We start from the raw sequence: 57,226 nt of genomic DNA, 5'->3' as shown, positions 1-57,226 counted from the left end.
CACGGGCGGCCCGATGAACGCGATACCCGCGGTCTTCAGGGCCGCGGCGAATTCGGCGTTCTCCGAGAGGAATCCGTAGCCGGGGTGCACGGCCTGCGCGCCGGTTCGACGTGCGGCGTCCACCACCAGGGCGATGTCGAGGTAGCTCTGCCGTGCCGGTGCCGGTCCGAGGCGCACGGCCACATCGGCCTCCGCGACGTGGCGGGCCCCGGCGTCGGCGTCACTGTAAACCGCCACCGAGCGGATTCCCATGGCGCGCAGGGTGCGAATGACCCGGACCGCGATCTCGCCGCGGTTGGCAACCAGGACGGTGTCAAAGGTGGTCTGCGAAGTTGATGTCATCACTGTCACATCCTGAACACGCCGTAGGACACCGGCTCCAAGGGAGCCTGTGCCACCACCGACAGGGCTAGCCCGACAACGGTTCTCGTGTCGGCCGGATCGATCACACCGTCATCCCACAGCCGGGCCGTGGAGTAGTACGGATTTCCCTGCGCCTCGTACTCGTCGCGGATCGGCGCCTTGAACGCCTCTTCCTGCTCGGGCGTCATGTCACCGCGCACCGTCGCGAGCACTGACGCGGCCTGTTCACCGCCCATCACCGAGATGCGCGCGTTGGGCCACATCCACAGGAACCGCGGCGAGTAGGCGCGCCCGCACATCGAGTAGTTACCAGCCCCGTAGGAGCCGCCGATCACCACGGTCATCTTCGGCACCCGGGCGCAGGCGACGGCGGTGACCATCTTGGCGCCGTGCTTGGCGATACCGCCCGCCTCATAGTCGCGGCCGACCATGAAGCCGGCGATGTTCTGCAGGAACAGCAGTGGCACAGAGCGCTTATCGCACAACTCGATGAAGTGCGCGCCCTTGACCGCCGACTCGCCGAACAGCACGCCGTTGTTGGCCACGATGCCCACCGGATGGCCGTGAATGCGCGCGAATCCGGTGACCAGCGTGGTGCCGTACTCGGCCTTGAACTCCTGGAACTCGCCGCCATCGACGATGCGCGTGATCACCTCGTGCACGTCGTAGGGCACGCGCGAGTCGATGGGCACGACGTCGTAGAGCTCGGTCTGATCGGCGATCGGATCCACCGTCTCCGCGACATCCCACGGTGTCGCGGTGCGCGGTCCGAGTGTGCCGACGATGCGGCGGACGATCCGCAGCGCGTCGCGATCGTCATGCGCCAGATGGTCGGTGACACCCGAGACCTTGGAGTGCAGGTCGCCGCCGCCCAGGTCCTCGGCCGACACCACCTCGCCGGTGGCGGCCTTCACCAGTGGCGGCCCACCCAGGAAGATGGTGCCCTGGTTCCGCACGATGACGGCCTCGTCGCTCATGGCGGGCACGTACGCGCCACCGGCGGTGCAGGATCCGAGCACCGCCGCGATCTGCGGTATGCCCCGGGCACTGAGATTGGCCTGGTTGAAGAAGATGCGGCCGAAGTGGTCGCGGTCGGGGAAGACCTCGTCCTGACGCGGCAGGAACGCCCCGCCGGAGTCGACGAGGTAGACGCAGGGCAACCGGTTCTGGCCGGCGATCTCCTGTGCGCGCAGATGCTTCTTGACCGTGAGCGGGTAATAGGTACCGCCCTTGACGGTCGCGTCGTTGGCGACAACCATGCACTCGCGCCCGGCCACCCGGCCGATGCCGGCAATGATGCCGGCCCCCGGGCACTCGTCGTCGTACATGCCGTTGGCGGCCAGCGGCGCGAGTTCCAGAAATGGCGAGCCGGGATCGAGCAGTCCGTCGACGCGGTCGCGCGGCAAGAGCTTGCCCCTGCTGACGTGACGCTCCCGGGCGCGCTCGGACCCGCCGAGTGCGGCGGCCGAGAGCTTGGTGCGCAACTGCGCCACCAGCTCCAGGTGTTGCTCGCGATGAGATGCCCGCGTTGCCATCGTGGACCCATTCAGTTGAGTTAATGAAGACTAACTCGTAGGATGTTAGTAACGATTAACTGAAATGTCCACCATGGGGTCAGGAGATTCGCGTGTCGAACACGCCCAACGGGTCAGCCGACCACGGCACGGTCGAGACACCCCGCAGCAGAGCTAAATCCGACCGTCGCAGCCAGCTGATCGCGGCCGCCGAACACCTCGTCGCCGAGCGCGGGTTCACCTCGGTGCGGCTCGAGGACATCGGCGCCGCGGCAGGTGTCAGCGGACCGGCGATCTACCGCCACTTCCCCAACAAGGAGGCGCTGCTCGTCGAGATCCTGGTCGGCATCAGCACCCGGCTGCTCGCAGGGGCCACCGAGGTTGTGGCGCGCGGCGAGGACGCGGAGACCACGCTGCACGGCCTCATCGACTTCCACCTCGACTTCGCGCTCGGCGAATCCGATCTGATCAGGATCCAGGACCGCGACCTCGGGCAGCTGCCCGCTCCGGCCGAGCGTCAGGTTCGCCGCGCACAGCGTCAGTACGTCGAGATCTGGGTGGACGTGCTGCGCCGATTCGATGACGCGCTCGGCGAGGATGACGCACGGCTCATGGCGCACGCCAGCTTCGGGTTGATCAACTCCGTGTCGCACAGCGTCAAACAGACGCCGCCACCGTCATCCCGCACAGTGCTGCGCGCAATGACGGTGGCGGCAATGATGTCCGCTCCGCGCGGCTAATACCAGACCTTGCGGCCACCCACCGCGTGCCCGGCAGCGCCGAGCATCCAGAACACCGCCCCGATAACCAGGGCGACGACGCCGATGTAGGTCAGGATCGGTACCGAGAAGATCAGGCCGAGAATGAGCAGAATCACGCCAATGGCAATCATGGTTAAATCCCCTTCGTAATCAATCGGTAAGGCTCAGGACCGGTCGGTCACTGGCTGGGCTCTGGGATGTTGCAATCCGTCACCTTGGGGTTGACACCCGCATAATTGAGCGGGCCTGCGACCACGGTCAGCGCGATGGTCCCCGCTGTGCCGCAACTGTTTTCCGCCGTCTTGAAGTAATCGCGTTGATAGGCGGCGACCACACCGATCAGCAACCAGACGAGCACAATTACGCCGAGAAGTCCTCGCATGACTGGCCTCCATTTCTCTGCGCCCCAACGGCGCGTGATCTTGTTTTACCCACGCGAAAATTCGGCTAAACCCAAACCGACGGGCGGTTGACCCCCGATCGGCGTCTCTGCACGCCCGTTCGACACGCGGGTACCCTTGCGCCCATGAGGTGGTCATGACGGATTCACGACGCGACGAGTCGGATCCGACGCAGCAACTGCCCTACGAGTACCCGGGCTACGCCGATCCCGCTTACGCGAACCAGGCGTCGTACGGCCCGTCCTATCAGGGTCCGCCGACGCCCGACCAGACTCAGCAACTGCCTCCGTACTCGCCCCACACCTATCAACCGCCGCCGACCGAGCAGTTCGGTGCGCAGTACCCCCCGGCCGGACAACCGCCCGAGCCCCCCGACCCAGAGGGGCCCCCCACGCGGCTGTGGTTGTGGGCGCTGGCGGCGCTGTCAGTGGTCATAGTCATCGGTCTCGTCATCGCGCTGGTGGTCGTCAACACATCGCAGCAGCAGACGGTCGTCGCACCCCCCACCTCGCCTCCCAAGCCGAGTTTCACGACGGCTCCCCCGACGACCACGCTCACACCGAGCGCACCCCGCCTGCCACTGCCGTTCCCGATTCCGGGCCCAACCCCGCCAGGAGGGTCCGCCACACCGGGTGAGACCGAGACCGTCGTTTACGACGTCACCGGCACCGGCCGCGCCATCAACATCACCTACATCGACAGCGGCGGCATGTTCCAGACGGAGTTCAACGTCATGCTGCCCTGGAGCAAGCAGGTGGAACTCTCGGCGCCCGCCGAGCAGTCGGCGAGTGTCAGCATCATCAACGTGGGTCGCGAGATCGGTTGCTCCATCTCGATCAACGGCGTGCCGCTTCAGGAGCGGTCGGGCTCAGGCCTGACTATCTGCAGTCCGGTCAGCTGATTTGGGCGTTCGCACCAGCAGCATCGCGAACAACCCGAGCACCAGGACCGCGACCAGCCCGCCCATGCCGGCGCGGTCCGTCCCGAATATCGCGATGGCCATCGCGAAGAACCAGGGCGCCAGCGGCGACGCCGCCCGACCCGTCGTCGTGTAGAGGCCGAACGACACGCCCTCCTTGCCCTCGGTCGTCAGGCGCAGCATCTGTGTGCGCGCCGATGACTGGGTGGGCCCGATGAACAGGCACAGGAGCAGCCCGCAGATCCAGAACGCGACGGGCCCGTCGAGGCTAATCAGGGCGGATGCCACCACGATCATCGCGGACAGCGACGTGACAATGACCGGTTTGGATCCGACACGATCGTCGATCAGTCCGCCCAGTACCGCCCCCAGCGCGGCGACAATGCAAGCGCAGATGCCGAACAACAGCACGTCGGCCTGCGATATCCCGTACACGGTGACGCCTAGTACCGCCCCGAAGGTGAAGACGCCGGTCAACCCGTCGCGGAAGATCGCACTGGCGATCAGGTAGTAGACGATGTTGTGATCGCGCTTCCACTGGTCGGTCAACTCCGCCCAGAGTTTGCGGTACGCACCGAGCAGGCCCACGCGAGGCGCCTCGTCGACAACCGCCTCGGTGCGACTGGACAGCAGCAGCGGGAGCGCGAACAGCGTGAACCAGGCCGCCGTCAGCAGCATCGCCGACCGCACCGGCCAGCCGTCGTCAGCGGGGATTCCCAGCAGCCCGCGGGTGTCACCGTCACCGGCGACCAAGCCCAGATAGACCACCAACAACAGCAGGACCGTGCCGAAATAGCCCGCTGCGGAACCGAATCCGGAGATTCGACCCGAGGTCTGCGGCGTGGACAGATCGCGGAGCATCGCGTTGTAGGGCACCGTGGCCAGATCACTGCAGGCCGCGGTACACGCTAGTAGCGCCAGTCCCGGCCACAGGTAGGCGGGATCGTCGCGGATGAGGCTCATCGATGCCGTCAGAAGAACGGCGGCGCCCGTCAGCACCGTGAGCACCGTCCGCCTGCGGTGCGGGGCGTCGACCCAGATCCCCGTCGCGGGGGCCAATACGGCGACCACGAGCCCGGACGCCGTCAGCGCGCGGCCAAGCCACTCCGCCGGCGTGACGGGCCCGTCCAGGCCGGCGCCCACCTGTCCGGTGAGATACACCGAGAAGACGAAGGTCACCACGATGGCGTTCATCCCGGTGGCGCCGGTGTCCCACAGCGCCCACGCCGCGACTCGCGACCTCCCGGCGATCAGCGACACCGTGCCGGGGCTGGTCATGGCCTCAACTCTATTGGTCGCACGACGGGTCCCTACGATTGGCGCCATGCCAGTACCCGCTCCCCATCCCGACGCCCGCGCGGTCGTCACCGGCGCTTCGCAGAACATCGGCGAGGCGCTGGCCACCGAACTCGCCGCTCGGGGGCATCACCTGATCATCACGGCGCGCCGCGAGGAGGTTCTGACGGCCCTGGCCGCACGGCTCACCGAGCGCTACGGGGTGACGGTCGAGGTTCGCGCAGTCGACCTCACCGATCCGGCCGCGCGCGACGTCTTCTGCGAGGAGCTGGCGCAGCGCGATATCTCCATCCTGTGCGCGAATGCGGGCACCGCGACGTTCGGCCCGGTCGCCGACCTCGACGTCGACGGGGAGAAGGCGCAGGTGCAGCTCAACGTGCTTGGCGTGCACGACCTCGCCCTGGCGGTGCTGCCGGGCATGGCGCGACGGCGCGCCGGCGGCATCCTGATCTCGGGTTCGGCGGCGGGCAACTCCCCCATCCCCAACAACGCCACCTACGCGGCGTCCAAGGCGTTCGCGAACACGTTCAGCGAGTCGCTGCGCGGTGAGGTCAAGCGTCTGGGCATCCACGTGACGCTGCTGGCGCCCGGCCCGGTCCGCGAGACGCTGCCCGATGAGACCGAGCAGTCGCTGGTCGAGAAGCTGATCCCCGACTTCCTGTGGATCTCGACCGAGTACACCGCGATGATCTCGCTGGATGCCCTGGAGCGCAACAAGATGCGCGTCGTGCCCGGCGTGACGTCCAAGGCGATGTCGGTGGCCAGCGGGTACGCGCCGCGCTCGATCGTCACACCGATCGTCGGCGCGGTCTACAAACGTCTCGGCGGCGGCTAGGCCCAGCGCTGCCGTCGTTGAGATAGCACTGACGGACGCGGCTACTCGCACTTCGTCACCGTGAGCGCTATCTCGACGGCACCGGCGAGCGGTCAGCGCTTGCGCCGTCCGGTGCCGAAGATGCTGCGGGTGATCTCGCGGCCGATGACGGTGCCCGCCGAACGCATAGCGCTCTTGAACGCCGGACTGCTCATCATCTTGTCCAGCATGCCGGGCTCGGTGACCTGTCTGACCTTGACCTGTCCCGAGGCGCTCGCGCCGCCAGCAGCGGCTGTCGGCACAGGCGGCGGAAGCTCGGTGGTCTCCGGTTCGGCGACGCGCGCGTTGAGTCGCTCGTAGGCGGACTCGCGGTCGATGGTCTGGCCGTACTCGGCCTGCAGCGGGGACGCCTTGGCGGCCGCGGCGATGGCGTCGTTGCCGATGGTGTCCATCAGCGAGCGCGGCGCGCGCATCCGGGTCCACGCGACCGGGGTCGGCGCACCCTTCTCCGACAGCACGGTGACGATCGCCTCGCCGATTCCCAGTGAGGTCAACGCCTCCTCCAGGTCGTAGACGGACGTCTTCGGGTAGGTCCGCACGGTCTTGGTGAGCGCCTTCTGGTCGTCCGGTGTGAACGCCCGCAGGGCGTGCTGGATTCGGGCGCCGAGCTGGCTGAGCACGTTGTTGGGGATATCGGTCGGCAGCTGGGTGCAGAAGAACACGCCGACGCCCTTGGAGCGGATCAGCTTGACGGTCTGCTCGACCTGTTCGAGGAAGGCCTTGGACGCGTCGTTGAACAGCAGGTGCGCCTCGTCGAAGAAGAACACCAGGTTCGGCTTCTCGACATCGCCGACCTCGGGCAGGGTGGTGAACAGGTCGGCCAGCACCCACATCAGGAACGTGGAGAACATCACCGGCCGCGCCGCCTGCGTGCCCAGTTCCAGCAGCGTGATGACACCGCGGCCCTGGGCGTCGAAGCGGATCAGGTCCTTGGGTTCGAGTTCGGGTTCGCCGAAGAACGTGTCCGCGCCCTCGGCCTCGAGGTTGACCAGCGCGCGCAGGATGACCCCGGCGGTCGCGGGTGACACCGCGCCAAGCGCCTTGAGCTCGGGCTTGCCCTCGTCACTGGTCAGGTACTGGATCACCGCGCGCAGATCCTTCAGGTCCAGCAGCGACAGGCCCTTCTGGTCGGCCCAGTGAAAGATGAGCCCCAGCGTGGATTCCTGGGTGGCGTTGAGGTCCAACACCTTCGACAGCAGGATCGGGCCGAAGCTGGTGATCGTGGCGCGCACCGGCACGCCGATGCCGCTGGTCCCCAGTGACAGGAACTCGACCGGATAGGCCGTGGGCGTCCAGCTGTCCCCGGTGTCGGCGGCCCGCTGGGTGGTCTTCTCTCCTGGCTCGCCCGGGCGGGACAGCCCGGACAGGTCGCCCTTCACATCGGCCATCAGGACCGGCACACCCGCCGCCGACAGCTGCTCGGCGATCACCTGAAGCGACTTGGTCTTGCCGGTACCGGTGGCACCGGCCACCAAGCCGTGCCGGTTCACCGTCGCCAGCGGAATCCGCACCTGCGCGGCCGGGTCGACCACGCCGTCGACGACGACTGTGCCGAGTTCCAGAGCGGGTCCCTCGCCGACGTAACCAGCGGCTATCTGCTGCGCGGGGGTGGCGGTCGATTCCGTCGTCATGCGCCGACCCTAACGTGTCAACCCCGGCGTTCGGTGGGTGTTGTCGGGCGCACGTCGGCCGTGGGAATACTGTGGACCGCTGTGCGTGACGAACTGGTCTGGATCGACTGTGAGATGACTGGCCTCGATCTGGGGTCGGACCGACTCATAGAGATCGCGGCGTTGGTGACCGATGCCGAGTTGAACGTCCTCGGAGACGGGGTGGACGTGGTGATCCACGCCGACGATGCCGCATTGGACGGCATGGTCGAGGTGGTCGCCACGATGCACCGCAAGTCCGGCCTCACCGAGGAGGTGCGCAGGTCCACAACGGATCTGGCCACCGCCGAGGCGATGGTCCTGGACTACATCCGAAGTCACGTCAAACAGCCGAACACCGCACCGCTGTGCGGTAATTCGATCTCCACCGACCGCGGATTCATCGCCAGGGACATGCCCGTCCTCGACGGGTTCCTGCACTACCGGATGATCGACGTCAGCTCGATCAAGGAGCTGTGCCGCCGCTGGTACCCGAGGATCTACTTCGGTCAGCCCGAGAAGGGGCTGTCGCACCGCGCGCTGGCCGACATCCATGAGTCGATCCGGGAACTGAAGTACTACCGCCGCACTGCGTTCGTCACAGAGCCAGGCCCCTCCACCAGCGACATCGCCGCGGTGGCCGCCGAATTGGGTCCGCCGGGCAACGGGCAGGCGATATCTGATTCGGCGACTGAGCCTCCGAGAGGCTAGTATCGACGTCGCTGCAGTGCCGGAGACGACACAGCAGCAATGGTGGCTGTAGTTCAGTTGGTAGAGCACCAGGTTGTGATCCTGGCTGTCGCGGGTTCGAGTCCCGTCAGCCACCCAAACAGGTGGGAGGGCGTTTTCGCCCTCCCACCTTTTGCATTCCCCGGGACGGCATGTCGCACGTCCGGGCACCCCTTGATCCCCCAGCGCGTCGGATAGTTTGCTAACTATTGACGTGCGCGTGGAATCGGCGTGGGATGGACAGAGCTTCAACAGAACGGCCTGCCGTTTTGGCTGGTCGGGGGGTTCTACCGGGGGGTAATACCGTGAAGGAGCACGTCTCCAGCACCACAAAGAAGTTGTTTGCCGCAAGTAGTTTGGCGATCGGCCTGGCTGGTTTCGCCGTGTTTGGCGGTCTCGGCCAAGCCGTGGCAACACCATCACCCGATACGGGGACCTACGACGAACTCGTCGAAGTTCACGAAGGAGGTGGCGTGACCGCTATCGCCGACGACGACGGCATCCAAGCCGACCAGGTGCACAACTCACCAGCGTGGGAACCCGGCCAGGTCTCTGGGCATTGACGGTGAGATAGGCGTCGCGCCACGGCAGTTCGTGGTCACCTACCGCCACAGCAGTGACGCTGGCGGGCGGTCACCGCTTGCGGGTGCGTCTGAGTCCGCCAAGGCAAGGTCCACCTTGGGCTTGGCCCACTTGCCGGTGACCACGTACTCAACCAATCGCGGTCCAGTCGCAGGGTGATGGCTGAGTGACCGCAGCAGCTCGTTGTCGATGCTCATGCTCAACATGATTCCGCGAGCCACTGACATGTCGCGGAAGTGCGACCGTCGTGACGCTCGAGGGTCAGAGGTTGGCGTTGCCGGCCTTCCACTGCGACCAGGGGATGTTCCAGTCACCGAGTCCTTCGGTTCCCGACAGCCGTGAACCGACCGTGTTGGACACCTCGACGATGTCGCCACGCTTGGTGTTCTCGTAGAACCACTTCGCATTGCTCGTGCTGACGTTGAGGCAGCCGTGGCTCACATTGCTGTAGCCCTGGCTGCCCACCGACCACGGCGCACCGTGCACGTAGATACCGCTGTAGGACATCTGGGTGGCCCAGTCGACCTCGGTGCGGTATCCGTTGGGCGAGTTCGTCGGCACGCCATACGTCGAGGAGTCCATCACCATGTGCGAGAGCCGGTCGCCGATGATGTAGGTGCCGTTGTCGGTGGGCGTGCTGTTCTTGCCCATCGAGATCGGCATCGTCTTGACCACCTCACCGTTGCGCCGGATGGTCAGGATCTTGGTGCTGTCGTCTGCCGTCGCGATCACCTCGTCACCGATGGTGAAGTGCGTGGTGACGTTCTCCTGACCGAACAGTCCGTCCCCGAGGTCCACGCCGTAGGTGTTGACGGCCACATCGACCGTGGTGCCCGGCTTCCAGTAGGCCGCGGGGCGCCAGCGCACCTCGCGGTTGTTCAGCCAGTAGAAGGCACCCTCGACGGCCGGCTTGGTCGTGACCTTGATGGCCGCCTCGGCGGCGCGACGGTTCGGGACGTTCTCGTCGAAGCGGACCGCGACCGGCTGCCCGACACCGACGACCTCGCCGTCGGCCGGTGACACGTACGGCATGGTGAGGTTGTCGGGCGAGTGTGTCTGGAACGTCATCGAGCGCGTGGTGACGCCGCCAAGCCCCAGAGACTGCGCGCTCAGCGTGTACCGCGCGTTGTAGTCCAGCGGATCGGTGGTGGTCCACGTCAGCTCGTCACGACTGAGCCGACCGGCGACCGGGGCGCCGTCCTCGTCGGTCATGCTGACCGCGCCCAGGACGCCGTCCTCAGCGCTCACCGTCACCGGAGCGTCGACCGTGACACCGACGGCACCGTCGGTCACCGACGCGGTGAGCTTGGGCACCAGAAGATCCCCGAAGGGCGTTCCCTTGTCGGTGATGGTCTGCTGCTGCGACGGGGCGGCGGGCGAACCGCTGCACGCGCTCAGGCCAAATACAGCGGCCGGTATGACCAGGAGTGCTGCCACCCTCGTCAACCTCCGACGCGGACGGGCCACCGAATGGACTCGCCACATGACTACTGCACCTCACAACGGGGTTTGGACGGGACCAGGGGGTTGCACTACTTGGCAGTAGTCTAAGGGAAACCGCCGACAGGGGCGCGATCGTTACACGCGTCCTGGTTTGTCTGACATGCGGATTTCATCTGCGCCGCAGTCGCCTGTTATCGTCTTCCACGCGCGCCGTTAGCTCAGTTGGTAGAGCAGCTGACTCTTAATCAGCGGGTCCGGGGTTCGAAACCCTGACGGCGCACCACCGAAAGCCGCAGAGACCCTGCGGCTTTTGTGGTTTCAGGGCAGTTTCGGCTCCCACGGTCGCCGGGTTCCACGCCGATCCGCAACCGGGCTGAACGCTGATGAGGTAGCTCACACGTGTCGGCGCTCAAGATCAGCACCCGAGCAACTCCTCGCCCCGTTGCGACGGCAGCGAAGTTCAACGTCTCGGACAGGCGAGGAATCGATCGGCCACCCCGCTACCAGCCAACTCGGCGTCGGCTGACGCGATCGCGACGGCGCAAACCGTCGCGACGATGCAGTTCTGGCTATCCCCCACGCATTGCGACTGACGTCATGGTAAATTGCTGTCGACGCTAGCCAGCAAGCATTCTGGTGGTGTGCTGGAATCGCCAAATGTGTCACTTTTCAAGGGTCGCAGGAAACGCGTCACAGACTGACAAACTTCGCGAACAGGTGTTTCTGGAAGTTTTGAATACCACCGCGGTGGGTACGGACTGCTAAGCTGAAGTTAGCTGAAGAGTCCGCGAGCTAGACATCGAGTAACGATCGAGAGGGAAGCGAGGAATTAGCTAGATGACAACATCTGTTGCCACGACCTCGACTCTCCCACCCGTCGTCGAGGCACAGCACGAAGCCGCAGCGCAAAGCGTTGTGGTGGTCTACAACTGCAGTCGGCTTGGACGCACGGCGAATCCGCCGCGATTCTCATTCACCGATCTGTTCCGGCTCCGCCGCCGCTGACGCAGCGACCCGCGGACGTCAGCGGTTCTTGATCCGCCGGATGAACACAACGAGGACGATCGTGCCCAGCCCGGCGATGGACACTGCCACCGCGGGCTTCTTCACGAATTCGAGAACACCGGCCTTGACATCGTCGGCGATGCGGCTGGGATTGGCCCGCTCGGCGAGTGCGTCCACAGTCAAGGCCAACTGATCGCGGGCCTTGTCGATCTCCTGCTTGATGTCGTCGGGATCCCTGTCCGCCACGTCAGCCCCTTCACCTTGCCTACGCCTTGTCGATCTACCCTAGTTGAGCCGATCCGCGACGCCGCGCACGGCCAACCAGAAGGGATCCCGAATGTCACCGACGCCCCGCCTGGAGGTAGGCGCCAAAGCGCCCGCGTTCAGCCTGTCCGATGCCGACGGCAACACGGTCAAACTGAGCGACTTCAAGGGCCGCAAGGTGATCGTCTACTTCTACCCGGCAGCCTCCACGCCAGGGTGCACCAAGCAGGCGTGCGACTTCCGGGACAGCCTGTCCGAACTGAACGAGGCCGGCCTTGATGTCGTCGGCATCTCCCCCGACAAGCCCGAGAAGCTCGCCAAGTTCCGTGACAACGAGGAGCTGACGTTCCCCCTGCTGTCCGACCCAAGCCGTGAGGTGCTGACGGCATGGGGCGCGTTCGGCGAGAAGTCGATGTACGGCAAGACCGTTCAGGGCGTCATCCGGTCGACGTTCGTCGTCGACGAGAAGGGCAACATCGAGGTCGCACAGTACAACGTGAAGGCCACCGGGCACGTCGCCAAGCTTCGACGCGACATCTCGGTCTAGCGCCCGGCCTCGCCACCCAGCGCCTCCAGTCGAGTGTGCCGCCAGTTATCTTGGCGGCCCGCTCGATGGCGGCGCTGCGGCCGGCCCCGGATCAGGCGGTAGGAACTCGTCACCAAGCTTGGCAGCAACGTCCTGCATCTGCTCTAGCCCGAATTGGTTACCGGGGACCCCTAGATCGGTGCGCATCCGCTGAAGGAGGTCCATTGTGAACGGAGCAGAGTCAGCACTGTACTTGCCAATTTTGTAGACTAGAACGTCCGAGTTGTGACGCAACGAATCAGCCGGCATTTTTGATTGATTCCAGCGGAATTTTCCTATTTCTGGAGCCAAGACAAAGAGCTGAGACGCCACTACAGACGCGGCACGTTGCGTTTCAGTGGACCCAAGAATATGGAGTGGTACCACCGCGGTTTGGTACGCGTCCGATGACACCACGAACGCGTCGAAGAGGCTGTTGGGCACGGGTTTCCCCTCGGCGCTTGCCAATTGGGCCGACCTGCCGATCGCGGCGAGTGCGTCGGCCAGGTCAACCGTAGCTCTCAAGACATCGGTATAGACTTTTTGCCTGGCGTCCCGGAGGTAGGCTTTCGTCGCCGACTCCTCCTCAGCGGCCTGGGCCGAACTTTGCCATGCAAGACTGTTGTTGCTTGTCTGCCAGGAAACGAATGCAGACACCGCACCGGAAACTAGAACTGCGAGCGCAGCAATTAGCGCGATACTGAGTTCTTTATGCCACGAAGGCCGTGAATGTTCCGGCTTCGACTCTGTTTCCTCTTTCGCGCGCTCGAAAACGTCTTTCTGCGATCCACGCCGACTTCCCCGACCCATCGACGCACACTAGCAATATTTGCTGCCCCAGACGGGCCATCATCGCCTCGCGATGACGTACTCGAAGCGTTTCAGCCGCGGAGGCCCTCCGTAGGGGATCGCAGGGCCTGCGAGTGACCAACGCTCTCTGCGCCATTCGATCTGCGACTGGCCCGAGTTCGTCGGGATACCCGACCAACCGGAGTCGGCACCTACTGCTTGAGTTGAACCCGCTGTCTTTGATCCGCAGTGGTTGTCCTAGCGGCTTAACCGTGGCACGGCACCAGCGCCTCCAGCAGCAGCGCCTCGGCGATGGCCGCGCGCTCCAGCACCCCGAGGTGCAGGCTCTCGTTGATGCTGTGCGCCTGGGTCCCTGGATCCTCGACGCCGGTGACCAGAATTCTGGCGTCGGGGTAGGCGTTGGCGAACTCGGCGATGAACGGAATCGATCCGCCCATCCCCATATCGATCGGATCGCGTCCCCACGCCTCCCGGAACGACGCCCGCGCCGCGTCATAGACCGGCCCCGCGGCGTCGATGGCGTAGGGCTGACCCACGTCACCCGGCGTCACGGTGACGTGCGCACCCCACGGTGCGTGCGCCTCCAGGTGCCGGGTCAGGGCCGCGAGGTGCGCACGCGCGTCACCGCCGGGGGCCACCCGCATGCTGACCTTCGCCCGTGCACGCGGGATCAGGGTGTTCGACGAGGACGCTATCGGCGTGGTGTCGATGCCGATGACGGTGATGGCCGGCTTGGCCCAGAGCCGTTGAACGACTGAGCCGGAACCGATCTCGCAGACCCCGTCGAGCAGACCCGATTCGGCGCGGACCCGGCCGGCCGGGTAGTCGACGTCGGCGGCCACCCCCTCGTGCAGACCGTCCACCACCACGTTGCCGTCATCGTCATGCAGGCTGGCCAGCAGCCGCACCAGCGCGGTGAGCGCGTCGGGCACCACCCCGCCCCACAGCCCGGAGTGCAGACCGTGGTCGAGCGTCGCGACCTCCACAACACAGTCGGCCAGTCCCCGCAGCGACACCGTCAGGGACGGGATGTCGATGCTCCAGTTCTCGGAGTCGGCGATCACGATCACGTCGGCGGCCAGCGCCTCCCGATGGGCGGCCAGCAGCGCGCCAAGCGACGGCGAGCCGGACTCCTCCTCCCCCTCCACGAACACCGTGACGCCCACCGGCGGATTCCCGCCGTGCGCCCGGAACGCCGCCAGATGCGTTGCGATCCCGGCCTTGTCGTCTGCGGTACCACGCCCGTAGAGGCGTCCGTCACGCTCAGTTGGCTCAAACGGCGGTGAGTTCCACTGCGCACGATCGCCTTCGGGTTGCACGTCGTGATGGGCGTACAGCAGAACCGTCGGCGCACCCGGCGGCGCGGGGTGGTGCGCGATCACGGCGGGCGCTCCGCCCTCGCTGACGATCCGCACATCGCCGAAGCCCGCATCCGACAACAACTTCGACACGGCCTCCGCGCTGCGCTGGACCTCGTCACGACGCGCCGGATCGGCCCACACGGACTCGATCCGCACCAGATCCTCGAGGTCGGCTCGCACCGATGGCAGAAGTTCACGGACCCGATCGACCAGATCACTCATGAGAACGACGTTAGTCGCTTCCACCATTCGGCGAGCGTGCGCAATCTCCGGTTCGAACGCGGCGTGTCGCCCGCAGACACGCGCGGTCGCGGGAAGGCAGGCAGTGGGCTGGCTAGGACTCCAGGACGGCGACCGCGGCTGCGGTATCCGCCTCGTGTGTCAGCGACAGATGGATCGTCACATCCTTGAGGTGTTCAGCGATTGCGCCCGACAGCCGCACCTTGGGCCGCCCCCACATGTCGGTGACGATCTCGATGTCGCGGTGGATGCCCTCTGGCAGCACGGGCCGCTTGCTGAACCGCGAACCCGACCACGCCTTGATCACGGCCTCCTTGGCCGCCCAACGCGCCGCGAGGTGCCGCGCCGCCGACGAACTCTTGTCCGCGGCGTCGCGGCGCTCCCCCGGCGTGAACGTCTCAGCGAACACAGTGCCCGGCTGATCGACCTGCTCAGCGAAATCCGGAATGTTGACCAGGTCGATGCCGACCCCAACGATGCTCACGCGCAGAAGCTACCGCACCGCGTGCGGCTGCCCGCGCACGCACTCACCGTCACCGCGTTCCAGGCACGTGCCCTCATCGCTGCGTGTACCAACCGTCCTCGCCGAGGCGCGACGTCGGGTCGAGCAACATGTCGGCCTCCTGCCGCTTCTCCGGCGAGTCGTGGTTGAAGCGCCTGTCAGCGGGCTTCTCGTACAGCGCGGGCCCGCCGGCAATCGCCGACGCCAGCCTGCGCTGACCGTTCAGCACGCGCTCACCCGCGCGACGACGGTAGTCCTCGCGCTGCTCAGCGGTCAGCGACCTCAGGAAGGCCTCCGGGTGCACCAGCGCGACGAGGCCCGACACGTGACCGAACCCGAGGCTCGTCACCAGACCGGCCTTGAGCGGGAACTTCTCGCCCAGATGCAGGGTCTCGCGCACCCACACGAAGTGCGAGGCGTGGGCCAGCTCGTCATCGACACAGTCCAGGCTGCGGTTCGGCGGAATCACGCCGTCGCGCAGCATCTGGCACATGCCCATCATCTGGAACGCCGCCGCACCACCCTTGCTGTGACCGGTGAGGCTCTTCTGGCTGACGATGAACAGCGGCGCACCCGCCGAACGTCCCATCGCCGCCGCGAGCCGCTCGTGCAGCTCCGTCTCGTTGGGGTCGTTGGCCAACGTCGACGTGTCGTGCTTGGACACCACGGCGATATCGTCCGCGCCGACGCCGAGCTTCGCCAACGAGCGAGCCAGCTCCGACTCCCGGCCGCCACGGCCTGCGGCCAGCGCGCCCAGACCCGGTGCGGGGATCGACGTGTGGACGCCATCACCGAACGATGACGCGTAGCCCACGACCGCGAGCACCGGCAGACCCATGGCCAGCGCGAGGTCACCACGGGCCAGCAGAATCGTGCCGCCGCCCTGAGACTCCACGAAGCCCAACCGGCGCCGGTCGTTGGCGCGGGAGAACTTGGAGTCGCTGATGCCCTTGGCCCGCATCGTGTCGGTCTCGGCGGTGGCCGACATGTCACCGAACCCGATGACCGCCTCCAGCGTCAGATCGTCGTAACCACCGGCGACCACGAACTGAGCCTTGCCCAGCTTGATCTTGTCGACGCCCTCCTCGACCGACACCGCCGCCGTCGCGCATGCCGCGACGGGGTGGATCATCGCGCCGTAGCTGCCCACATACGACTGCACGACGTGGCCTGCGAAGACGTTCGGCAGAACCTCCTGCAGGATGTCGTTCGGCTTGTTCACGCCCAGCAGGTTGCCGTGGTACATCCGCTGCATCGACGTCATGCCGCCCATGCCCGTGCCCTGCGTGCTGGCCACCAGGCTGGGGTGCACCCAGCGCATCAGCTCGGCCGGGGTGAACCCGGACGACAGGAACGCGTCCACCGTCGTGACGAGGTTCCACAGCGCCACGCGGTCGATCGATCCGGCCATTTCCTGGCCGATGCCGTAGACGGTCGGATCGAACCCGGAGGGGATCTGCGCACCGACGCTGCGGGACAGCTTCACCGTGCGAGGCACCCGGATCTCGGTGCCCGCCTTGCGGGTGACCTTCCAGTCGGAGCCCTCGGGTGCGGGTGCGATGACCGTGTGCTCGGGATCGAACTGCGCGAATGCCCGCGCCTCCTCCTCCGAGGACACCACGAAGGTGAAGTCCTTGTCGAGGAACACCGAGACCAGCAGCGGTGCACCGTGATCGGCAGGCATCGCACCGTCATCGACGAACTCGCGGATGCCGACCCGCTCGATGACGGCGTCGTGGTAGCGCTCCACCAGTTCGCCCTCGTCGACCATGTCGCCGGTCTGCGTGTCGTACCAACCCGGCTTCGGGTCGTCCTCCCACTTGACCAGGCCCGTGGTCCAGGCCAGTTCCAGCACGCCTGCGGCCGACAGCTCACCGGAGGTCTCGACCTCGAAGCGGGTCCGCGACGAGCCGTAGGGCCCGAGCTCGGCACCACCGACGATAACCACCAGATCGGCGGGATCGACGTCCAGGTCAGCCCACGCGGGCGGCGGAGCCGAGGTGTAGCCGCGCGGCGGCGACGGCAGTGCCGAGATGGTGCCGGTCGGGACGTCATCGTCGTCCTGCGGCGCCTCGGCCGAGGCCTCCTCGCGCGCCTTGGCCGCGAGTTCGGCCATGTCGATCTCGATCTCACCGAGCCCGCCGGTCAGATCGGCCGTCAGCGGCTCACGCGCCGCGGCGACCTTGGACTCGATATCGCACAGGTCGAGCAGCATCGACGCCATCTGCTCGGTCGAGTAGGTGGTCAGACCCGCCTCTTCGACCGCGCCGACGATGGCGTCGTTGTGACCCATCAGGCCGGTGCCCTTAGTCCAGCCGATCAGCGCGTGTGCCAGCGAAACCCGCTGCGCCCACGACGTCTCGGCCTTCCACCGGGACACCACCGCGTCCAGCGCGGCCTTCGCCTCGCCGTAGGCACCGTCACCGCCGAACATGCCGCGGTTGGGCGATCCCGGCAGCACAACGTGCAGGCGTGCGGCGATATCGCGCTCGGCACCGATGTGCGACAGCCCGCCGATGAGACGCTGAACGGCCCACAGCAGGACCTTCATCTCCATCTCGGAGCGCGAACCGGCCTCCGACAGGTCACCGGCCACGCGCGGCGCCGCGAACGGGAACAGCAGTGTGGGGGTGAGTGCGTCCTTGAGGTGGATCGCCTGCGGCCCAACGCTTTCGATCTGCTCGTTGCCCACCCACTCGACGAGTGCGTCGATATCGGAGTAGGACGCCATGTTGGCCGGCACCACCCACAGTTGAGCACCGAAGCGAGCGTTGTCCCGGTAGAGCGTGCGGTAGAACGCCAGCCGGTCGTCGTTCAGCTTGGAGGTGGTGGCGATGACCGTGGCGCCACCGTTGAGCAGCTGCCCGATGACGGACGCAGCGATTGACCCCTTCGATGCACCGGTGACAACGGCGATCTCCTGGGTGTAGCGGCCGTTGTCGGGGTTCTCCGCTCCCGCAGCGGCACGGCCGTAGAGCGCCGCGTGGACGTTGCGTCCCGCGGCGAGCGCCCTGCCCTGCCACCAGTTGGCCTGGGTGGCCACGACGTGTCCGGCACCCTCGAAGCGCTCGGACAGCCGCTCCCAGTCGGTGTCGATATCACCCTCGTCGGTCAGCCACAGCCGCGCGAGATCCTCACGCGCACTGGCCCACCGGTCGTCGAACAGCACAGCCTTGCGGCCATCGAACGCCGGGGCGACCAGACGCGGCCAGTCCGAACCGAGTTCGGCGGTGACCAGATCGATCAGTTCAGTGTCGGTGGCGTCGGGGGCACTGACCGGGTTGTCCAGGCCGAGCTGTCCGAGGATCATTCGGGCAGTCGACGCGAGCACGCCGTCGCGCCCGGTGACCTTCTCGGCGAACTCATTCAGTGCTGCCGAGTCAACAACGCCACCGGCCCCACCGCCCGCCGACGGCAGGGACACCGCGATGCCCTTGCGCGCGGCGACAGCCGAGACTGCGGCGTCGACGACCTTGTCCACCGCTGCGGCATCGGCCAGGGCACCGTCGTGCAGTCCGCCCAGGGAGCCGCTGCGGACGCTGGATCCCTCGCGGGTGCCCAGTGCCACCTCGACGGTGACGTGCTTGGCCCAGCCCGGTCCGAGTTCCCAGGTCTTGGTGACCCGCTCGGTCAGATATGCCGGGCGCTTGCCGGACGGCCCGAGGATCGTGCGCAGCTGGTCGTTGATCGCGTCGCTGAGGACGGGACCGAACGGCTTGTAGGTACGCGCGAGCTTGGAGACCTGCCCCTTGAGCGCGGCAAGATCGGCCTCAGCGGCACCGTCGATGGCGCCGAGATTCAGCTCGGAGCCGAGGTCGACGAGCAGCTGGTTGCGGCGGGACGACGCCCCGTCGGTGATGGACTCGATGGAGTCCAGCGCCTCAATCTGATCGATACGCATCTTGGCCGACAGCGCGATGAGCGCCACGGTGGCGTCGGCGGCGTCGAACACGATGTCGTCGGGGCGCGGGCCGCCGCTGGGGGCGGCGGGTGCGACCGGCGCCGCGGGTGCGGCCTCGGTCGGGGCCGCCTCGGTGACCGGGGCCGCCGCGGCGGCGGGCTCGTCGTCGTCGGGCTCCGGATCGGTGTCGGTCGCGAACAGCACGGCGGCGTCACGCTCGGCGTTGAGCACCTCAGTGGTGTTGTGCGAGTACTCCGGCAGCTTGAGGGTGTTGGTCGCCAGACCCGCGACGGTCGGCGCCGACTTCACACCGATCTCGACGAAGCGCTCCATACCGAGACCGCCTGCGGCCTCCTCGATGAAGAGCAGGTCCTGGGTCTCGATCCACCGCACCGGGCTGGCGAACTGCCAGGCCAACAGCTCGATGACGAGCAGGCGGCACAGCTCCCACGGCTTCTCGTTGATCCAGGTGTCGTAGTCGGCGAGCACCTCGTCGAGCGGCTCGGCGGGCACCAGATCGCGGATCTCCTGGATGAAGTCGCGGTCCAGGGTGAACGGCCGCGGCACCAGGTTGGGGATGTAGCGCCCGACCACCAGCGCCGGATCGGTGTCTTCGGGCAGCACGCGCTGCAGCGCACGCCGGAAGTCGTCGACGCCAACGCGCAGCACCAGCGAGTGGAACGGCACGTCGATACCGGGGATCAGGATGAATGACCGCTTGCCACCGCTGATCTCCCGACGGCGCTCGACCTCTTCCTCCAGCGCCTCCAAACCGCGGACGGTGCCGGCGATCGCGTACTGCGAGCCACGCAGGTTGTAGTTCACGATCTGCAGGAATTCGCCCGTGCGCTCGGCGATCTGCTCGACGAAGTCGTTCACGTCGTCATCGGGCAGGTCGATCTGTGACGGCCGGATCGCCGCCAGGCGGTAGTTGGACCGTCCCTGTGCGTCGCGCGGCACGATGTCGTGCATCTTGCTACCGCGGTGGAACACAGCCTCCAGCAGGCCCTCCAGCGAGTACACGCCGGACACACACGCCAGCGCGGTGTACTCACCGACGGAGTGACCGCAGGCGATGGCACCCTCGACGAACGCACCCTGCTCGCGCATCTCGGCGACCTGGGCCGCCGCGACCGTGGCCATCGCCACCTGGGTGAACTGCGTCAGGAACAGCACGCCCTCGGGATGCTGGTAGTGCACACCGCTGGCGATGAGGCTCGTCGGGTTGTCGCGCACCACGTGCAGCACCGAGAAGCCCAGCGTGTCGCGGGTGAACTTGTCGGCGTCGTCCCACACCTTGCGGGCAGCCTTGGACCGGGCGCGGACCTCCATGCCCATGCCCTTGTGCTGAATGCCCTGGCCGGGGAAGGCGTACACGGTCTTGGGCGCCGCGAGCTGCGCGCTCGCCGCCATGACCAGCTCGTTGTCGACCTTCGCGGTGACCTCGATGATCTCGGCGCCCCGGTCGATACCGACCCGGTCGACGCGGAACTCGATCTCGTCACCCGGAAGCACCATGCCCAGGAAGCGCGACGTCCAACCGACGAGGCGGGCAGGCGGGGTGGCCTGGCCGTCCGTGGCGGTGACGACGTGCTGCGCGGCCGCGGACAGCCACATGCCATGCACGATGGGCGATTTCAGACCGGCCAGCAGTGCGGCGGCCCGGTCGGTGTGAATCGGGTTGTGGTCCCCGGACACCACCGCGAACGCCCTCATATCGGTGGGGGCGGTGACGGACACGTCGCGGCGGCGACGCCGTGGTGTGTCGGTGGCGTTATCGGTGATCGCACCACCTGCGCGCGGCGGGTCGGCCAGCTCGGCCGGGCCACTGCGGCCCAGGATCGAGAACCGCTCCTGCAGCTTGGCGAGTTCGGTGCCCTCGGCGTCGGTGATGACGACGTCGACCGGCACCACGCGTCCGACCTCGGTGTCGATCGCCGCGGAAGCCGTTGCGGTGACGGTGAGTTCGGCCTTCGTCTTCGGCATGGGTGCCAGCAGGTGTGCGGCATGGTCGAGGTGGACCAGGCTCAACAGGCCCTCGACGACCGGGAAGCCGGCCTCGGTGAGAGCGGACCCGATGACGGAGAACACCGCGGGCCAGCAGCGACCGACCAATGCGTCGGGCACCAGGGTCAGGCCGGGGGCCAACGGTGCGCCGAAGGTGGCGGTGACGCCGGTGTGGTCGGCGACCTCCTCCGGATCCCAGCTGACCGTGACGGTGGTGCTGTCGTTGACGACCGGCGGAAGCGCCTCGGGGCCATCTACATTGGCCGCGATGGCCAGCACGGCGCGCATCGCTGCGGATGCGTCCTCGGTGGTGACCACAGGCATGCCACCGTCGACGGTGACCTCACCGAGGGTGAACCGGATGGTGATCCAGATGTCGGACAGCGGCACGCTCAGCGTGACCTGGCCGTCGGCCAGTTCCAGGCGCGCACCCGTCGATGGGTGTGTGGCGGAACGGTTCTCGTTGACCTGCCACTCGCTGGGCTCCCCGATGCGGTGCACCGGGTTGATCGCGGTGCGACCCGCCCACAGGACGTCGGGTGAGTCGAGGACGACGGCCAGCGGGCCGACGACGTCGGCACGGGCCTGACGGCGCGACACCACGGCAACCGGCGTCTCACCCTTTTGCGCCAGCAGTGCGACTGCCTCATCGATCGACGCCTGCTCGAAGCGGTCGAGCAGTTCGCCGATCGGCTCGTCGACGCGCGTGATGCCCTCGACAGCCTGGGTGCCGGGGATGATGCAGACCTGGTCGGCGGTGTACCGGGCGTCGTGCGCCTGCCACAGCGAGTCGCTGCGCCACCAGCGCCGCACGTCCTTGTCGATGACGGGCACGAAGTTGACCGGCTTGCCGAGCGTCTTGCACAGCGTGATGAAGAACGGCACGTCGGCGGGGTGCAGCTTGACGGTCTCTGCGTCGGGGTACTGCGCCAGCAGTGCGGCGATGGCGGCCTGCGGATCCTCCAGCAGCGCTTCGCCTTCGGCATCAGCGCCAAAGAGCGTCGGGATGGGACCCGAGTCGGCCGGGTGCAGACGCGCCTCGGCCCGCTTGAGCATCTCCTCGAAGCGGTCGCGCCAGCTGATGTCCAGCCAGGGCGAGTCACCGTTGCGGGTGTCGGCGGTGCTGTCGCCGTCGCCGATCGCCAACTCGACGTAGCGCTGCAGCCACTGCAGGAACGTCATGTCGTCGACGTCACCGAAGTACGGCTTGGCCGTGACGCCCATCGCGGCGATGATCTCGTCGCGGCGCTCGGCGACGGCGTCGGCGTCACCGGCGACGTCATCGAGCAGGCGACCGCAGCGTGATGCGGCGTTGTCGATCTCGTGGATGTCGGCACCGAGCTGGCTGCGCCCGGAAGCCATGCCGCCCTGGGCCTTTCCGGCGGACACCCAGTGGTCGGTGCCACAGGTCTCGACGAGCATCTGCTTGACCGCAGGCGAGGTGGTGGCCTCGAGCGCTGCCATTGCCGCGGTGCCGACGAGGATGCCGTCGACCGGCATCAGGGGGAAGCCGTACTGCGTGGCCCAGCGGCCGGACAGGTAGTCGGCGGCCCGCTCCGGGGTACCGATGCCGCCACCGACGCAGATCGTGATGTTGGAGCCCTTGCGGAGGTCACCGTAGGTCGAGACCAGGAGGTCGTCGAGGTCCTCCCAGGAGTGGTGGCCTCCGGCGCGGCCGCCCTCGATGTGCACGATGACCTCGCGGTCGGGCACCTCGGCGGCGATCTTGATGACCGACTTGATCTGCTCGACGGTGCCCGGCTTGAACACGACGTTACTGATACCGATGCCGTTGAGTTCCTCGATGAGGTCCACGGCCTCTTCGAGTTCGGGGATGCCCGCGGTGACCACGACGCCGTCGATCGGCGCGCCCGACTGACGGGCCTTCTGCACCAGGCGCTTTCCACCCAGCTGCAGCTTCCACAGGTACGGGTCGAGGAACAGCGAGTTGAACTGCACGGCCCGGCCGGGCTCGAGCAGCTGAGTGAGTTCCTCGATGCGGGCATCGAAGATGGGCTCGGTGACCTGACCGCCACCGGCGAGCTCGGCCCAGTGGCCGGCGTTGGCGGCGGCCGCGACGATCTTGGCGTCGACCGTTGTCGGCGTCATACCCGCCAGAAGGATCGGCGAGCGGCCGGTGAGGCGAGTGAACTTGGTCGAGAGCTTGACCGAGCCATCGGGCAACGTCACGGCGGACGGTGCGTAGCTCGACCACGCGGGTGCCACCTCGGGGGCGGCCCCGACGGTGAACAGGCTGCGCTGACCGGCGCGGGTCGCGGCAGGGACGATGCCGACACCGAGTCCGCGGATCACAGGTGCGGTCAACCGGGTCAGGGTGTCGCTCGGGCCGAGGTCGATGATCCACTTGGCGCCGGCCTCGTGCAGACGCTCGACCTCGCCGACCCAGTTGATCGGCTTGACGAAGATCGACTCCGTCAGGAAGCGCGCGAGCTCCGGGTCGATACCCGTGCGGGCCGCCCAGTTGGTGACAACCTCCACGCCGTCCGCCAGCCGAGGCGTGTGGAAGCCCACCTCGACCTGAATGCCGTGGAACACCGGGCTGAAGACTGCGCCGCCGCGCGTCTTGTTCTTGCGCTCGGCCTCCTCGCGCTCGGTGATCTTGCTGCAGTACAGCTCGAATCGAGCCAGCTGTTCGGGCGTCCCGGTGATGACCACCGAGCGCCGGCCGTTCCGGATCGACAAGACGGGCGGCAGAACCGTGCGAACGTCGGTGGAGAAATCCTCCAACAGCTCGACGATGCGCTCGGGGTCGGCGTTGGTCACCGACACCATCGGCGACTTGTCACCGCGGCCCACCATTCCCCGGCGTCGGGACACCAGCGAGCCGGCCGCGCCGATGAGCTGAAGGAGCGCCAGCAGTTCGGCATCGCGGCTGCCACCGGCCTTGAGCGCCTCCGCAGCGACGACGCCCTGCGAGTGACCTGCCATGGCGACCGGCGGGGTGCCCGCCAGATCGAGCCCCTGGCGCGTCACAGCGCGTATTGCGGCCATCTGGCTGAGAAGGATGCCCGGACCCGAGATCGCGGCGGTGATGAGCTGCTTGGGGGTCGGCAACGGCTCATCGGCGGCCAGTGCGCGAACCCACTGCATCGGCTCGAAGCCGATCGGCCGCACGACGACCAGCTCACGCGCGACGGGCTCGAGCAGCAGTGCGGCCTCGCCGACGACCTCGCTCAGTTCGGACTCGATGCCCGCCGAGCTGATCAGTTCCTCGAGGTTCTCCAGCCAGTTGCCGCCCTGACCACCGAAGGCGACGGCATAGGGTTCACCGGCGTTCAGGAGATCGACCAGGGCGTGCGCACTGTGGGCCGAGGACGACCTGTCACTCACCTCGCCATTGCGGCTGGTGGACACTCGGTCGTGTTCGTTGATCGTCACGTCTTCTCCTCGTGCGCTGTCTCGCGCGTATCACTTCGTCTGCGGCGGGTCGTCTCGTGGACCTCGCTACCCTGCGAGGTCGGGGTGATTCGGCGTCGAATCTCGGCTGGCACCGTCTTCGGCCGTCCAGCGTCACCCAGATCTTGGGCGCTCGGCCAGACATCTTCCGGTAGCCCCGCAACGGGCCAGCCGTACTAAGAGTGTCATAAGGCCTAGGACCAGTTTCGGGCCCCAAATGGTTACTGGCGAGTTCTACGCTCAAGTAACCCAGGATTGGATAACGCGGTCTTCCGAGCGCCCGTGAGCCTTCCGTGACAAATGTCCTGCATGCGAGTGGTTACGGTCGAGTAGCTATAACTCCGCAGATCACAGCAGTATTGTTATCGAATCGTTATGTTCATTTCGCGGCGGTGAAAGCGTCTCGCGGCGGCCAGCCGAACGGCGGCAGATCGGGTCGACGTGTCGACCCGTCGGCTCTCGCGGCGAGGATTAGTTTGCTGTAGTTACCTACTCATCAGTAAGTGCCGTTACTCACTCATCGGCGAGTGTCAGTCCCACTGACCGAAGGCCGGCTTGAGGATGTGGTTGATGTCCACACCGATACCGCCCACCTTGCGAGTGTCGATCTCCACTTGGTGCAGATGCGCCGCCGGATGGACCAGCCCCTTTGGCGATCCCCGGTTGTGCTGCCAGAAGTACGCCTCGAGGCCGTCCTGCACCGCCCACTCGATGGTCTTCGAGTTGGCGTACACGCCGGTGCGCTGATGCCCGATCACCGATTCCCAGCCGCGCAGACAAGGGGCAACCTGCGCCTTGTACTGCTCATAGGTGGGGTCATCGTCGATCGAGGTGTAAATCGGCGCACCGAATGACCCGCCCGCCGCGACGTGCAGCTCCCAACCCCGTTTGGCGTGCAGCACGCAGGATCCCCAGCGGCGCGGCCGTGGCAGTTGGCGAGGCGAGGGCCGACGACAACGCCGTCAGCGCACCACCGATTCCCAGAACTGCCGGCGCTGCGGCGACGCACTTCAGTACGTCAGCCCGAGACACTGACATGAGTCCCAGAGTGGGACAGATGCACCATGCTTCTCATTAACGCCACCGGTCACATCTGTATCAAGAATCCCAGATCTCCCACGCGCGTTCGGGCGCTCGCGGCATGCGGCGAGCATCCGCGCGGCGGCCCGGCGCCCCGGCCCGCCGTCGGCGTCAGGCTTGCTGATCCCGGAAGAATCTCGCCGCCGCCGCAATGGACTCCTCGACCGGCCGCGGCACCCAACCAAGCTCTTGCTCGGCTTTGCGGTGATCCAGCGGTGACATCAGGTCGGCCATCTTCACTCCCGCCCTCGCGAACGGCAGATCGCGCCGCAGCACTCGTGCCGCCAGATCGTTGAGACGCGACGCGGCGAGCAGAACCGCCACCGGCACGCCGATGCGGGGCGCGCGGACACCGACGGCCTCGGCAGCGATCCGATGCACCTCCTTGGTGCTGAGATAGCGGTCGGAGATGATGTAGCGCTCCCCCACCCGGCCGTGTTCGCCCGCCAGGACCATGGCCCGAGCCGCATCCTCGATCCCCACCACCTCCGACGAGAACCCCAAATAGAAGGGGAACCGGCCCGCGGCGACGCGTGCGATCAGGCCGCCGTGCGGCGTGGGCGCCCAATCCCCCGGTCCGTACGTGGTCGAGATGCACATGGCCACCGCTGGCAGGCCCCGCTCCCGCGCGTAGCGCAGGACGAGGTCCTCGGCCGCCACCCGGGCCTCGATGTACGGGCCGCCGTCATCCCAGTTGTGCGGATCCTCCTCCGTCACCGGCGTACCTTCGCTGATCGCCATCGTGCCGGCGGTGCTGGTGAAGACGAACCGCGACAGGCCGGCCTCAACCGCAACGTCGAGCACATGCCGGAGTCCCTCGACGTTGGTGCGGAACAGCGGCGCCGGGTCGCGCAGCCACATCCGGGCGTCGACGACGCAGTAGTACACAACATCGCAGCCGGCCATGGCCGCCCTAAGCGCATCGTCGTCGAAGAGGTCTCCGTAGCAGCGTTCGACCGCGAGGTCATCGATCCCCTTGGTGGAACTCGTCTTTCGCAACATCACGCGAACGTCTTCCCCGTCGGCCACCAGCCGCCGCACGACGTGCGAGCCGACAAAGCCACTGGCGCCGATCACGAGTTTCTTCATCTGTCGCGGCGCGCGTTGTCCAGGCATGGTGAGCGAGCCTAGCTGTGCGACCGCTCAACACCCGTGGAATCCGCAATGCCGCTGCGACGGCGCGCGGGAATTCATAGGATCAGCCATGTCCTCTGGACCCATCGCCGCCCACCGTGCGGCAGTGCGTGCGGCGTCGCCCAGTCCGCAGATCGAACTTGTCGGTGTGCGCAAGGTGTTCCGCGACCGGAGCAGCCGACGCGGCGCGGAGGTCATCGCCGTGGCGGGTGCCGACCTGAGCGTCCACGACGGCGAACTGTTCGCGATCCTCGGCCCGTCGGGTTCGGGCAAGACCACCGTGCTGCGAATGATCGCGGGTTTCGAGGAACCCACCGCGGGCACGATCCGCCTCGGTGGCGCCGACGTCACCGCCCTCCCCGCGCGCCGCCGCGACGTCAACACGGTGTTCCAGGAGTACGCACTGTTCCCCCACATGACCGTCGCCCAGAACGTCGAGTACGGACTGAAGGTCCGCGGCGTGCCGAGGACCGAACGTCGCCGTCGCACCGTGGACGCACTGGACATGGTGCGCCTCACCGACCTCGCACCGCGACACCCGGCCCGGCTCTCAGGCGGCCAACGTCAACGCGTGGCGTTGGCTCGCGCGCTCGTCGGCCGCCCGCGGGTGCTACTGCTGGATGAGCCGCTCGGCGCACTCGATCTCAAGCTTCGCGAACAGATGCAGTTGGAACTCAAGGCGATTCAACGCGACGTCGGCATCACTTTCGTCATCGTGACGCACGATCAGGACGAGGCGCTGACCCTGTGCGACCGGCTCGCCGTCTTCAACGACGGCCACATCGAGCAGATCGGGAGTTCCCGCGAGGTCTACGAGCATCCCGCGAATCGGTTCGTCGCCGACTTCGTCGGCACGTCCAATGTGCTGGACGGGGACGCGGCCCGCACCCTGCTCGGCCGCTCCGGCTCGTTCGCCGTGCGCCCAGAGAGGATCGCCGTCCTGCCACCCGGCGGTATCGGCCCACCCGGCACACGCACGGTGGAAGCCACTGTCGCCGAGGTCATCTACGGCGGGTCGACCACCAGGGTCGCCGCGGTCGCCGCCGCGGGAACGACGCTGACCGCCACCGTGCTCAACGCGGCCGCCACGCTGCCCGACAACCTCGACCACGGCGCACCGGTCACCTTGGCCTGGCCCGAGGACGCCGTACATCACCTCTCCGAGGTGACTCCCGACCACCAACCCGAGGAGCGCCCATGAAGTCACACGCGATCAAGCTCGGCCTGATCATCACCGCATGTGCGGCGCTGATGGTCGGATGCTCCGGAGCGCAGGAGGGCGGCGGTCAGACACCGCCCAAACTCGAGCCACTCAGCGCCCTCGGTGACGGCGAGGGCGAACTGAACCTGGTTACCTGGGCGGGCTATGCCGAGGACGGCTCCAACGATCCCACCGCCAACTGGGTCACCCCCTTCGAGAAGGAGACCGGGTGCCAGGTCAACGTCAAGCTCGGCAACACCTCCGACGAGATGGTTCAGCTGATGAGAACCGGCCAATACGACGGTGTTTCGGCGTCCGGTGACGCCACCCTGCGCTTGATCTACGCGGGGGACGTCGCCCCGGTCAACACCTCCTTGGTGCCCAACTACGAGACCATCACCGGGTTTCTCAAGGACCGGCCATGGAACTCGGTCGACGGCCAGATGTACGGAATCCCGCACGGCTGGGGGGCGAACCTGTTGATGTACAACGTCGACGTCGTGCGCGACGCGCCCAACTCCTGGGCGGCGGTGTTCACCGACGCGGGTAAGTACAAGGGCAAGGTGACTGCCTACGACTCGCCGATCTACATCGCCGACGCCGCGCTGTACCTGTCGAAGACCAAGCCGGAGTTGGGCATCGAGGACCCGTACTCGCTGACCTCCGAGCAACTCGACGCGGCCGTCGAGCTGCTCAAGGCGCAACGGGAGAACGTCAGCGAGTACTGGTCGGATTACACCAAGGAGGTCCAGGCCTTCGAGTCGGGCACGTCGGTGATCGGGACGACCTGGCAGGTGATCGCCAACAGCATCGGCGCGGACAACAGAGTCCAGGTCAACACCGTGCTGCCCAAGGAGGGGTCCACGGGCTGGTCGGACACCTGGATGGTCGCGGCCAAGGCCGCCCACCCCAACTGCATGTACAAGTGGATGAACTGGATCACCTCACCCGAGGTCAACGCCGAGGTCGCCGAGTACTTCGGCGAGGCACCGGCGCAGACGAAGGCCTGTGAGTTCACCACCGACAAGGACTTCTGCGACATCTACCACGCGACTGACGAGAAGTTCGCGTCGCAGATCCACTACTGGACCACACCGCAGAAGAAGTGCGTCAACGGAAAGGGCGACGACTGCACGACCTACGACGAGTGGGTCGACAAGTGGCAGCAGATCAAGGGGTGAGGCCAGCCGGCCCCGACCCGGCGCGTGTGCCGCCCGAGGGGTTCGGGCGGCGGGTCGGGCTGGCCCTACTGCTGATTCCGCCGCTGGGCTGGCTCACTCTCGCGTACCTGGGTTCGCTTGCGGTGCTGTTGGTCTCGGCATTTTGGACCACCGACTCGTTCACCGGGGCGGTCGTGCACACGGTCACCACCGACAACGTTGTGCGCGTGCTCACCGATGACCTGTTCCGCGTTGTCACATTGCGCACCGTCGGCGTTGCGCTGCTGGTGACAGTCATCTGTGCCGTCCTCGCGGTGCCGCTGGCGCTGTACATGGCGAAGGTGGCCTCCCCGCGGCTTCGGTTGCTGCTGGTCGTCGCCGTCACGACACCGCTGTGGGCCAGCTATCTCGTGAAGGCGTACGCGTGGCGAATGATGCTGTCCCCCGAGGGCCCCATGGCGTGGGCCACCGGTCACACACCGGGCTATGGGCTGACCGCCACGGTCATCACGCTGAGCTATCTGTGGCTGCCCTACATGGTGATCCCGGTGTTCGCCGCCTTCGAACGGCTGCCCGACTCGTTGATCGACGCGAGTTCCGATCTCGGCGCCTCTGATTTCTCCACCATGCGAATGGTGATGGCGCCCATCGTGTTCCCCGGTATCGCCGCGGGATCGATCTTCACGTTCTCGCTGTCACTCGGCGACTACATCGCCGTGACGATCGTGGGCGGCAAGACTCAGCTACTGGGCAACGTGATCTACGGACAACTCGTCACCGCCAACAATCAGCCGCTGGCGGCCGCACTGTCGATCATCCCGCTGCTCGCGATCATCGGCTACCTGCTCGCGATGCGACGCACGGGCGCGTTGGAGAACGTCTGATGTTGTCCCGCAACGCACGTCGCAGCCTGCGAGCGTGGAGCGCACTGGTCCTGGTCTTCCTGTACGCGCCGATGATCCTGGTGGTCGTCAACGCGTTCAACTCATCGCGGACCTTCGCGTTTCCGCCCAGCGGCTTCACATTGCAGTGGTGGAGGGCGGCGGGCAACAGCCAGGGAATGTGGACGTCGCTGGCGAACTCGGCAGTCGTCGGCCTCGGCGCCACCGCGATCGCACTGGTGCTCGGCACCATGGCCGCGTTCGCCGTGCAGCGCTACGACTTCTTCGGGCGCACCACGATCAGCTTCCTCGTGGTGCTGCCGATCACGCTGCCCGGCATCGTCACCGGGATCGCGCTGAACGCGACGTTCACCTCCGCGCTCGGACTCACCCTGGGCCTGGCCACCGTGATCATCGGCCACGCGACGTTCTGTATCGTGATCGTGTTCAACAACACCCAGGCTCGCCTGCGCCGGTTGGGCACCCACCTCGAGGACGCCTCGGCCGATCTCGGAGCCTCGACCTGGCAGACTTTCCGGTACGTGACCTTCCCGATGATGCGCGGGTCGCTGGTCGCCGGCGCCATCCTGGCGTTCGCGTTGAGCTTCGACGAGATCGTCGTGACCACGTTCACCGCGGGCCCGTCGGTTCAGACGTTGCCGATCTGGATATTCGGAAACCTGTTCCGCCCCAACCAGGCACCGGTCATCAATGTGGTCGCTGCAGCATTGACCGTCGTGGCCGTCATCCCCGTGTGGCTTGCCCAACGCATTGGCGGCGATCCCGCTGGCACTCGGGTGTGATCGCTCGCGACGCGCGCTGGACACTGTGACCAAGGCAATAGCGCCTCAACTCGCGACGATCTGTCACTTTCAGCGCACAAAACCCTGTGGCGTGGATTATGTCGCTGGCCCAAACACCTGTCACTAGGCCACGATGGGTCAGGTGCGCGCGTGGATCATCTGGCTGACGGGGCTGTTCGCCTACATCGTCGCCGTCCTGGATCGCACCACGCTAGGGGTTTCCGGTCTCGACGCCGCCGAGCGATTCGCCGCCAGCCCCAGCGTGCTGTCGTCGTTCGTGGTGCTGCAGGTCGTGGTCTACGCGTGCGCGCAGGTACCTGCTGGGGTGCTGCTCGACCGGTACGGCTCGCGGGTGCTGATCGCGGCGGGCGCCGGCCTCATGGCCGTCGGCCAGCTCACGCTCGCGCTGTCCGAGTCCCTGCCGCTGGCGATCGGCGCGCGAGCCGTCGTCGGACTGGGTGACGCGCTCACATTCATATCGGTGCTCCGGCTGGTCCCGAACTGGTTCACACCGAAGCAGGTTCCGCTGCTGACACAGCTCACCGGTATCTGTGGCCAGCTCGGGCAGGTGCTGTCCGCGGTTCCCTTCCTCGCCCTGCTGACCGGCACCACCTGGGCGACGGCCTACATCTCGGTCGCCGCGCTGGGCACCCTGGCGATGGTGCTGGCGCTCGCAGTGGTGCGTGACGCACCCGGTGGCCGCGTCGTGGCGCCCGAGGCGATGACGGTCCGCGAGACGCTGTCCAGCGTGAAGACCGTCTGGCTGAGACCCGGTACCCGGCTGGGCTTCTTCACCCACATGGGCACACAGTTCTCCGTGACGGTGTTCGCGCTGATGTGGGGCGTGCCCTATCTGACGGTCGCGCAGGGCCAGTCGGCAGGCGTGGCGGGTGCGCTGCTGACGGTGTCGGTCGTGGCGGCCATCGCCGCGGGCATCGTGATCGGCATAGCCACCGGTCGCATACCGCACCGGCGATCGCGCATCGTCTTGGGCATCATTGCCAGCAACGCGCTGGTCTGGACGGTGGTTCTGGCGCTGCCCGGACGCGCGCCGCTGTGGCTTCTGGTGATCCTGATCGTCGTCATCTCCGTCGGCGGGCCCGGGTCGATGGTGGGCTTCGACTTCGCCCGCACGTTCAATCCGAGCGCCATCCTCGGCACCGCGCAGGGCATGGTCAACATGGGCGGCTTCATCGCCTCCCTGCTGGTGATGCAGGCGATGGGAGCCATCCTCGAAGCGAGCGGCGGGTACTCATTCGAGTCGTTCCGGATCGCCTGGACCGCCCAGTACGTCATCTGGATCTTGACCGTCATTGGCATCCTCATCACGCGGCGCAAGACCCGGCGGTTGATGCGGGCCGAGGAGGAGCGCGCTCTGTTGGAGACTTTCGACGCGGGCGCGGTAGAACGCTGAGACGTCTGTACGTCGTGATCTAGTGGTTCTCCGCGCCGCTCGCGGCGAGATCCCGCGCCATGTGTCGATGACCCAGCACCTCGAACCCTACGACGGTGACCACGGGCGCCAGCGTGACGACCAGCAGGCACGCCGTCATCGGCACACCGACGATCGCCGCGGCGACTGCGGACACCAGAACGGCGGCCGTCAGGAGCGCCAGAAGAATGTGGAACACGTCCCACGCCTTCACCATCAGGCCGTAGAGCGCGAAGACCAGGCCGACGTAGGCCGCCACGGGTACGGCAACCGCCAGCACCGTCCCCACCGAACCGAGCGCGGAATGCCCCTCCACGTAGTAGGCCGCGGTGTGCAGACCCGCACCGGTGCCGACGATCGCGCCGTACACCGCGATGTGCAGGTAGCCGAACGCGAAGGACCGCTCACGGTGTGCGTGCAGAAGCTCGGCACCCGGCAGCGCGAAGTAGATCCACCACATCCCGAACGTCAGCCCGGTGCCTGCGATCACGAGAATGACCGCGTCCGGCGTCCAACCATGGTCCTCCACGACGGCGGTCAGCGAGGCCACGGTGCCGACCACGCCCTCACCGAGCGCGATGATGGCCAGCAGCCCGTAGCGTTCGGCGATGTGATGGGCATGCCACGGCGTGCCGCCCATGCGGGTCTCGGCGAGCCACGGCCCGAGCATCTCGGCGACTCCCAGGATCGCGAACATGGCCAACCCGACCGGGACCGACACCGGGAGGAATATCGACGCGATCCAGCCGATCTGGACGATGACGATGGCACCCGCGTAGGTGAGGCAGGCCGACCGGCAATCCGGGTTCTGCCGGGCGGCACGTAACCACTGCGCCACCAACGCGATTCGCATCACCACGTAACCGGCGACCAGCAGCTCGTTGCGCAGGTGTCCGCCGTGCTCGATGGAGGCGAAGAACGGCTGTATGCCCAGCGCCAGGATGAGCACGCCAACCATCTGCACCATCGTCAGTACGCGATAGATCCAGTCGTCGGTGTCATACGCCGAGGCGAACCAGGTGAAGTTGATCCAGGCCCAGCACGTCGCGAACGTCGCGAAGAGGAATCCCGTCAGCCCCACCCCGACGTGGCCCGCGGCAAGGGCGTGTGCGAACTGCGATGCCGCGACACCGAACGCGATCACGAACGTCAGGTCGAAGAGCAGCTCCAGGGGTGTCGCGACCCGGTGCGGTTGGTGTGGATCGCGTCCCACCATCCTGCGCAGGTGGTGCGCGCGCACGCCTGCAGGCGGCTCCGCCGGTGACTCACTCATTGGGCGCCCCACCCTCTCGACATCGCACTTCGGCCGGTCGACCGTACCGGGTCGGCTCTCCGCCCTCGATGGGACGCTAGCGTGGGTGCATGCGCGCGACAACCGGGCCGATGGCGGTGGGCGTCGTATTGGCCGCAGGCATGGGCACCAGGGTCGGGGCGGACGGCAACAAGGCCTATCTGCCGTTGGCGGGCCGCAGCATGGTGTCGTGGTCGGTGCGCGCCGTCGCCAAGACTCCGGACATCGACCGCACAGTGCTCGTCTTTCGACGCGGGGAACGAGCGACCGCGCAACGCCTGCTGTCGGACGAAGTCGACTCGGCCACGGTGGAACTCGTCGAGGGCGGCGACACTCGGCACGGCTCAGAGTTCAACGTGTTACGCCACCTGGCCGACGATATCGAGTCCGGCGCCGTGGACGTCGTGCTGATCCACGACGCCGCACGCCCACTGGCCGGGACCGACCTGATGCGCACCGCGGTCGCGACGGCACGCGAGTTCGGCGGCGCCATACCGGGTCTGTCCCCAGGCGATGTGCTCCGCGAGGCGCCCGACGGGTCGCTGGCCCCTGTCGGCGGCACGCTCGTGCGGGTGCAGACACCGCAGGCGTTTCGCGCGGCACCGCTCCTGGCGGCCTACCGCGCGGCGGATGCCGAGGGTTTCGACGGCACCGACACCTCGGCGTGCGTCCAGCGTTTCAGCGACGTCGACGTGCACGTGTTCGACGGGGCGGCGACCAACTTCAAGGTGACGTTCCCGCATGACATCGAGGTGGCGGCCCGACTGCTGCGCGAGCGGTTCAGTGGGGACGGCGCGCCTCGATGATGGCGCCGATCAGCGCTGCGTCGGCTGGCAGGTCGGCAGCCACCGCATCGGGATCACCCGCCACGGTCGCCACGCCGTGCCCAAGGTCGTCACCGTCGTCGATCAACCTGGCCAGGGTGTCGGCCCGGTAGCCGCGCGGGTACTGCACGGTCCGCAGCCAGAGCCGGTCGACCGTCGCGATCACCGATCCCCCGTCATCGACCTGCTTGACGGTGTCGGTGATCGGCAACACCGGCACCACCACCGGATGACCGGCTACCAGAGCGCCCAGCACCCGATCGGTAACGGCCGTCGACGTCAGCGGCCAGCGGTGATCGTGAACGAGCACGTGCTGTGGCGAATTAACTTCCTGCCCAAGATATTCCAGTCCCGCGGAGAGGCACTGGCCGCGCGATCCGGGTTCCGCGCTGACCACCACCGCCACGTCGGCGAGCCCGGCCAACTCCAGTGCCGATCGGACGTCCGCCGCGGTCATCGCGATCGTCGCCACGACGACGCGCGCGGCGGGCACCCGACCGGGTCCCAGCAGCGACCGGATCACCCACACCAGGGCGGCCTCTCCCGCCACCGGTGCAAGCGCTGCATGCGGTGTCACGGTCGTATCGACGGACACGATCGCGCAGGGTTCGCTCGCTGAGGATGCCATCGGTCAGCACGCTATCGGACGGCGATGGGACGTCAGCGGAACCGACGCAGGTACGCCGCCCAGTTCCAGGTCTCGAGGAACCGTTCGGCGGCTGAGTAGCCGCGCTGGTACAGCGCCTCGACCTGATCGTCGTCGATGTCGAAGTCGAGGAAGCCGACGTCGGTCGAGTCCACCCGGATCGCGCGGGCGCTGACCCACGGCTGGTTCAGGTAGGCCTGGTCGCGTCCGACCAGAACGGTCGTCATGACGTCCTCCAGCAGGTGTGGCGGTCCGAAGTGCCGCAGCGCTGCCAGCGCGGGGATCACGCTGTCGTTGCCGTCGGGCAGGTTCGGCAGCACCGTGATCCCGAAGCTGGGCCAGCGCGGCTTCTGATTGTCGGTGCGGTCGAGGCTGTCGACCGGGAAGTTGGACAACAACCCCCCGTCGACGAGCGTCGAGGTCAGACCCTCGGCGCTGGTCAGACTGACGGGGCGGAAGAAGAAGGGGATCGACATCGACGCCCGCACGGCGTCGGCGACGGACTGGTCGTCGGGGTCCAGTCCGTAGACCCTGCGGTAGTCCCACGGCAGCCGCACCAGTTGACCTGTGGTCGTGTCGGCGACGGTGACCACCAGGCAGTACCGCTGCTCGACGGGTAGCTCGTCATCGTCGATGGCCAGATCCCCGAAGGTGTGCACGCCGAGGTCGGCGAGTTGACTGCGCACCCAGTCCCGGGCGTAGTCGCCCTTGTAGATTCCGGTCCCCCGAAGCAGGGCGAGCGAGGGGCCGACGAACGGCACACGCTCCACGGGTCCCGGATCGAGGAACTTGGAGTAATCCAGTTGCAGGGCAAGGTCCTTGACCTGCGCACTCGTCATCTTGCCGATCTGGGCCGCTGCCACCACCGCGCCGACGATCGAGCCCGCCGAGGTGCCCGACACCCGGCGCGGACGGTATCCGGCGTCCATCAGTGCGACGACGGCGCCGACCAGGCCAACCCCCTTGACGCCGCCGCCGGACAGGACGAGGTCGACCGGTCGGGTTCGTGCCATGGCCCGAGGCTAGTGCGCGATGACCGCGATTCGCCTAAACCGGGTCGAAGGTCGAGATGAGCCACCTGCCGTCCACCTTGGTCAGCCCAACCTTCACGCTGCTCGCGGCGAACGCTCCGTCCGGGTTCTCCTTGCTGGTGGTGTTCTGGTTGATGAACAACAGCACCTCCGCCGAATCCGGCTGCAACTTCGATACCGCCGCGGCGTCCTTGTCGGACGAACGGGCGATCTGCGCGGTTGTCTTGACGTTCTTCTGCTTGGCCGCCGGCGTCACGATGTCGTTGGTGAACTGCGTGTAGTAGTTCAGGAAGTCACCGGTCAGGTACGACTTGGCGTTGGCGAAGTCCTTGTCCAGGCTCTCCGGCGAGTACGACAACAACGCGACAGTTCCGTCGGAGGCCGCCTTCAACACGTCCGCGGCCACCCGGTCGTTGGTCTGCGAATCCGGGCGCTGTTCGTAGAAGTAGATCCACGATGCGAACGCCGCCGAGGCCACCAACAGGACGCCCAGCACGGCCGACACGAGGACCCGCTTGTACATGCTTAGTGTGCGCGCCTCCGATTCCTCTGCGGCGGTGTCGCTCTCGGTGTCACCCACGAGGCCACCCTCGCCTGCGGCGCTCTCGTCGAGTTCGACGGCGGTGGGCTCGATCTCGGCGGGTTCGACGTCACCCGATTCGGCGGCAGGCTCCAACTTGTCATTGGTCATGGCACGAACTCGACTTTCGCCAGCTTGATCTGATCGCCTTCACGGGCCACGTCCACCGCCAGCCGCCAGGAGCGGGGCTCCTGCGTTTGGCTCTGCACGTTGGAGACCCGGGTGGTGACGGCGAGCAACACCCTGGCGGTGTCCTGCGTCATCGACTGGACCGCAACAGCATTGACGGTGGCCTCGGTGACGACCTTCGACTCCTGGGCAACCTGGGCGAAGTCCTCCGCCTGCGACTCGAAGTCCTTCCGGAAGTCACCCGTGGTGTTCTCGAGGATGCGTTTCACATCGTCCTCTGCACGGTTGAAGTCCAACGACATCAACGTCACGACACCCTGGCGCGCGCCCGCGGCGAACTCCGCCGAGCGCTGTTGTTCGGCGAGGTTCTGCCGGTGTTGCCACATCATGTAACCGCCGGCCCCGAGGAATCCCAGGGTCAGCAGCACCACCAGGATTGCGCCCAGCACGGCGAGCGACACCCGCGGCAGCCTCAACCGTCGGCGACGCTCGGGCTCGGCGGTGTCCTCAGCGACAGCGTCCTCGACAACTGGGCCCTCGCCTACGACGTCGTCGCAATCTGGGACGTCGACGACATCATCGGTGTCGTCGAGGGTGTCCGCGGGGGTGTCGGCGGCGGCGGCCGCTGCGGCCTCGCGACGTAGCCGAAGGGCGCGAGCCCGGGCCGCGGCGGCGGCCGCGAGTGCCTCCGCCTCGGCAGCCTCGGCTTCGGCCTCTTCGGCGAGCGCTAGTGCGTCATCGGGACCAACGGAATCGGCCGAGCCAGCACCGTCGTCACCGTTGTCACCGTTGAGGACCGACGGGGTGCGATCGCTTGGCGGCATGCGGGCCTCCTGTTCCTGCGTCGAGCGTGCGCGAGCTGAGAATGACATGTTCAATTTTGAAGATTTTCACGACGGTACCCGTTCCGGCCACTGCCTGCGGAAATGGTTTCCGCACCATGGGACGCTCAACGAAGACTGTCCTTGACGACCTTGCCGGAGGCGTTGGTGGGCAGTTCGTCGAGGAACGATACATAGCGCGGGACCTTGTATCCGGCCATTCGCTGCCGACTCCACGCAATCAGCTCATCGGCAGGCAACTCCCCGGCGTCGGCACGCAGCACCACGAAGGCCTTGCCAACCTGTCCCATCCGGTCATCGGGCACGCCGATCACCGCGACCTGAGCGATCACCGGGTGTTCGAGGAGGAATCCCTCGATCTCGGCGGGATAGGCGTTGAAACCGCCCACGATGTACATGTCCTTCTTACGACCGACGATTCGCAGCCGGCCGCCATCGGTGAACTCGCCGAGGTCGCCTGTGTGCAGCCACCCCTGCGAATCGATCGCCTCGTCCGTGGCGGCCTTGTCGTCGAGGTAGCCCTGCATGACGCTATAGCCGCGGACCAGCACCTCACCGTCCTCGGCGATGTCGACCTCGATGCCGTCGCACGGCGTGCCCACCGTGGTCGCGACGTCCTCGAACGAGTCGTCGGGCCGGGACAGCGTCGCCGTGCCACATTCCGTGAGCCCGTAGCCGGTCGCGAGCGTCTGGAACGGCAGCTCCTCGTGCACCCGCCGGATCAGTTCGACGGGGATGTCCGCCGAGCCGGTGACGCCGGCGCGCAGCGTCGCCAACTTGGTCTTGTCCTTCACCGCCAACAGCGAGTGATACAGAGTGGGCGGGCCGGGCAGCATCGTGATGCGCTCGGCGGCAATGAGTTCCACCACCTCATCGACGTTGAACACCGGAACGGGGAGGATCGTCGCGCCACGGATCAGCGACGATATGCACCCGGCCTTGTAGCCGAAGGTGTGGAAGAACGGGTTAACGATGAGGTACCGGTCCCCCTCGCGAAGATCGGCGAGGTTGCACCACTCCTCATACATTCGCAGCGTCTGGCGGTGGTTCATCATGACGCCCTTGGGCCGCCCCGTGGTGCCTGAGGTGTAGATGATGTCGGCGACGTCGTCACCGTCGACCTCGCGCTCCAACAGCGCACCGCTGGCCAGGAAGTCGGACTTGAGGTCGATCGTCGGCACGTCCAGACCGACGCCGTAATCCTGTCCCAGGAAGCCCTTCTCGACCATGACCGCCTTGGCGCCGCTGCGTGACACCACGTCGGCGGCCTCCTCGGCCTTGAACCGGGTGTTGACCGGGACCAGCACTCCGCCGGCGGTCACCAGCCCGAGGGCCGCGATGATCCACTCGGCGGAGTTGGGCGCCCACACCGCGACTCGGTCACCCTTGTCGATACCCACCTCGGCGAACGCCCCCGCGGTGCGCCGAATCCGTTCGGCGAGTTCGATGTAGGTGAGACGCAGCGGACCGTCGACGATCGCCTCGGCGTCGCCGAATCGGTCCGCTGAACTCAGGACCATCTCCGGGATGGTCCTCCAGTGCCCTTTCTGGGTCACACCGTGACGAGACGACCGAGGTTGCCGCCCATGATCTTCGCCTGATCCTGCATGGAGAGGTGTTCGAGCGCGGTGATGTAGTGCGTCGGCTCCGCCAGGCCCTCCGGGTGCGGCCAGTCTGAGCCATAGAGCACCTGGTCCACGCCGATCAGGTTGATCAGATCGTCGATGCCCTCCTCGTAGAAGGGGCTGACGAAGATCCGGTTCTTGATCTCCTCCATGGGGTTGCCCGCGAAGGCCTCGGGCGCCTTCTTGTACACCTCAGCCATGGAGTCCAGAAGCGGGAACATCCACTTCGACCCCGCCTCGACAATGCCCACCTTCAGCGTCGGGAACCGGAACAGCGCACCGTGAATCACCCAGGAGGCCACCGCATCCTGGATCGGGCGCCACTCGTTGAGAATGCCCATCGCGTTGGTCTGGAACGGCAGCATCTCCTGGGCTCCACCGTCCCACTCGGAGGTGTAGCGCGAATAGCCACTGTCGCTGGAGTGCATACCGACGAAAATGTCGTACTCGACGCACTTCTGCCAGAACGGGTCGAACTCGGGTAGCGCGAACGACCGCGGACCGCGGAAACCGGGTACCGGCGCCGGGCGGATCAGAATCGCTCGGGCGCCGCGCTTGACCGCCCACTCCAGTTCCTCGATCGCCTTCTCGACGATGGGAAGGGTGATCACCGGGGTCGTGAAGATGCGGTTCTTGTAGTTGAATCCCCAGACTTCGTGCAGCCACTCGTTCAGCGCATGCACGATGACGTGGATGGCGACCGGGTCATCACTCAGCCGCTCCTCGATCAGGCTGGCCAGCGTCGGGAACATCAGAGTGCGGTCGAGGCCCAGCTCGTCCATCTTCTCCAGCCGCGGACCGGGCTCGAAGAACGCCGGGATGGCCTTCATCGGCTCACCGAACAGCTCGCGCTTGCTCTTGCCGTCGGGGTTGCCGAACTTGAAGTACTCCTCCCATGCGCCTGGCTTGGCGACCACGGAGAAGGTGGGGTTCGGGATGTAGTTACTGATCTGCCCGCGCAGCGCGATCTTGGTGCGACCGTTGATCTCGACGTACTGGACGACGTCCTTGTACTCCTTGGGCAGGAACTTGGTCAGCGCCTCCGGCGGCTCGTACAGATGGTTGTCGGCGTCGAACAACGGGAACGGGATGTCGACCCGGTGTGAAAGCTGCCCCATGAAACACTCCTTTTCCTCTTGAGAGAATCCTATTCTCATCTACGTCAGGTGGCAATGCCCACCGGGCCTACCGCCGGGCGTTCGGGCGAACTAGGTCGCGATGTTCTGGCGGACCCGAAACTTCTGAACCTTGCCGCTCGCGGTGCGCGGGAAGTCGTCGGCCTGATGGAGTTCCTCCGGCCACTTCTGCCGAGCCACGCCGGCCGCCGCGAAGTGCGCGCGCACGTCGTCGAGCGTGGGCATCGACACGCCCGCCCGGAGCCGCAGGACCGCCGCGGCGCGCTCCCCAAGTCTCGCGTCCGGCGCCGCCACGACCACCGCCTCGATCACCTCCGGCATGGCCAACAGCACCTCCTCCACCTCGAGTGCGCTGATGTTCTCGCCGCCGCGGATGATGACGTCGGCCTTGCGATCGGTGATGGTCAGGTACCCGTCGGCATCGAGAACGCCGACGTCACCGGTGTGATACCAGCCGTCCTCGTCGAAGCACACGGCAGTCAGCTGCGGGTCGGTGTAGCCCAGACACAGGTCGGGTCCGCGGCTGAGGATCTCACCCTCGTCGGTCAACCGGATCTCGACACCGGGACGCGGGTCGCCGTCGGTGAACAGCCGCTTGTCCTCCGGCGCACTCGGCCGGGACCCCGTGATCGACGGGTGCTCTGTACTGCCGTAGGAACGGAACACCAGCACCCCGCGATCCGCCAGTCGCCTGGTGACGGCCGCGGGCACGGTCGATCCACCCAAACCAGCGGTCGTGATGAGCTTCATGTGCTCGGCGGTGAAGTCCGGATGGTCCATCAGGCTGGTGAGGAAGTACGGCGGACCACCGCCGATGGACAGCCCGTCGGACTCCATGAGAGCCAGCACCCTGCCCGGATCCCACACGTCGCACAGGTCGATGGGCGCACCCTCGAGTATCGGGATCAGGAACGCGCCCACCATCCCGATGAAGTGGCCGACGGGCGTGGCGGTCAGCTGCCTTCCCCGATCGGACGGGTAGTTGTCCAACAACTGCCGCGTCTCGAAGTTCAGCGTCTGATGGCTGTGGATCACACCCTTCGGATCGCGCGTGGTCCCCGAGGTGAACGCGATCAGCGCCGGGCTGGCGGGATCGGCGGGGATGACCCCCGCCATCGGCTCGTCGGCGAGCAGATCGTCGAAGTCATAGACCGCCGTGTCATGTTCCTCCGCGTCACGGCGCTCGGCACCGACCAGCGCCACGATCGGCACGTCAGCGCAGATGTCGCGATGCAATGTCATCCGGCCGAACGACTCGGTCGTGATGAACACCTTCGGCTTCGCGGTCGCGATGATGTGGGCCAGTTCCTTGCGCCCGTAGAAGTGCACGATCGGCACGATGACGGCACCCAGGAACGCCGCGGCCCAGAAGGTGACCGCGGCCTCCCTCCAGTTGGGCAGCTGCATCGCCACGACGTCACCCGGCTCGACGTCCCGCCCGCGGAGACCGGCCGCCAGCCTGCGGGCCTGGTCCTCCACCTCGGCGAACGTACCGACATACGGCTCGAACTCGGAGTGCACCACAAAGCTCTGATCCGGAACCTTCGCCAGGCCGCGGGCCAGAACGTCACCGAGGGTTTCCGACGTCCACCAGCCCTGCGCCTCGTAGTGTTTGACCAGCGCCTCGGGGATCTTTCGCATGGGTTCTACCGCACCTCTGCAGGGCCGTTTGGGTGACAGGGAGATGTTATTCTCCGCATTTGAGAATGCCAATACCGTATACGGAGAATCAATTGGACGACAGTCGCATGGTCGAGCTCGAGTTGGATGACGGGCTGGCCGTCATCACCATCGACCGACCGCACGCGCGCAATGCCATTTCGCTGTCCACGATGGACCGCCTCGCGCATGCCCTCGACGGCGCCGAGGGCGCGCGAGCGCTGGTCATCACCGGCGCGGGCGACAAGGCGTTCGTCTCCGGGGGCGACCTCAAGGAACTGAGCGCCATCCGCACCGAGGCCGACGCGGCCGCGATGGCACGCAAGATGCGAACGGTGTGCGACCGAATCGCGGCATTCCCCGGGCCCGTGCTGGCCGCACTGAACGGCCACGCCCTCGGCGGCGGCGCCGAGGTGGCGGTGTCGGCCGATATCAGGATCGCCGCTGATGACATCAGGATCGGCTTCAATCAGGTGGCGCTGGAGATCATGCCCGCCTGGGGTGGCGCCGAACGACTGGCCGCTCTGGTCGGCAGGAGCCAGGCGCTGCTGCTGGCGGGCACCGGTGAGATCCTCGATGCTGCCGCGGCCGAACGCGTCGGCCTGGTGCAGCGTGTCGTGCCGCGCGCCTCGTTTGAGGACGAATGGCGCTCGGTCGCACGCAAACTCGCCAATCGTCCCGCCGGCGAGGTCAAGCGAGTCATCAACGGAACCACACCCGAGGAGGCCATCGCGGCCTTCGCGCGGTTGTGGGTCGCCGACGCGCACTGGGTCGCTGCCGAGGCGGTGATGAAACGCGCCAGGTGAGCTGATCAGCCGCCGAGGCTCCGGATCGGGTCCCTACCGTCCCAGTCCACCGCGGCGCTGCGGACGAGTTCGGCCATGCCGACGAGAGCCTCGGTGCGCGCGGTAATCTCGGCGATCGCCGCACCCGTCGGCGGCTCCACATAGGCGTAACGCTGCCCCTGATCCTCGCCACCGGCCCACACCACCGGCCACCCCGCGTCGGCGACGGCAGCCATGGTGGCGTCAAAGTCGTCGGTCCACCAGCACAACTGGTTGAAACCCTCGCCGTGGATCTCCAGGAACTCGGTGTAGATGCTCGGGGTGTCATCGGTCTGATTGATCAACTCGATCTGCATGTCGCCGCTGTTCGCCCACGCCAGTGACAGCGTGACCGAGCACGGCTCACCGCGGTAGGTCACGTTCTGCTGCAGTCCGCGCATCACGAACCAGGGACCGATGCCCATCGCCACCCAGCCCTCGATGACGGCGTCGAGATCAGTCACGACGTAGCCGATCTGGCGCACGACTCCCGGAAGAATCGGATTCATCGGGCCTCCTCCATGTCAGGCCTTCCTACGGGCTGCGAAATCGGCCGACGCCGTGCTCATCATCTCCACCAGAGCCCTCCGATCGATGGTCCACACCTGGGATGCCACGGCGCGGTTGTTCTCCCCCACGACGTGCACTGGGCCGTCGCCGATGTGCTCGAGGATCTCAGCCGCGACGGCCTCCGACGTCATCTGCGACGCCGGGTCGTACTCGACGCCCATCCGTTGGAGCGCCGGCGTGTACGTCATGCCGAGCGGGGTGCAGACCACGTCCACACCGTGCGGCCGAAGCTCCGCCCACAAACCCTCGGCGAAGTTGTGCTGAAACGCCTTGACCGCCGAGTACACGGCCAGCGTCGCCGATCCCGCCACGCATGCCAGCGATGCCACCAGCACGATGCCGCCGCGACCGCGGTCCCGCATCCCGGGACCGAAGTGGCGGGCCAGTGCGACTGGCCCGACGCAGTCCAACTTGATCTGCTTGAGCGAGTACTCGTACTCGTTGTCCAGGAACGTCGATGTGCGGTCCGAGGCGCCGGCGTTGTAGACGACGAGCCCGACCTCTAGCCCGTCGGTGGCGGCCGCGACCCTCTCCCCCACGTCGGGGTCGGTCAGGTCCATGGTCAGCGACCGCACCTCGACGCCGTGGCGGTCGCGCACACGGGCGGCGACCTCGTCGAGAAGTGTGCCGTTGCGGGCGATGAGGATCAGGTCGAGCCCACGCGCTCCGAGTTCGTCGGCCAGGCACGCGCCGATGCCCTCCGATGCTCCAGCGATCAGCGCCCAGCGGCCGTACTTGGCGGCGAAGTCGGTCATGCGCGAGCGTCGTCGATGCCCGCGGCCGTCGCGGCGCCGGCCCGGGCGCCACCGGTGAGCATCCGCGCCATGCTCGTGCTGCGTTTGCGGATGCGCCATCCGCTCGGTGTCCGCGCGAACACATCGTCGTAGTGCCCGACGACGTCGATCCAGTTGTCGGCGTCGCCCGGCACCAGCATCAGCACCGCGTGGACATAGGACCGCACCGTGGCCTGGTCCCCCTGTACGTCGATGACGAAGTTGGACAACCGGTGGTACGTCGCGCCCATGCTGCCGTGGAGCTGCTGCACGACCTCGGTGAACGCGTCGGGATCGGTGAACGTGCCGACTTCGGCGTAGTCGATGTCGATCTCGTCGGCCCAGCAGGTGCGGAACAGCGTCCAGTCCTTCTGATCGATACCGGTTGCGTAGCGGATGAGTACTTCACCGATCTGAGCGACGTCCGTGTCCATGGGTCGAAGCTAGCCAGTTCCCGGCCGTTTCGCCGCCCGCTCGTAAATATCGTTCTAATATTTGGAAATGATGTTTCCGTTGCGAGCGACCTCAACACGCGCGGCGAGGGCACTGGCCCGTGTCGCGCCGGTGTCACTGTTGCTGATCGCCGGCGTCGGGCTGAACGTGCCCACTGCGAGCGCCGAGGAACCGGTGCTCCATCACGTCAAGTACACGGTGTTCTCGGAGGTTCCGTTTCGGAACGCCGAGATCTACTACCGCGATGTGGACCCGCCGAACTGGGCCGACTACAGCCACAATCCCTACGTCTTCAGCCCCAACGTCGAGGCGGACCTCGGCCCGGACCAGATGTGGACGTTCGACGCCATGCTGGCCAATCCCGACCAGTGGGCGATGGTGACAGTCAGCAGCCTGGACTCTGTCCAGCAGCCGAACTTCCACTGCGTCCTGGCGGTCGACGGCCAGGTGGTGGCCACCAATCAAGGCCCCAAGGGAGCGCTCTGCTCAGTACGGAACTGGTGACGGGCGCTCGACTCAGACCGATGACGCCGGGGCAACCTCCGAGATCCGATCACCCTCGAGGCGACGCAGCCAGTCCTCACAGAACGACAGCAACTCCTTGTGCCCGAAGGTGATACCCAGCGATTGCTCCAGTACCAACACCCGGGACACACTCGTCGCGAAAACCGCCCACACGACGGGCGGTACGTCGGACACCTCTTGGCCGTAGCGACGGAGCACCACCTCCATCGCCGCGACCTGCTGCTCGCGGAACCGATCGGCGAACAGGACGATCTCGGCCCGCAGCGCCTTGCGGTGATTGGCCAGGCCCATGAACTCCATCAACAGCCTGGCCACGTGCGGGTCGCTGCCGAACTCCCACATGGCCCACAGCGGCTGTTCCGATTTCAGCACCTCGGCGTGCGCCTCGAGCCCCAGCTTGGACATCCGGCGGAAGACCTCGATGAAGAGTTCGTCCATGGTGCGGAAGTAGTAGTGCACCAATTGCGGTTTCAGGCCGGCCCGCTCCGCCACACGGCGCGACGTCACGGCGGCGTAGCCCTCCTCCATCATGAGCTGCTCGGCCGCATCGAGCAGCACGCCGCGATTCTTGGCGTCCGGGCCTCCGATCCTCCGGTCCGATGTCATGGCCGCCCTTCCCTGTCTCTACGTGCCGATCCTCGATTCCGCACGCGAATCGTAGACGCCCGTTGCGTGTCGCAACCTTGACCGCGACACTACGTCATGCTAAGCAAGTGCTCAGCACTTTCAATCAATCGCGCCGACAGCCCCGCTCGGCGCGCGTCCCGTCTCCCGCCTCATCGCGGCTCCGGAAGGAACTATTGAGATGACCGCCGATTTCGACACGGTCGACTACTTCACCGATCAGTCTCTGGTTCCCGACCCGCACCCCTACTTCGACCACCTTCGGAGCAAGTGTCCGATCGTGCGGGAACCCAACTACGGCGTGCTGGCCATCACCGGATACGACGAGGCCGCAGTCGTGTTGAAGGACACCGACACCTTCTCGTCGTGCATCGCGGTGGCGGGGCCGTTCCCGCCGCTGCCGTTCACCCCCGAGGGCAACGACATCACCGACCAGATCGCGGCACACCGCTCGCAGATGCCGATGTTCGAGCACATGGTCACCATGGATCCGCCCGATCACACCAACGCCCGGTCGCTTCTGAACCGGCTCCTCACGCCCAGGCGGCTGAAGGAGAACGAGGACTTCATGTGGCGGCTCGCCGATGAGTGCCTCGACGACTTCGTCGCACAGGGCAGCTGCGAGTTCCTGAGCGCGTATGCAAAGCCGTTCTCGCTGTTGGTGATCGCCGACATGCTGGGCGTGCCCGAGGAGGACCACGAGCAGTTCCGCACGGTCCTTGGCTCACCACGGCCGGGAGCCATCGTCGGCTCGCTCGACCACACCGACCTCGTCGGCACCAACCCGCTCGAATGGCTCGACGAGAAGTTCATCGGCTACCTCGAGGACCGTCGCGCGACACCGCGCGACGACGTGCTGACTGCGCTGGCCACCGCCAACTACCCCGACGGTTCGGTTCCACCGGTCCTCGAGGTGGCCCGCTCGGCGACCTTCCTGTTCGCCGCGGGTCAGGAGACCACCACCAAGCTGCTGTCCGCCTCCATGAAGGTCCTCGGCGACCACCCCGAGGTCCAGCAGGCACTGCGCGACGACCGCAGCCGCATCCCGGTGTTCGTCGAGGAGTCACTGCGGATGGACGCTCCGGTCAAGAGCCAGTTCAGGCTGGCCAAGAAGGACACGAAGGTCGGGGACATGGATGTCCCCGCGGGGACCACGCTGATGGTCTGTCCCGGCGCGGTCAACCGGGATCCCGGCCGGTTCGAGAACCCGCACGACTTCGACCTCGACCGCAAGAACGTTCGTGAGCACATCGCGTTCGGTCGCGGCGTGCACTCGTGCCCCGGTGGGCCGTTGGCCCGCGTGGAGGGTCGGGTGTCGATCGAGCGCATCCTGGACCGGATGGCCGACATCACCATCGATGAGGAGAAGCACGGCCCCGCGGACAACCGGAGCTACACCTACGAGCCCACCTTCATCCTGCGCGGGCTCACCGAGATCAACATCAAGTTCACGCCCGTCGGGTAGGCATCCTCGGCGGTGCCGTTGCAGCAGATCGGTTGCAGCGGCACCGAAGACGAGGTCTGCCATCTGGCTGACGGCGGCGTTGCCTGCCCGATAGGCTGCGACTGACAAGCGCTTGCGAAGACGGGAGATGGCCGTGGCCACAACGGCGAAGAAGGCACTACCGGTACTGGGAGCTGCCCTCGTAACCGCGGCGATGGTCGGCGCTCCGACCGCCAATGCCGGTATGCGGGTGGGGAATTACGAGGTTCTGACCGACCGCTGGAATGATCACGCGTGGATCTGGTCGGTCGCACACTCCTGCGGCGGCCCCGAATGTGCGACGTGGATCAACGATCCAGTCCTCGTGCCCGAGACCGACAACCTCAACGTGATCGGCATCCCAAGACCGTTGAAGAGTCAACGAATTCAGAACACGGCGTTTTACGCTGACGGTCGGTATACGTTGACGGTCGACGTGATCGACGGCGTGCGCTGCGTCGGCTACAACCTGCCCTCGCACGACGTCTACTCGTGGGACGCGGTGTCGCTGGCCGGCACGATCGATTCCACCTACAACGCGGGCTGCTACGGGGCACCGGGCGGCACCAGCACGTACGCCTTCTCGCTACGCCGGTACTGAGGGCGACGGACCGACTTCCGTCGCAGACAAGAATCCCTCCGCCGACTGGCGGAGGGATTCGCTGCTTTCAGCTCAGATGTCGCCGCGCGTCCAGGCCGCGGCGGCATTGCGCACGTCGCAGGACAGGAACAAGCCGTCCGGGGCCTGCGCCATCTCACCCTCACGTCCGGAACAGTTACTGCCCTCGGTCTTTATGCCGCGCAGTTCGGTGGTCCGGAACCAGCGGGGCGCCAGACGGCGCGGCGATCCGCAGAACACCAATCGGCCCCAGGACGTCACCCCGAACACGTAATAGGTGGTCTGGGTACAGGGGGCGCCGAGCACAGCTCCGGGCATGATGCCGGGAACACACGAGGGCTCATTGCATTCGGCCGCGGCGGGCTCTGCGGGGGCGGGCTCGGCCGACACCGGGGGCGCAGTCAACAGCCCTGCGGCCAGGAGACCAGCTGCGGCAGCCACGACGATTCGCACGAAAGATACTCTCCCACATCGGAGAGCGAAATTCTCTCCTTCAGAGAAGATCGAATGCCACCCTGTCACCGCTGGTCACACCCGTGACAATCCACGGCACAGGCGAGGCCCGAACACAGTCTTCCCGACATGCCAAAAGTGTTATTCTCCTGCGTAAGAATGGCATTGCCATGGCGGGACGAAGGAGCATCACATGAGCCCGAAGAAGGTGGTCTCGGGGGCTGCGTTGATCGCCGCTGCCGCATTCGGACTCGGCACCGCACCGCCGGCAGCCGCCGAGTACGAGCAGTACGCCATGAACGGCACGTTCTCCGTGGTCTCGAATGGCGAGTGGGCCAGGATGAATGACCGCTATCAGGACGAACCGTCCGTGCACAGCACGTGGACCGTCAACACGACGTGCACCACGGCGCTGACCTGCTCGGGCAAGGTCACCAGCAGCCTGGGTTGGACCGAGGAGATCTACACCAGCACCGGCAACACGTGGTACGTCAAACACTATGTTCCCGAATGGATCCCGTGCCCCGAGGGTGGTCGCGCCCCCGGCCTTCAGATCTACGAGTTCTACCCCGCAACCGATGAGGGCATGTCCCAGCGGATATCCGACCTGTGGGTCGGCGAGGACGAGACAACCGGCGTGAGTGGCAACTGCGGCAGAAACAAGTCGCTGGTACTGAATCTCCCGGTCAAGATCACCAAGATCTCTTGATGATCTCTTGATCAGCATCAGCTGATCGCCGACTGAAACACCCACAAGAGCGCCCCCCGCCGGTCCGGCAGGGGGGCGTTCTTGCGCGAGTCCTAGTGCGGCATCAAGTCTTTCCACGATTTGGGCAGCGGCAACCCCGCCACCAGATTCGTCACGGTGTACAGCTTGCCGTTGGAACCGATGTACTCGCCCGTGCGCGGGTTGTATTCGACAACAGCCACCGAGGGGCCGGCTCCGGGCTTGGCACCGAACGAACTCGGAGCAGCCTGGGGAACCGATCCATCGCCTGACGCAAGGGGCGGCTCAGCGGGTGGGAGCACCGGCGGCGCCTCCCCAACCGGCGCCACGGACGCGGCCTCGGTCGCGGGTCCCGGCGGCGGTCCCGCAGCCGGTATCGGCTGTCCGTTCAAGGAGTTACCGGCAGGCGGGGGCGGCAGGATGGGCGCCGCGGGTGCAGCAGGCGCGAGCGGCGCTAGAGGCGCCTCGAGTGGTGACACACCGGGCGGCGTACCCGAGGGAACCGCGCCGGGCGGCAGCGGAGTGCCCTCAATCGGCGCGTGGATGTCATCGCTGAGGGTGGCCCGGTCATCGATCGGAATACCCTGCGCGATCAGGCTCGGGTCCAACGGCGCGGGTCCCGTCGCGTGCTGACGCATCGCCAGTGGCACGAACGGTTTGTCGCTGTTGCAGATCGCGACAGTCGGTGCTCGCTTACCGGGCTTCCTCATGCAGGGAAAGTTGCGCACGCCGCGCACCGAGATCGGTGAATCCTGAGGCAGCTTGCAGTAGATGCCGTCCGGGGTGTCGATATCGGACTCATCGGCGGGTGATCGCCACGACGACGGCGGAAGGAACCCGACGGTACAGGCCGGCGGATCGCTGACTGTTGCGGCGAAGTCACCGCGCGGAGCACCGGTCGAGTCGGAGGTGGCCGTATACGCCTGCTGCTGTGCGATGTACGGCGGCAGCAGCACCAGGAGTTGCTCGAGTGACGCGTTGTACGTCATGAGGATCTCGCCGACCGTGCCGAGGTTCGCCAGCAACACTGGCAGTGTCGGCTTGAGCTGGTTCAGCAGCCCCGAGACCTCGCCCTCAAAACTTGGGAACGTCTGCAGCACAGTGCGAAACTGCGGATCGCTGGCCTCGAGCTGGCCGGTGAAACCGGCGAGACTGCGCGCCCAGGTTCGGATCGCGTCAGCGTTCTGCGCCTGTCCCTCGAGTAGGGGTCGAGCGTCATCAGCCAGCGTGCGGGTCTGCCCCGCGACGCTGTTCAGGTCGGCGCTCAGCGTCGCACCGGAGTCCAGCAGCGAGCCGAAATCGTAACCAGCACCGTTGAATCCCTTGTATGTCTCATCGAGCAGCGCACTCAACCGATCCGTGGGGAACGTTTCAACCAGATTGTTGACCTTGTCCAACACCGGTCCGACGGGCGCCGGAATTGTGGTGTTCTCCGCGGTGATGACCGAACCGTTCTGCAGGTAGGGACCCGAGTCGGTACGCGGCCGCAGGTCGACGTACTGCTCACCGACGGCCGAGACGCTTCGGACCTCCGCTTGCAGGTCGGCCGGAATCTTCGGCGACGTCGCGATCGACATCGTCGCCTCCGCACCGTTGGGTGTGACCTTGATATCGGTGACCTTGCCGACCTCCACGCCGCGGTACGTCACGTTGCTGAATCGGTAGAGCCCTCCCGAGGAGGGCAGCTGCAGGGTCACGACGTTGCGTCCGAGGCCCAGCAGCGTCGGCACCTGAACATAGGTGAACGCCATCACCGCGACGCCGATGATCGAGACGACCGTGAAGATCGCCAGCTGAATCTTGATGAAGCGAGTCAGCATCAGTTACCTCCAACTAGCGCCGGGCGTGGGTACGGCCCGGCGAAGATGGGCCCTCCCCCGCCTGGCGGCGGCGCACTCTCGATCGTCGCCCCGTCGGTCTTCGCCTGCGGGACCACGGGTAGTACGGGACCTGTGACCGGCGGCGGCGGAGCCAGCACGGCACCCGGTCCCGGCAGGCTGCGTTCCGCCCCCGGCGGGTCAGCATTCAAACCCGGATTGTTCGGCGGCACGGGCCCCAACGGACCACCCAGTGGAGGCGGTGCCAGCGGGCGGCCGATCGGATCGTAGGTGTAGCGCTGGAAGTACGGCTCGCCGGGCATCGGCACCAGGTCTCGTCCCTCCTGGCCGGCGCGCGTTCCGAGGAATATCGACTTCCGCAGTCGCGGCCCGGAGATATCAACCGTCGCAAAGAGGTTGATGAAGTCGCCTCTGACGGCACGGTCGATGAGGTTCTGGCCGTATGGGAACACCGTCGCGTAGGCGATGCCGGCGTCCAGGTCCGGTCCCACGTCGGCGAGCGCCTGAATGGTCGGTTGAAGGTTCTTCAGATTCCGCACCAGGTCGGCCTGAGTGTCATTGACGAGCCTGTTGGCCGTGTCGCTGAACTGTCCGAGCTTGGTGAGCGCGGTGGTGAGCTGTGGCCGCTCACGATCGAGGACCTCGAGCGCGCGTGGAATCCGTTGTAGCGCCTGGTTGATCACCTCGCGTCGGTCGGCGAAGTTCGAGGCAACCCGATTCAGGGCGTCGATCGTGGCGACGAGGTTGTGACGCTGGGTGTCCAGGGTTCCGATAAACGTGTCGAGTTCAGTGAGCAGTGAGCGGAAGTCCTCCTCCCGCCCGGACAGGGCTGCGTTGAACGTGTGGACGACGTCGCCGAGTTGGCCCAACCCGCCGGCATTCACCACCACGGACAGCGACGACAGCGTCTCCTCCGTGGTCGGATAGGTCGACGACTCGTTGAGCCCGATCGTGGACCCCGGTGTCAGTTTGCCCTCGGGCGACTGACCCAGTGGCGGGTCCAGCGCCAGATGCATCGAGCCCAGAAGGCTTGTCTGTCCGACCCGGGCGACAGCATTCGCCGGGATGACCACGCCGGGCTCGACGGAGATCTCGACGTTGGCATGCCAGTCCTGAACTTCCATCTTGCCGACGCTGCCCACCACGACGTCGTTGATGAGGACAGGCGAATTCGATTCCAGCGTCGAGACGTTCGCAATCTGCACGTGGTAGACCGTCGCGTCGGAACCACGCCCCACTGCACCAGGCAGGGGCAGCGAGTTGACTCCCTGGAACGCACACCCCGTGGCGCTCAACGCCACACAGGTACCGGCGGCGAAGAGCCGACCAACTGCTCCTCGCGTGCGCGGTAGTCCAATTGCTCCTCGCGTGCGCGGTAGTCCAATCGCTCCCCTCATCATGGCGTCCCCTCAGCAGCAAGTGGCGGCCCGAGCGGCGGGCCCGGAGCCGGTGGCGGAGTCTCGCCGGGCAGCAGCATTGCCGGCAGGCTTGGCCCCGCGGCAGGCTCCGGAGGCGGAGGTCCGATCCTCGTGTCGGCCGGTGTGGGCACCTCAGCGCCCGGATACAGCGCGGGGAACGGCTGCAGCGGCGTTCGCTCGTTGGTCGGTAGCGGAACCCCTGGTGGGCCCATGCCAGGCGGCGGCGGAACATCGCCGTCCAGACCGGTGTACGCCGAGACCGCGGGCGGCGTCTCGGGTGGCATGGGCGCACCGCCCTCACCACCGGGTGCCAGCTTGGGGTCGGCGTAGACGATGTTGTGCGGGGCGGCCGACCTGGCCAGGTACGGGTTGATCGGAACCGGGATGTAATTCAGGTTGAGCAGCCGCAGCGCGGGACCGAGGTAGTCGTGGCACAGCTTCGCGGTCTCGGGCGCGGTGGTGTTCTGCGTGGCGCCGATCATGCCGCACACGAACTGCATGGGGCTGGCCAGGTTGGGGATCGAGAAGCCACCGCGGACGGCGCCGATATCCGGGTCGTAGATGTTGTAGCCGTTGGCGAACGCCGTTGGTGTGACGTGCAGGACCTGTTCGAAGTCATCCTTCACGTCGACAAGCGTCTGGGTGACCTTGACCAGACCCTCGAGCTGCTCGGCGGTCTGATTCCGGCTGCCCGCGACGAATCGCTTCACCTCCTCGGTGGCGACCGACAGATTGGTGAGCGCCGCATCGAGGTCGGACTTGCTGCCGTCGAGCACGCTGGACAGCGTCGCCAGGCGATCGTTGAAGGCCACGATCTGTTCATTGCTACCGCGCAACGCCGAAACGAAGATCTGCAGGTTCTTGATGATGCCGACGAAGTTGCCGCTCCCCTCGGCCAGGATGCGGCCTGCACCGGAGAGTTCGGCCAGCGTCGCGCGCAGCTTGTCGCCGTTGCCGTCCAAGGCGTTGGCGGCACTGTCGATGAAGCGACCCACCGAGCTGGTGGACGTATCGCCGGTGGGAGCCAGATCGGTGGCGAGCCGCTCGAGTTGGCGCTTGACCTCGTCCCACTCGACGGGGACCGCGGTCCGGTCCGTCGGAATCACCGCGCCATCGGCCATCTTCGGGCCCTCTGTCCGGTACGCCGGTGTGAGCTGCACATAGCGGGCGGCGACCAGGTTCTGGGCGACGATCACCGCCGATGCGTCAGCGGGCACGGGTAGGGACCTGTCGACCCTCATGGTCATCTTGGTCTGCGTGCCCTGCGGCTCGATCGATGAGATCGTGCCGACCTTGACACCTGAGACCCTGACGTCATCGCCCGGGTAGATGGCCGTCGCCGTGGGGAAGAACGCGGTGATCGTGTTGGGGCCGAAGAACAGTGCACGGGCGGCGACGAAACCGCCGCCGAGAAGCGCGACCACGAGCACCCCAGCGACCGTGGGGACGAGCCACTTTCGAGACTTCTCCGACATCACCGTGAACCCCCGGGAAGCGCGTTGTAGGGCAACGGCAGTTCAGCCCGCGGCCCGGTCTCGGGTGAGGTGGGCGGCGCGCCGGCGCCAAACGCACCACGGCGGAATCCGAACGCGTAGTCCAGGAACGGCTGAATCAGCCCGCCCGGGTTGAAGTTCGGCACGTATGCGGTGTAATACGCGCCGCTGGACACGGCCTCACTCAACGTGGTCTGGTACTTGGCCGCTCCGGGGATCGCCTTGGCGAGATTGTCGCGGTTGCGCACCAATACCTCGTTCACCTTGTTGAGCCGCTCCAGCGTTGGCGCCAACTCCGCCTCGTTGTCCGCCACCAGGCCGACCAGTTGCTTGGACACCGCCGACGTGTTCGCGAGAAGGTCGACGACCGCCTGACGACGTTCGACCAGGACCGCCAGGAGATCGTTGGCGTTGAGAATGAGGCTGTTCACCTGCTGGCTTCGCTCCGACAGAATTCCCGTGACGTCGGACGCGGCCTTGAGCAGGTCGGCAAGGGTTTCGTTGCGGCTGTTCAACGACCGGGAGACCCGGGACAGGCCGTCGAACGTCGGCCCCAGCCGCGGTGCGATCTGGTCCAGCGTCGTCGACAGCGTGTCCAGCGACTGGTTGAGCTGCCCCGTGTCGGTGCCGGCGGTGTTCTCCGTCAGCTCGCCGACCGCATCGCTCAGCGAGTACGGCGATGACGTCCGTGAGACGGGGATCGCCTCGGTGCGGTCCAGCTTCCCACTGCCCGAGGACTCCAGGCTCAGCACCCGCTCGCCCAGCAGCGTGCCGGTCTTGATGTGAGCGGTGGTCTCCGACCCCAGCACGTACTTGCCGTTGATCGTGAACGCGACGAGGGCATCGCCGTTATCTAGTGAAACATCAGTCACCGCACCGACTTTGATGCCGGACAGAGTGACGTCGTTACCGACGATGATGCCGCCGGCCTCACTGAACAGCGCCTTGTACTGCAGCGACGTGGCATACGCGAGTATGCGTTCGGGTTGCAGCCCGACAGCGATGATCAGGATGGCCAGAACAACGCCCATGAAGCCGGCGCGGACGAGACTGGCTGCGCGATACTTCAGCATTACGGCTCAGCGCACCTTCCGTTTTCTTGCTTCACGAAGGGGAAGAACGACGCTCTGCCCTGAAGATCCGTGACGCGGATGGAGAGTTCGCAGATGTAGTACTGCACGAAGGAGCCGTAGGCACCGATCCGTGCGAGCTTGCGATAGTTGCCAGGAGCGCGCTGTAGCGCTCCGTCGAGGAAGCCCTTGCCGCTTTCGAGGTTGGGCGCCAGGCGGTTCAGCTGATCCACCGTGCCCGCCAGCGGAGGTCGCGCCTGGGTGAGGAGATCCGCGATCGACGCGGTTCCGTTGTCCAGCGATGAGATCGCGGTGGCGATCGGATCCCGGTCCTGCGACAGCCCGCTGATGAGCTTCTCGAGACGATCGACGGCACCGGAGAACTGATCGCCGTCCTTGGAGATGGTGCCGAGCACCACGTTGAGGTTGTCGATCACCCCCTCGATGTTCTCGTTGTCGTCCGCCAGGGTGCTCGTGAACGATGAGGTCTTCGCCAACAGGGAGTCGAGCGTGCCCTCCTGGCCCTGGAAGACCTGGATCAGGGCCGACGAGAGTTCGTTGACGTCTTGGGGATTCAGACCTTGGATCACCGGCTTAAGTCCACTGAGGAGCAAGTCCAGATCAAGGGCGGGTTGAGTGCGGTCGACTGGAATCTGCGACCCCGGCGACATCAACTTCGTCGAGCCGGGACCGTCGATCAGGTCCAGGTAGCGGTCACCGGTCAGATTGAGGTAGCGGATCGCGGCGTTCGTACCGCTGGTCAGCTTGATATCGCGATCGGCGTCGAACTCGACCAGCACCTTGCGATCGCCCTGCAGCGACACGTCCGTGACGGTTCCGACCCGGATGCCGGCCACCCGGACCGTATCGCCGGTGGCCAGCCGCGAGGCGTCGGTGAAGACCGCCGAGTACCCGTTGGTGGATCCGGTCCGGTACTGCCCGAAGGTGAAGAACAGGAACACCGTCAGCAGCGACATGATCGCCGCGAAGATGCCGAACTTGATGATGGTGCCGCGTGATCGGGTCATCCCGGCATTCCGATCTGCGCGCTATTCCGCGGCGGGCCCTGGATCGGTCCGAACAGCGCCTGCTTGAGTGCGTCGGAGTTGAGCAGGATGCCCTGGTTGCCGTACTTCCACGGGTTGGCACCGACGTCGGTGACGAGGAAGGGTGGGCGCTTTCCATTCGGCACGGTCGGCAGCATCTGATCCTTACAGGACGGACCGCTTGTGGCGTTGACCTTTGGCAGGTCCTCGGGATAGCGATAGCGCTCGACACCGAGAGTGAAGCTGGCGGAGACGTCGACTCCTGGGCGGTCGGGCGGCGGGTTGTGGACGAAGGTGTTCAGTCCCTGGAGCCCACAACGCAGGTTCTCCCAGTACTTGCTCGCGACATTGGTCGTCGGTACCAGCATGCGCATGACGTCGGTGAGTGCCTGACGGTTAGTTCCCACCACGTCATTGCCGGTGTCGGCCAGTCCGACGGCGCTGATGAGGAAGGCGTCGAGATTCTGCTCCTGGTCCACCAGGGTGTCACTCACCTTGGTGGTGCTCTCGATGATGTCGACGAGATCCGGTGCGGTGTCGGCATATGCGCTCAGCGCGACGGGAGCCAGTTCGAGATCGCGGCTGATGTTCTCCAGGCTCGGATTGATCTGCTTGAGGTACTTGTTGAAGTCGGTCACGGTCTGGCCCAGCTTCTCGCCGCGCCCGTTCAGTGCACCCGAGAGCGCGGACAGGGTCTCGTTGAGCTTGACGGGGTCGATCGCCTTCAACACCGATGTCAGCTGCTGGAAGACGGTGTTGGTCTCAACGGTGACGTGCTGGGCGTCGAGTTGCTGGCCCTTGGCCAGCGGCTTCGACGACGGATCCGACGGTGCCACCAACTCCACGAACTTGGCGCCGAACACGGTCGAGGAGGTGATGTTGACGTCGACGTTGCCCGGGATGTCGTTGAGCTGTTTGGGATCCATCGCCAGGTGCAGGACTGCCCTGCCGTCGGACGTGGTCTCGATCGACTCGACCTGGCCGACCTGAACACCGCGCATCTTGACCTTGGCTTGCGGGTTCATCACGAGGCCGGCACGTTCGGAGACCACGGTGACCGGCACGGTGGTTCCGAAGCCGCCCGCGAACATGCCGAGCGCGAAGACGACGATCGCGACGAGGACGAGGACGGTGGCCAGGCCCGCGAGCGGGCGAACCGCTGAGCTAGACATCGATGTTCTCCCTATCCCGACAGGTTGAAGTTGCCGTTGGAGCCGTAGACGGCCAGTGAGACCAGCAGGGTCACTGAGACC

50 protein-coding genes, 2 tRNA genes and 1 pseudogene (1 of these 53 cut by a window edge) are annotated in these 57,226 nt (G+C 66.4%); 19 read left to right on the top strand and 34 right to left on the bottom strand.

What is annotated here, in order from left to right; translation table 11 throughout:
- A protein-coding gene (locus ACZY0X_RS30450) for an acetyl-CoA carboxylase biotin carboxylase subunit (protein WP_463775717.1) crosses the window boundary here: on the bottom strand, positions 1–342 show its beginning. It extends 1,656 nt beyond the left edge of the window; the window shows 342 of its 1,998 coding nt (coding positions 1–342); its start codon is at positions 340–342; the stop codon falls past the left edge of the window.
- A gap of 5 nt (positions 343–347) precedes the next feature.
- Positions 348–1,898: a carboxyl transferase domain-containing protein gene (locus tag ACZY0X_RS30445; RefSeq protein WP_463775716.1), complete on the bottom strand. Its 1,551-nt coding sequence runs from the start codon at positions 1,896–1,898 to the stop codon at positions 348–350.
- Positions 1,899–1,990: 92 nt separating this feature from the next.
- Between ACZY0X_RS30445 and ACZY0X_RS30440 the strand changes: the two genes are divergently transcribed.
- Positions 1,991–2,617, top strand: a complete 627-nt coding sequence (locus tag ACZY0X_RS30440; RefSeq protein ID WP_463775714.1) for an SACE_7040 family transcriptional regulator — start codon at positions 1,991–1,993, stop codon at positions 2,615–2,617.
- On the opposite strand, the gene ACZY0X_RS30435 is transcribed toward ACZY0X_RS30440, so the two are convergent.
- Both ACZY0X_RS30435 and ACZY0X_RS30430 read right to left on the bottom strand, forming a co-directional pair.
- A complete protein-coding gene (locus ACZY0X_RS30435) occupies positions 2,614–2,769 on the bottom strand; it encodes a DUF6131 family protein (RefSeq protein ID WP_241404288.1) in 156 nt (51 codons plus the stop codon). The two genes, ACZY0X_RS30440 and ACZY0X_RS30435, sit on opposite strands and share 4 nt — an antisense overlap.
- 47 nt (positions 2,770–2,816) lie before the next feature.
- Positions 2,817–3,020 (bottom strand): hypothetical protein, encoded by a 204-nt coding sequence (locus ACZY0X_RS30430; protein ID WP_463775713.1) that lies wholly within the window; start codon positions 3,018–3,020, stop codon positions 2,817–2,819.
- Between the two features lie 155 nt (positions 3,021–3,175).
- Here ACZY0X_RS30430 and ACZY0X_RS30425 point away from each other — a divergent pair, with 155 nt between their 5' ends.
- On the top strand, positions 3,176–3,940 hold the full coding sequence (locus tag ACZY0X_RS30425) for an MmpS family transport accessory protein (protein WP_463775712.1): 765 nt from the start codon (positions 3,176–3,178) through the stop codon (positions 3,938–3,940).
- Here the strand turns inward: ACZY0X_RS30425 and ACZY0X_RS30420 are convergent.
- Positions 3,908–5,236, bottom strand: coding sequence for an MFS transporter (locus ACZY0X_RS30420; protein WP_463775711.1), 1,329 nt, complete (start codon positions 5,234–5,236; stop codon positions 3,908–3,910). The two genes, ACZY0X_RS30425 and ACZY0X_RS30420, sit on opposite strands and share 33 nt — an antisense overlap.
- A gap of 46 nt (positions 5,237–5,282) precedes the next feature.
- Here ACZY0X_RS30420 and cmrA point away from each other — a divergent pair, with 46 nt between their 5' ends.
- The gene (gene cmrA, locus ACZY0X_RS30415; protein ID WP_463775710.1) at positions 5,283–6,089 is read left to right on the top strand and encodes a mycolate reductase; all 807 of its coding nucleotides are present in this window, start codon (positions 5,283–5,285) and stop codon (positions 6,087–6,089) included.
- Between the two features lie 92 nt (positions 6,090–6,181).
- On the opposite strand, the gene ACZY0X_RS30410 is transcribed toward cmrA, so the two are convergent.
- A complete protein-coding gene (locus tag ACZY0X_RS30410) occupies positions 6,182–7,759 on the bottom strand; it encodes a helicase HerA-like domain-containing protein (protein WP_463775709.1) in 1,578 nt (525 codons plus the stop codon).
- Between the two features lie 81 nt (positions 7,760–7,840).
- Here ACZY0X_RS30410 and orn point away from each other — a divergent pair, with 81 nt between their 5' ends.
- The 3 genes from orn (at position 7,841) to ACZY0X_RS30395 (ending at position 9,069) form a co-directional block, all read left to right on the top strand.
- Positions 7,841–8,488 carry an oligoribonuclease gene (gene orn / locus ACZY0X_RS30405; RefSeq protein WP_463775707.1) on the top strand — a complete coding sequence of 216 codons (648 nt, stop codon included), beginning with the start codon at positions 7,841–7,843 and terminating at the stop codon, positions 8,486–8,488.
- Positions 8,489–8,530: 42 nt separating this feature from the next.
- Positions 8,531–8,603, top strand: a tRNA-His gene (locus tag ACZY0X_RS30400).
- Between the two features lie 208 nt (positions 8,604–8,811).
- Positions 8,812–9,069 carry a hypothetical protein gene (locus ACZY0X_RS30395; protein ID WP_463775706.1) on the top strand — a complete coding sequence of 86 codons (258 nt, stop codon included), beginning with the start codon at positions 8,812–8,814 and terminating at the stop codon, positions 9,067–9,069.
- Positions 9,070–9,108: 39 nt separating this feature from the next.
- On the opposite strand, the gene ACZY0X_RS30390 is transcribed toward ACZY0X_RS30395, so the two are convergent.
- Both ACZY0X_RS30390 and ACZY0X_RS30385 read right to left on the bottom strand, forming a co-directional pair.
- Positions 9,109–9,285 carry a hypothetical protein gene (locus ACZY0X_RS30390; RefSeq protein WP_463775705.1) on the bottom strand — a complete coding sequence of 59 codons (177 nt, stop codon included), beginning with the start codon at positions 9,283–9,285 and terminating at the stop codon, positions 9,109–9,111.
- Positions 9,286–9,349: 64 nt separating this feature from the next.
- Positions 9,350–10,573 (bottom strand): L,D-transpeptidase, encoded by a 1,224-nt coding sequence (locus ACZY0X_RS30385; RefSeq protein ID WP_463775703.1) that lies wholly within the window; start codon positions 10,571–10,573, stop codon positions 9,350–9,352.
- A 165-nt stretch (positions 10,574–10,738) separates the two neighbouring features.
- On the opposite strand from ACZY0X_RS30385, the gene ACZY0X_RS30380 reads away from it, so the two are divergent.
- Positions 10,739–10,814 (top strand) — tRNA-Lys (locus ACZY0X_RS30380).
- Positions 10,815–11,554: 740 nt separating this feature from the next.
- On the opposite strand, the gene ACZY0X_RS30375 is transcribed toward ACZY0X_RS30380, so the two are convergent.
- Positions 11,555–11,782, bottom strand: a complete 228-nt coding sequence (locus tag ACZY0X_RS30375) for a DUF3618 domain-containing protein (protein WP_463775702.1) — start codon at positions 11,780–11,782, stop codon at positions 11,555–11,557.
- Positions 11,783–11,873: 91 nt separating this feature from the next.
- On the opposite strand from ACZY0X_RS30375, the gene bcp reads away from it, so the two are divergent.
- Entirely contained in the window at positions 11,874–12,347 is a 474-nt protein-coding gene (bcp, locus tag ACZY0X_RS30370; RefSeq protein ID WP_463775700.1) for a thioredoxin-dependent thiol peroxidase, read from the top strand.
- Positions 12,348–12,392: 45 nt separating this feature from the next.
- Here bcp and ACZY0X_RS30365 read toward each other — a convergent pair whose 3' ends face one another.
- The 6 genes and pseudogenes from ACZY0X_RS30365 to ACZY0X_RS30340 all read right to left on the bottom strand — a co-directional run bounded on the left by ACZY0X_RS30365 (position 12,393) and on the right by ACZY0X_RS30340 (position 26,799).
- On the bottom strand, positions 12,393–13,175 hold the full coding sequence (locus tag ACZY0X_RS30365) for a hypothetical protein (RefSeq protein ID WP_463775698.1): 783 nt from the start codon (positions 13,173–13,175) through the stop codon (positions 12,393–12,395).
- A 245-nt stretch (positions 13,176–13,420) separates the two neighbouring features.
- The gene (locus tag ACZY0X_RS30360) at positions 13,421–14,758 is read right to left on the bottom strand and encodes a M20/M25/M40 family metallo-hydrolase (RefSeq protein WP_463775697.1); all 1,338 of its coding nucleotides are present in this window, start codon (positions 14,756–14,758) and stop codon (positions 13,421–13,423) included.
- A gap of 112 nt (positions 14,759–14,870) precedes the next feature.
- Positions 14,871–15,260, bottom strand: a complete 390-nt coding sequence (gene acpS, locus ACZY0X_RS30355; RefSeq protein ID WP_241404274.1) for a holo-ACP synthase AcpS — start codon at positions 15,258–15,260, stop codon at positions 14,871–14,873.
- Between the two features lie 73 nt (positions 15,261–15,333).
- Complete coding sequence (locus tag ACZY0X_RS30350; RefSeq protein WP_463775696.1) at positions 15,334–24,585, bottom strand: fatty acid synthase subunit beta domain-containing protein; 9,252 nt, start codon at positions 24,583–24,585, stop codon at positions 15,334–15,336.
- A gap of 548 nt (positions 24,586–25,133) precedes the next feature.
- Positions 25,134–25,505 (bottom strand): annotated as a pseudogene (locus ACZY0X_RS30345) (DUF1906 domain-containing protein); the annotation flags it as partial.
- A gap of 289 nt (positions 25,506–25,794) precedes the next feature.
- On the bottom strand, positions 25,795–26,799 hold the full coding sequence (locus ACZY0X_RS30340; RefSeq protein ID WP_463775694.1) for an NAD-dependent epimerase/dehydratase family protein: 1,005 nt from the start codon (positions 26,797–26,799) through the stop codon (positions 25,795–25,797).
- Positions 26,800–26,887: 88 nt separating this feature from the next.
- Here ACZY0X_RS30340 and ACZY0X_RS30335 point away from each other — a divergent pair, with 88 nt between their 5' ends.
- The 5 genes from ACZY0X_RS30335 to ACZY0X_RS30315 all read left to right on the top strand — a co-directional run bounded on the left by ACZY0X_RS30335 (position 26,888) and on the right by ACZY0X_RS30315 (position 32,276).
- Positions 26,888–28,018, top strand: coding sequence for an ABC transporter ATP-binding protein (locus tag ACZY0X_RS30335; protein WP_463775693.1), 1,131 nt, complete (start codon positions 26,888–26,890; stop codon positions 28,016–28,018).
- Positions 28,015–29,199: an ABC transporter substrate-binding protein gene (locus ACZY0X_RS30330; protein WP_463775691.1), complete on the top strand. Its 1,185-nt coding sequence runs from the start codon at positions 28,015–28,017 to the stop codon at positions 29,197–29,199. Before ACZY0X_RS30335 ends, ACZY0X_RS30330 begins: the two co-directional genes overlap by 4 nt.
- Complete coding sequence (locus tag ACZY0X_RS30325) at positions 29,196–30,062, top strand: ABC transporter permease (RefSeq protein ID WP_463775690.1); 867 nt, start codon at positions 29,196–29,198, stop codon at positions 30,060–30,062. The genes ACZY0X_RS30330 and ACZY0X_RS30325 overlap by 4 nt, the downstream gene beginning before the upstream one ends.
- On the top strand, positions 30,062–30,862 hold the full coding sequence (locus tag ACZY0X_RS30320) for an ABC transporter permease (protein ID WP_463775688.1): 801 nt from the start codon (positions 30,062–30,064) through the stop codon (positions 30,860–30,862). The genes ACZY0X_RS30325 and ACZY0X_RS30320 overlap by 1 nt, the downstream gene beginning before the upstream one ends.
- A gap of 142 nt (positions 30,863–31,004) precedes the next feature.
- Positions 31,005–32,276, top strand: a complete 1,272-nt coding sequence (locus ACZY0X_RS30315) for an MFS transporter (protein WP_463775687.1) — start codon at positions 31,005–31,007, stop codon at positions 32,274–32,276.
- Between the two features lie 19 nt (positions 32,277–32,295).
- Here ACZY0X_RS30315 and ACZY0X_RS30310 read toward each other — a convergent pair whose 3' ends face one another.
- A complete protein-coding gene (locus tag ACZY0X_RS30310) occupies positions 32,296–33,567 on the bottom strand; it encodes a low temperature requirement protein A (RefSeq protein WP_463775685.1) in 1,272 nt (423 codons plus the stop codon).
- Positions 33,568–33,656: 89 nt separating this feature from the next.
- Between ACZY0X_RS30310 and ACZY0X_RS30305 the strand changes: the two genes are divergently transcribed.
- The gene (locus ACZY0X_RS30305) at positions 33,657–34,391 is read left to right on the top strand and encodes an IspD/TarI family cytidylyltransferase (protein ID WP_463775684.1); all 735 of its coding nucleotides are present in this window, start codon (positions 33,657–33,659) and stop codon (positions 34,389–34,391) included.
- Here ACZY0X_RS30305 and ACZY0X_RS30300 read toward each other — a convergent pair.
- The 7 genes from ACZY0X_RS30300 to ACZY0X_RS30270 all read right to left on the bottom strand — a co-directional run bounded on the left by ACZY0X_RS30300 (position 34,366) and on the right by ACZY0X_RS30270 (position 42,039).
- The gene (locus ACZY0X_RS30300; RefSeq protein WP_463775682.1) at positions 34,366–35,037 is read right to left on the bottom strand and encodes an IspD/TarI family cytidylyltransferase; all 672 of its coding nucleotides are present in this window, start codon (positions 35,035–35,037) and stop codon (positions 34,366–34,368) included. The two genes, ACZY0X_RS30305 and ACZY0X_RS30300, sit on opposite strands and share 26 nt — an antisense overlap.
- Positions 35,038–35,069: 32 nt before the next feature.
- Positions 35,070–36,068: a patatin-like phospholipase family protein gene (locus tag ACZY0X_RS30295; RefSeq protein WP_463775680.1), complete on the bottom strand. Its 999-nt coding sequence runs from the start codon at positions 36,066–36,068 to the stop codon at positions 35,070–35,072.
- A gap of 34 nt (positions 36,069–36,102) precedes the next feature.
- Positions 36,103–36,777 (bottom strand): hypothetical protein, encoded by a 675-nt coding sequence (locus ACZY0X_RS30290; RefSeq protein WP_463775678.1) that lies wholly within the window; start codon positions 36,775–36,777, stop codon positions 36,103–36,105.
- Positions 36,774–37,619 carry a hypothetical protein gene (locus ACZY0X_RS30285; RefSeq protein ID WP_463775677.1) on the bottom strand — a complete coding sequence of 282 codons (846 nt, stop codon included), beginning with the start codon at positions 37,617–37,619 and terminating at the stop codon, positions 36,774–36,776. The genes ACZY0X_RS30290 and ACZY0X_RS30285 overlap by 4 nt, the downstream gene beginning before the upstream one ends.
- Before the next feature lie 125 nt (positions 37,620–37,744).
- Entirely contained in the window at positions 37,745–39,193 is a 1,449-nt protein-coding gene (locus tag ACZY0X_RS30280) for a FadD3 family acyl-CoA ligase (RefSeq protein WP_463775675.1), read from the bottom strand.
- Positions 39,190–40,380, bottom strand: a complete 1,191-nt coding sequence (locus tag ACZY0X_RS30275; protein WP_463775674.1) for an amidohydrolase family protein — start codon at positions 40,378–40,380, stop codon at positions 39,190–39,192. The genes ACZY0X_RS30280 and ACZY0X_RS30275 overlap by 4 nt, the downstream gene beginning before the upstream one ends.
- Before the next feature lie 90 nt (positions 40,381–40,470).
- Positions 40,471–42,039 (bottom strand): AMP-binding protein, encoded by a 1,569-nt coding sequence (locus ACZY0X_RS30270; RefSeq protein WP_463775673.1) that lies wholly within the window; start codon positions 42,037–42,039, stop codon positions 40,471–40,473.
- Between the two features lie 107 nt (positions 42,040–42,146).
- Here ACZY0X_RS30270 and ACZY0X_RS30265 point away from each other — a divergent pair, with 107 nt between their 5' ends.
- Positions 42,147–42,863, top strand: a complete 717-nt coding sequence (locus ACZY0X_RS30265) for an enoyl-CoA hydratase/isomerase family protein (protein ID WP_463775722.1) — start codon at positions 42,147–42,149, stop codon at positions 42,861–42,863.
- Between the two features lie 5 nt (positions 42,864–42,868).
- Here the strand turns inward: ACZY0X_RS30265 and ACZY0X_RS30260 are convergent, their stop codons facing one another.
- Genes ACZY0X_RS30260 through ACZY0X_RS30250 form a run of 3 tightly spaced genes read right to left on the bottom strand, consistent with a single transcriptional unit; the run spans position 42,869 to position 44,658 of the window.
- A complete protein-coding gene (locus tag ACZY0X_RS30260; RefSeq protein ID WP_463775672.1) occupies positions 42,869–43,390 on the bottom strand; it encodes a VOC family protein in 522 nt (173 codons plus the stop codon).
- Positions 43,391–43,405: 15 nt separating this feature from the next.
- Positions 43,406–44,206, bottom strand: a complete 801-nt coding sequence (locus tag ACZY0X_RS30255; protein ID WP_463775670.1) for an SDR family NAD(P)-dependent oxidoreductase — start codon at positions 44,204–44,206, stop codon at positions 43,406–43,408.
- The gene (locus tag ACZY0X_RS30250) at positions 44,203–44,658 is read right to left on the bottom strand and encodes a nuclear transport factor 2 family protein (RefSeq protein WP_463775669.1); all 456 of its coding nucleotides are present in this window, start codon (positions 44,656–44,658) and stop codon (positions 44,203–44,205) included. Before ACZY0X_RS30250 ends, ACZY0X_RS30255 begins: the two co-directional genes overlap by 4 nt.
- A 67-nt stretch (positions 44,659–44,725) precedes the next feature.
- Between ACZY0X_RS30250 and ACZY0X_RS30245 the strand changes: the two genes are divergently transcribed.
- Positions 44,726–45,181 (top strand): hypothetical protein, encoded by a 456-nt coding sequence (locus ACZY0X_RS30245; RefSeq protein WP_463775668.1) that lies wholly within the window; start codon positions 44,726–44,728, stop codon positions 45,179–45,181.
- Between the two features lie 12 nt (positions 45,182–45,193).
- Here ACZY0X_RS30245 and ACZY0X_RS30240 read toward each other — a convergent pair whose 3' ends face one another.
- Positions 45,194–45,808 (bottom strand): TetR/AcrR family transcriptional regulator, encoded by a 615-nt coding sequence (locus ACZY0X_RS30240; RefSeq protein ID WP_463775666.1) that lies wholly within the window; start codon positions 45,806–45,808, stop codon positions 45,194–45,196.
- Between the two features lie 199 nt (positions 45,809–46,007).
- Here ACZY0X_RS30240 and ACZY0X_RS30235 point away from each other — a divergent pair, with 199 nt between their 5' ends.
- Together ACZY0X_RS30235 and ACZY0X_RS30230 are read left to right on the top strand one after the other, a co-directional pair.
- Complete coding sequence (locus ACZY0X_RS30235; protein ID WP_463775665.1) at positions 46,008–47,291, top strand: cytochrome P450; 1,284 nt, start codon at positions 46,008–46,010, stop codon at positions 47,289–47,291.
- 133 nt (positions 47,292–47,424) lie between these two features.
- A complete protein-coding gene (locus ACZY0X_RS30230) occupies positions 47,425–47,910 on the top strand; it encodes a hypothetical protein (protein ID WP_463775663.1) in 486 nt (161 codons plus the stop codon).
- Between the two features lie 72 nt (positions 47,911–47,982).
- On the opposite strand, the gene ACZY0X_RS30225 is transcribed toward ACZY0X_RS30230, so the two are convergent.
- Positions 47,983–48,381, bottom strand: coding sequence for a hypothetical protein (locus ACZY0X_RS30225; RefSeq protein WP_463775662.1), 399 nt, complete (start codon positions 48,379–48,381; stop codon positions 47,983–47,985).
- A gap of 193 nt (positions 48,382–48,574) precedes the next feature.
- On the opposite strand from ACZY0X_RS30225, the gene ACZY0X_RS30220 reads away from it, so the two are divergent.
- Positions 48,575–49,090, top strand: coding sequence for an Rv2253/PknI dimerization domain-containing protein (locus ACZY0X_RS30220; protein WP_463775660.1), 516 nt, complete (start codon positions 48,575–48,577; stop codon positions 49,088–49,090).
- 92 nt (positions 49,091–49,182) lie between these two features.
- Here the strand turns inward: ACZY0X_RS30220 and ACZY0X_RS30215 are convergent, their stop codons facing one another.
- From ACZY0X_RS30215 to ACZY0X_RS30190, 6 genes are read right to left on the bottom strand one after another with little or no spacing between them, the layout of a single operon-like run.
- Complete coding sequence (locus tag ACZY0X_RS30215; protein WP_463775659.1) at positions 49,183–50,928, bottom strand: MCE family protein; 1,746 nt, start codon at positions 50,926–50,928, stop codon at positions 49,183–49,185.
- Entirely contained in the window at positions 50,928–52,343 is a 1,416-nt protein-coding gene (locus tag ACZY0X_RS30210) for an MCE family protein (protein WP_463775658.1), read from the bottom strand. The genes ACZY0X_RS30215 and ACZY0X_RS30210 overlap by 1 nt, the downstream gene beginning before the upstream one ends.
- Positions 52,343–53,839 carry an MCE family protein gene (locus ACZY0X_RS30205; protein WP_463775656.1) on the bottom strand — a complete coding sequence of 499 codons (1,497 nt, stop codon included), beginning with the start codon at positions 53,837–53,839 and terminating at the stop codon, positions 52,343–52,345. The genes ACZY0X_RS30210 and ACZY0X_RS30205 overlap by 1 nt, the downstream gene beginning before the upstream one ends.
- Positions 53,839–54,930: an MCE family protein gene (locus tag ACZY0X_RS30200; protein WP_463775655.1), complete on the bottom strand. Its 1,092-nt coding sequence runs from the start codon at positions 54,928–54,930 to the stop codon at positions 53,839–53,841. Before ACZY0X_RS30200 ends, ACZY0X_RS30205 begins: the two co-directional genes overlap by 1 nt.
- Complete coding sequence (locus ACZY0X_RS30195; protein ID WP_463775654.1) at positions 54,930–55,955, bottom strand: MCE family protein; 1,026 nt, start codon at positions 55,953–55,955, stop codon at positions 54,930–54,932. Before ACZY0X_RS30195 ends, ACZY0X_RS30200 begins: the two co-directional genes overlap by 1 nt.
- Positions 55,952–57,145: an MCE family protein gene (locus ACZY0X_RS30190; protein WP_463775653.1), complete on the bottom strand. Its 1,194-nt coding sequence runs from the start codon at positions 57,143–57,145 to the stop codon at positions 55,952–55,954. The genes ACZY0X_RS30195 and ACZY0X_RS30190 overlap by 4 nt, the downstream gene beginning before the upstream one ends.
- Positions 57,146–57,226 lie beyond the last annotated feature (81 nt).

It is taken from the genome of Mycobacterium sp. IDUB_39 (genome assembly GCF_055419205.1).
This window is presented reverse-complemented; position numbering and strand designations above follow the sequence as displayed.

Coding starts and splice junctions, on each gene's coding strand:
- ACZY0X_RS30445 (WP_463775716.1), bottom strand. CDS start 1,898: ATGGCAACGCGGGCATCTCATCGCGAGCAACACCTGGAGCTGGTGGCG.
- ACZY0X_RS30435 (WP_241404288.1), bottom strand. CDS start 2,769: ATGATTGCCATTGGCGTGATTCTGCTCATTCTCGGCCTGATCTTCTCG.
- ACZY0X_RS30430 (WP_463775713.1), bottom strand. CDS start 3,020: ATGCGAGGACTTCTCGGCGTAATTGTGCTCGTCTGGTTGCTGATCGGT.
- ACZY0X_RS30425 (WP_463775712.1), top strand. CDS start 3,176: ATGACGGATTCACGACGCGACGAGTCGGATCCGACGCAGCAACTGCCC.
- ACZY0X_RS30420 (WP_463775711.1), bottom strand. CDS start 5,236: ATGACCAGCCCCGGCACGGTGTCGCTGATCGCCGGGAGGTCGCGAGTC.
- cmrA (WP_463775710.1), top strand. CDS start 5,283: ATGCCAGTACCCGCTCCCCATCCCGACGCCCGCGCGGTCGTCACCGGC.
- ACZY0X_RS30410 (WP_463775709.1), bottom strand. CDS start 7,759: ATGACGACGGAATCGACCGCCACCCCCGCGCAGCAGATAGCCGCTGGT.
- ACZY0X_RS30390 (WP_463775705.1), bottom strand. CDS start 9,285: ATGAGCATCGACAACGAGCTGCTGCGGTCACTCAGCCATCACCCTGCG.
- ACZY0X_RS30385 (WP_463775703.1), bottom strand. CDS start 10,573: ATGTGGCGAGTCCATTCGGTGGCCCGTCCGCGTCGGAGGTTGACGAGG.
- bcp (WP_463775700.1), top strand. CDS start 11,874: ATGTCACCGACGCCCCGCCTGGAGGTAGGCGCCAAAGCGCCCGCGTTC.
- ACZY0X_RS30365 (WP_463775698.1), bottom strand. CDS start 13,175: ATGGGTCGGGGAAGTCGGCGTGGATCGCAGAAAGACGTTTTCGAGCGC.
- ACZY0X_RS30360 (WP_463775697.1), bottom strand. CDS start 14,758: ATGAGTGATCTGGTCGATCGGGTCCGTGAACTTCTGCCATCGGTGCGA.
- ACZY0X_RS30340 (WP_463775694.1), bottom strand. CDS start 26,799: ATGCCTGGACAACGCGCGCCGCGACAGATGAAGAAACTCGTGATCGGC.
- ACZY0X_RS30335 (WP_463775693.1), top strand. CDS start 26,888: ATGTCCTCTGGACCCATCGCCGCCCACCGTGCGGCAGTGCGTGCGGCG.
- ACZY0X_RS30330 (WP_463775691.1), top strand. CDS start 28,015: ATGAAGTCACACGCGATCAAGCTCGGCCTGATCATCACCGCATGTGCG.
- ACZY0X_RS30320 (WP_463775688.1), top strand. CDS start 30,062: ATGTTGTCCCGCAACGCACGTCGCAGCCTGCGAGCGTGGAGCGCACTG.
- ACZY0X_RS30310 (WP_463775685.1), bottom strand. CDS start 33,567: ATGAGTGAGTCACCGGCGGAGCCGCCTGCAGGCGTGCGCGCGCACCAC.
- ACZY0X_RS30305 (WP_463775684.1), top strand. CDS start 33,657: ATGCGCGCGACAACCGGGCCGATGGCGGTGGGCGTCGTATTGGCCGCA.
- ACZY0X_RS30300 (WP_463775682.1), bottom strand. CDS start 35,037: ATGGCATCCTCAGCGAGCGAACCCTGCGCGATCGTGTCCGTCGATACG.
- ACZY0X_RS30295 (WP_463775680.1), bottom strand. CDS start 36,068: ATGGCACGAACCCGACCGGTCGACCTCGTCCTGTCCGGCGGCGGCGTC.
- ACZY0X_RS30290 (WP_463775678.1), bottom strand. CDS start 36,777: ATGACCAATGACAAGTTGGAGCCTGCCGCCGAATCGGGTGACGTCGAA.
- ACZY0X_RS30285 (WP_463775677.1), bottom strand. CDS start 37,619: ATGCCGCCAAGCGATCGCACCCCGTCGGTCCTCAACGGTGACAACGGT.
- ACZY0X_RS30275 (WP_463775674.1), bottom strand. CDS start 40,380: ATGGGGCAGCTTTCACACCGGGTCGACATCCCGTTCCCGTTGTTCGAC.
- ACZY0X_RS30270 (WP_463775673.1), bottom strand. CDS start 42,039: ATGCGAAAGATCCCCGAGGCGCTGGTCAAACACTACGAGGCGCAGGGC.
- ACZY0X_RS30265 (WP_463775722.1), top strand. CDS start 42,147: ATGGTCGAGCTCGAGTTGGATGACGGGCTGGCCGTCATCACCATCGAC.
- ACZY0X_RS30260 (WP_463775672.1), bottom strand. CDS start 43,390: ATGAATCCGATTCTTCCGGGAGTCGTGCGCCAGATCGGCTACGTCGTG.
- ACZY0X_RS30255 (WP_463775670.1), bottom strand. CDS start 44,206: ATGACCGACTTCGCCGCCAAGTACGGCCGCTGGGCGCTGATCGCTGGA.
- ACZY0X_RS30250 (WP_463775669.1), bottom strand. CDS start 44,658: ATGGACACGGACGTCGCTCAGATCGGTGAAGTACTCATCCGCTACGCA.
- ACZY0X_RS30245 (WP_463775668.1), top strand. CDS start 44,726: ATGATGTTTCCGTTGCGAGCGACCTCAACACGCGCGGCGAGGGCACTG.
- ACZY0X_RS30240 (WP_463775666.1), bottom strand. CDS start 45,808: ATGACATCGGACCGGAGGATCGGAGGCCCGGACGCCAAGAATCGCGGC.
- ACZY0X_RS30235 (WP_463775665.1), top strand. CDS start 46,008: ATGACCGCCGATTTCGACACGGTCGACTACTTCACCGATCAGTCTCTG.
- ACZY0X_RS30220 (WP_463775660.1), top strand. CDS start 48,575: ATGAGCCCGAAGAAGGTGGTCTCGGGGGCTGCGTTGATCGCCGCTGCC.
- ACZY0X_RS30215 (WP_463775659.1), bottom strand. CDS start 50,928: ATGCTGACTCGCTTCATCAAGATTCAGCTGGCGATCTTCACGGTCGTC.
- ACZY0X_RS30210 (WP_463775658.1), bottom strand. CDS start 52,343: ATGAGGGGAGCGATTGGACTACCGCGCACGCGAGGAGCAATTGGACTA.
- ACZY0X_RS30205 (WP_463775656.1), bottom strand. CDS start 53,839: ATGTCGGAGAAGTCTCGAAAGTGGCTCGTCCCCACGGTCGCTGGGGTG.
- ACZY0X_RS30200 (WP_463775655.1), bottom strand. CDS start 54,930: ATGCTGAAGTATCGCGCAGCCAGTCTCGTCCGCGCCGGCTTCATGGGC.
- ACZY0X_RS30195 (WP_463775654.1), bottom strand. CDS start 55,955: ATGACCCGATCACGCGGCACCATCATCAAGTTCGGCATCTTCGCGGCG.
- ACZY0X_RS30190 (WP_463775653.1), bottom strand. CDS start 57,145: ATGTCTAGCTCAGCGGTTCGCCCGCTCGCGGGCCTGGCCACCGTCCTC.